This is a genomic window from Spirillospora sp. NPDC048819 (genome assembly GCF_040650055.1).
Taxonomy (GTDB): Bacteria; Actinomycetota; Actinomycetes; order Streptosporangiales; family Streptosporangiaceae; genus Spirillospora.
The window spans coordinates 57672-115342 of sequence record NZ_JBEZGN010000030.1; the positions used below are offsets into that span (position 1 = coordinate 57672).

Consider the following 57671-nt stretch of genomic DNA (forward strand, 5'->3'; position numbering starts at 1 on the left):
ACGGGGACCAGCATCGTCGCGGTCATGTAGGTGGTGAGGAAGCCGACGATGATGTCGCAGCCGGCGGCGCGGAGTTTCTCGGCGGCCGCCGCGCCCTCCTGCGCGTCGGAGATGAAGCCGGCGTCGACGACCTCGGCGCCGAGTCCGCGCATCCGTTCCGAGACCCGCTCGGCGGACCGCTGGAGCTGCGGCAACAGGTCCGGGAACTGGGGCCAGTAGGCGCCCAGCCCGCCGGCCACCAGGCCGACCTTCACCGGCGGCCCGGTCACCGGCCGGGCGGTGTTGTCTGTCATTCCTGTCCTCCTGTCGGTCAACGGGCCGCGGCGCCCCAGGGCGGGCCGCGGCTTCCTCAGCGCAGGAACACTTCCTCAGCGCGGGAACACTGCTTCAGTTCGGGACACGCTTCAGTCCGGGGACGGCGCGTCAGCGCAGGAACGCCGCGGCGACGCCGGCGTCGACGGGGATGTGCAGGCCGGTGGTGTGGGTCAGGTCCCCGCCGGCGAGGGCGAAGACGGCGGCGGCGACGTGCTCGGGCAGCACCTCGCGTTTGAGCAGCGTCCGCTGGGCGTAGAACTCGCCGAGCCTGTCCTCCTCGACGCCGTACACGGCGGCGCGCTTGGCGCCCCAGCCGCCGGCGAAGATCCCGGAGCCGCGGACGACGCCGTCGGGGTTGACGCCGTTGACGCGGATGCCGTGCTCGCCGAGTTCGGCGGCCAGCAGCCGCACCTGGTGGGCCTGGTCCGCCTTGGTCGCACCGTAGGCGATGTTGTTCGGTCCGGCGAACACCCCGTTCTTGGACGAGATGTAGACGATGTCGCCGCCCATCCCCTGCTCGATCATGACGCGGGCGGTCTCGCGGGAGATCAGGAACGAGCCGCGCGCCATGACGTCGTGCTGCAGGTCCCAGTCGGCGGCGGTCGTCTCCAGCAGCGGCTTGGAGATCGACAGCCCGGCGTTGTTGACGACCAGGTCGACGCCGCCGAAGGCGAGGACGGCGTCGCGGACGGCCGCGGCGACGTCGTCCTCGGAGGTCACGTCGGCGCCGACGGCGACGGCCGCGTCGAAGGGACGCGGGGCGTTCGCGCCGATCTCGGCGGCGACCTTCTCGGCGGCGGCGGCGTCCCGGTCGGCGACGACGACGCAGGCGCCCTCGGCGGCGAGGCGGCGGGCCGTGGCCGCGCCGATGCCGGAGCCGCCGCCGGTGACCAGCGCGACCCGGGCGGCGAGGGGCCTGGGCGCCGGCCCGCGGCGGAGCTTGGCCTCTTCCAGTTCCCAGTACTCGATGCGGAACTTCTCCGCCTCGTCGATCGGCGCGTACGACGACAGCGCCTCCGCGCCGCGCATCACGTTGATCGCGTTGACGTAGAACTCGCCGGCGACCCGCGCGGTCTGCTTGTCGGCGCCGAAGCTGAACATGCCGACGCCGGGCACCAGCACGATCGCCGGGTCCGCGCCCCGCATCGGCGGCGAGCCTGGGACGGCGTTCCGGTCGTAGTAGGCCGTGTAGTCCTCGCGGTAGGCGGCGTGGAGTTCCCGGAGGCGGGCGCGGACGTCGTCGAGCGGCGCGTCCGGCGGCAGGTCCAGGACCATCGGGCGGACCTTGGTGCGCAGGAAGTGGTCCGGGCAGGACGTGCCGAGCGCGGCGAGCCTGGGGTGCTCGGCGCGGGACACGAAGTCCAGGACGGTCTCGCCGTCGGTGAAGTGCCCGACCTGCGGGCGGTCGGTGGACGCCAGCCCCCGCAGCAGCGGGAACAGCGCCGCGGCGCGGGCGTGCCGCTCCTCGTGCGGCAGCGGCGGGTGGACGACCTCGCCGAACGGGTCCGGCCCGCCGTGCTCGGCGATGTAGGTCTCGGCGGTGCGGATGATGTCGAGGGAGTTGGCCTTGCACTCCTCGCTCGTCGCGCCCCAGGCGGTGATGCCGTGGCCGCCGAGGATCACGCCGATCGCCCGCGGGTTCGACTTCTTGATCTCGGCGATGTCCAGGCCGAGCTGGAAGCCGGGGCGCCGCCACGGCACCCACGCGACCCGGTCCCCGAAGATCCGCCGGGTCAGCTCGGCGCCGTCGGCCGCCGTCGCGATCGCGATGCCGGAGTCGGGGTGCAGGTGGTCGACGTGGGCGGCCTCGACCAGGCCGTGCATGGCGGTGTCGATCGACGGAGCACTGCCGGCGGGTCCGAAAAGGCAGTAGTCGAACGCGGCGACCATCTCGTCCTCGCGTTCGACGCCCGGGTAGACGTCGGCCAGGGCGCGCATCCGGTCGAGCCGCAGCACGGCCAGGCCCGCCTCGGTGAGGGTGCCGAGGTCGCCGCCGGACCCCTTCACCCACATCAGCTCGACGTCGCGGGCCGTCACGGGGTCGGTGACGGTGCCCTTCGCCGAGACGTTGCCGCCCGCGTAGTTGGTGTTGCGCGGGTCCGAGCCGAGGGTGTTGGCGCGTTCCAGCAGCCGCTCCACCTCGGGCGGGGTGGAAGTCATCGGTGCGTTCTCCTTCACGTCAGGCGCCCCAGCCGGCGGCCTGGCCGTCCTTGCGCTCTTCGGCGATCCGCTCGTAGTAGCCGGACGCCTTGTAGGCGGCGACCGGGTCCGGGGCCAGGCCCATCTCCTCGCGCAGTTCCGCCAGCAGCGGGCGGACGTCGGTGTTGTAGGCGTCCATGAAGACCGCGTTGGCTTCGAGTACGTCACCCGACGACTGCGCGGCCGAGAGCGCGTCCCGGTCCACCAGCAGCGCCTTGGCCGTGGCCTCCTGGACGTTCATCACCGAGCGGATCTGGCCCTGGATCTTCGGCTCGATGTTGTGGCACTGGTCGAGCATGAACGCCACGCCCGCGTCCGCGGTCTGGCCGGGCAGCGGGTAGCCCCCGCCGCGCACCACCTCGTACATGATGCGGAACAGCTGGAACGGGTCGGCGGACCCGACCATCAGGTCGTCGTCGGCGTAGAAGCGGGAGTTGAAGTCGAACCCGCCGAGCTTCCCCTCCCGCAGCAGGAACGCGACGATGAACTCGATGTTGGTGCCGGGCGCGTGGTGGCCGGTGTCCACCACGACCTGCGCCTTCGGGCCGAGCTTGATGCAGTGGGCGTAGGAGGCGCCCCAGTCCGGCACGTCGGTCATGTAGAACGCCGGCTCGAACAGCTTGTACTCCAGCAGGAACCGCTGGTCGTCGCCGAGCCGCTCGTAGACGGCGGCGAGGGCCTCGGCCATCCGGTCCTGGCGGGCACGGATGTCGTCCTGCCCCGGGTAGTTCGTGCCGTCTGAGAACCACAGCTTCAGATCGCGGGAGCCCGTCATGTCCATGATGTCGACGGCTTCGAGGAGATGGCCGAGCGCCTTGCGCCGCACGGCGGGGTCGGGGTTGGTGACGCTGCCGAGCATGTAGTCGTCGTCCTGGAAGACGTTGGTGTTGACCGCGCCGATCCGCACCCCCCTCTCCTTGGCGTGCGCGGCCAGCGCGGCGTAGTCGTCCACCTTGTCCCACGGGATGTGCACGGCCACGATGGGCGCGACGCCGGTGAAGCGGTGCACCTGCGCGGCGTCGTCGATCTTCTCCTGCGGGGTGCGCGGGACGCCCCGCTGGGCGAAGACCTTGAAACGGGTCCCCGAGTTCCCGTACGCCCACGAGGGAGTCTCGATCTGCTGGCGGCGCAGGGCCTGCTTCACCGCGCTGGTGTCGTTCACGATTACCTCTCTCACTCCAGTACTTCACTCAGTCCAGGTGGAAGACCTCGGGGAGCGGCCGCATCCCCTCGTCGGGGCGGCCGTCGAGGTCCTCGAAGTACTGCGCCATCTCCGCCTGCCACCGCGCGTTGACCTCGGTGCGGGCCATCCGCTCCTGCGCGGCCTCGAAGTCGTCGGTTTCCAGGTAGCCGACGAGGAGGCCGTCCTCGCGGAGGAACAGCGAGTAGTTGTGCCAGCCGGCGTCGCGCAGGGCCGCCCGCATGCCGGGCCAGACCGCCTGGTGGCGCAGCTTGTACTCCTCCAGGCGGTCCTGCCTGACCTTCAGCAGGAAGCAGATCCGCTTCCTGCGCGAAGAATCCGTGTCCATGTGCTCCGGAGTCCGTCTCAGGTGTCCACGGGTCAGAAGTCGTACTCGTCGATGTTCTTGGCGTCGAAGACCGTCGGCGGGCCGAGGATGATCTCGCCGTTGGCGCCGATGGTGCGCTCGCCGAGCGAGCCGGCCTTCAGCTTCTCGCCCTGCTTGCCGGTGATCTGGCCGGACGCCAGCGCCGCGGCCGCGTAGGCGGCGAGGTAGCCGAGGTCCTTCGGGTCCCACAGCGCGAACGACTCGACCGTGTCGTTCTTGATGAACTTGCGCATCTGGTTCGGGGTACCGAGGCCGGTCAGGACGACCTTGCCCTTGTATTCGGAGCCGGAGATGTAGCGGGCGGCGGCGGCGATGCCGACCGTGGTCGGCGAGATGATGCCCTTGAGGTTCGGGTACGCCTGCAGCAGGCCCTGCGTCTGCTGGAACGACTTCTGGTCGTTGTCGTCGCCGTAGGCCACCTTGACGAGCTTCATGCCGGCGTACTCGGGCTTCTTCAGCTCCTCCTTCATGAACTCGATCCAGGTGTTCTGGTTGGTGGCGTTCGCGGTCGCCGACAGGATCGCGATCTCGCCCTTGTGGTCGATCTGCTCGGCGAGGAGCTTGACCTGGCTGCGGCCGATCTCCTCGGAGCTGGCCTGGTTGATGAACACGTCCCGGCATTCGGGGTTGGTGTCGGAGTCATAGGCGACGATCTTGATGTCCTTCGCCATCGCCTGCTTGAGCGGCCCGCACACAGCGTTCTCGTCGTTGGCGGCGATGAGGATCGCGTCGTGCTGCTGCTGGATGAGCGTGTTGATGTAGGACACCTGCGAGGACGCCGACGCGTCGGACGGGCCGACCTCCTTGGCCTCCGCGCCGAACTCCTTGGCCGCCGCGATGCCGGCGTTGTCGACGATCGTCTCGTAGGGGTTGTTGACCTGCTTCGGCAGGAACGCGATCTTCAGGCCCTTCTTCAGGGGCGCGTTCGGATCGGCGGTGGCGTTCCCGCCGGACTTGCCCTCCCCGGAGGCGGACGAGGAGTCCTTGGTGGTTCCGCCGCAGGCGGCCAGGCTGAGAGCCAGGACGCTCACCGTGGCGGTGGCCGCCAGCCGGGCCGCCAGCCGTCGCGGGGTGCGCAAACGAGTGGTCATCTGGGTGCCTTTCAGAAATCCGGGTCTTGCTTCGGGGGTGGGTGGACGCGGCAGGGGGCTTGCGGGGGTCCGGGGGCCGTCCCCCGGGTGGGCTCGCGGGGACGCCCCCCGGTCAGGGCACGGCGGCGGGGGTCGCGGGTCGCGCGCCCCTCCGTCTGCCCCGGGCCTCGCGCACCACGGCGATCAGCCGCGGCGTGAGGACGCTGATGATGAGCAGCAGGCCGGTGACGATCGACTGGACCTCGGTGGAGACGTCGTTGAGCATCAGCAGGTTGCGGAGCAGGCCGATCAGCAGCACCGCGGCGATGACGCCGCCGAGGGTGCCCTTGCCGCCCTCGAAGTCGACGCCGCCGAGCAGCACCGCCGCGATGACGGCCAGTTCCAGGCCGAGGCCGTTGTCGGCGCGGGCGCTGCCGTAGCGGAGCGTGTAGACGATGCCGGCGAACCCGGCGACCAGGCCGGACAGCACGAACAGGATCATCTTGATGCGCTTGACGCGGATGCCGGCGAAGTAGGCGGCGTCCTCCTGCGCGCCGATCGCGAACAGCGACCGTCCGATGCCGGTGGCGTGCAGGACGACGCCGGTGACGATGGCGAGCAGGACGAACAGCGCGATCGGGTACGGGATGGGGGTGCCGGGGATGGAGGAGGTCGCGAGGTCGGTGTAGGTGAAGGGGAACTCGGAGATGGCGCCGGTGCCGAGCGTCACGTACGCGAGGCCCCGGTAGAGGGTCATCGTGCCGATCGTCACGGCGAGGGACGGCAACCCGAGCCTGGTGACGAGCAGCCCGTTGACCAGGCCGCAGACGACGCCGACGATCAGCACCAGCGGGATGATCGTCTCGATCGCCATGCCGCCGTCCCACATCTTGCCGGTCAGCGCGCTGCACAGGCCGAGGATGGAGGCGACCGACAGGTCGACCTGCCCGCACACGACCAGCAGCGTCATCGGCAGCGCGATCAGTGCGATCTCGCTGAGGTCGAGCAGCGCGAACGACAGGTTGCCGTTGCTCGCGAAGTCGGGCGAGGATCCGGCGCCGCCGAAGAAGACCACGATCAGCAGCGCGGTGATGGCGGTCTCCCACCGCACCAGGTGTCCCAGTCGGCTCATGACCGGCCCTTCCCTTCCGGAGCCGCGGTCTCGGTGGTCCCGGCCGTGTCGATGTCCCGGCGCGCGTCGCCGCCGGGTCGCGGCTCCACGTCGTGGTGCGCGGACGACTCCAGCGATCGCTGTTTCAGCGCCCGGGTGACGCGCAGCGCCAGCAGCCGGTCGACGCTGATGGCCAGCAGCAGGAGGACGCCGGTGATCGCCTCCTGCCAGAACGAGTTGACCTTCAGCACCACCAGCACGCTGCCGATGGTGGTGAGCAGCAGCGCGCCGAGCGCCGCGCCGTACACGGTGCCGACGCCGCCGGTGATCGCGACGCCGCCGACGACGACGGCGGCGACGACCGTCAGCTCCCAGCCGTGCGCGGCGTCCGCGACGACGGTGCCGAACCGGGCGAGCCACAGCACCCCGGCGAGGCCCGCGAGCGCGCCGCTGACCAGGTAGGCGGTGAGGACGCGGCGGCGGATCGACACGCCGGCGAGCATCGCGGCCTCGGGGCTGGACCCGATCGCGTAGTACTCGCGTCCGGAGGAGTAGGAGCGCAGGTAGTAGCCGGCGGCCAGCATCACCACGACGGTGATGATCGGCAGGTAGGGGATGCCGAGGATGCCGTCGCTGCCGAGGCTGAGGACCGACGCCGGAAGCTCGGAGGCGCTGATCTGGTCGCCGTGGGCGATGCGGTAGTCGAGCCCTTGGATCACGTACAGCGTGCCGAGCGTGACGACAAGGGAGGGGACCCGGCAGAAACTGACGAGCAGGCCGTTCACCAGCCCGCAGGCCAGCCCGATGAGGACGCCGACGACGAGGACGAGCACGACGTTCCGGTCGCCGCCGGAGGCGAACTTGCCGGCGGTGAACGCGACGAGCCCGACGACGGAGCCGACCGACAGGTCGATGTTGCGGGTGACGACGACCATGCTCTGCCCGACGGCGAGCAGGACCAGGATCGAGGCGTTGAGGAAGATGTCCTTCACGCCCTGCTCGGACAGGAACCGCGGGTTGGCGATCGTGGTGCCGACGACGAGGACGACCAGGGCGCCGAGGATGCTGAGCTCGCGTGCGCGCAGCACCAGTTCGACCAGGCGGCGCCCGCCCCCGCGGGCACCGCCCGATCCCGGCCTGGCCGGTGACTGGGTGAGTACGGTCATCGGGTCAGGCCGCCCTTCCGGTGCCCGCGCGGCCGGTCGCGGCGGCCATCACGCTCTCCTCGGTCGCGTCCGCGCGGGGGATCTCGGCGGTGAGCCGGCCCTCGTGCATGACCAGCACGCGGTCGGCCATGCCGATCACCTCCGGCAGGTCGGAGGAGATCATGAGGACCGCGAGGTCCTGCGCGGCCAGTTCCGACAGCAGCCGGTGCACCTCGGCCTTGGTGCCGACGTCGATGCCGCGGGTCGGCTCGTCCACGATGAGGACGGCCGGCTCGGTGGCCAGCCATTTGGCGAGCACGACCTTCTGCTGGTTGCCGCCCGACAGGACGCCGACGGCGTCGGTGAGCCGGGAGTACTTGAGCTGGAGCCGCAGCCCCCAGTCGGCGGCGCGGCTGCGCTCCACCTTCCGGGAGATGAGGCCGCCGCGGCCGGTCTCGCGGCGCAGCGTGCGCAGCTGGGTGAGGCCCATGTTGCGTTCGATGGACATGTCCATCACCAGACCCTGCTGGCGGCGGTCCTCGGGGACGAGCGCGAGCCCCGCCGCCATCGCGGCGGTCGGGCTGCCGGCGGGCAGGGCGCGCCCGGCGACCTCGACGTTGCCGGCGTCCCAGCGGTCCACGCCGAAGATCGCGCGGGCGACCTCGCTGCGGCCGGCGCCGACCAGCCCGGCCAGCGCGACGATCTCGCCGCGGCGGACGTCGAAGGAGACGTCGGTGAAGGCGCCCTCGCGGGTCAGCCGGCTGACCTTCAGCGCGACCTCGCCGGGCGTCACGTCCTGCTTGGGGTAGAGGGTGTCGAGGTCGCGGCCGACCATGCGGCGGACGAGGTCGTCGGGGGTGAGGCCGTCGGTCGGGTCGGTGCCGACGAGGGCGCCGTCGCGCAGCGTGGTGACCCGCCGGCACAGCTCGAAGATCTCTTCCAGCCGGTGCGAGATGAACAGGACGGCGCAGCCGTGCTCGCTGAGGGTGCGGGTGACCGCGAACAGGCGGGCGACCTCCTGGCCGGTGAGCGCGGCGGTGGGCTCGTCCATGATGAGGACCCGCGCGTCCCGGGAGATGGCCTTGGCGATCTCGACGACCTGCTGGTCGGCGATCGACAGGCCGCGGGCGGGCTGCTGCGGGTCGAGCGCGACGCCGAGCCGCTGGAACAGCCGCGCGGTCTCGGCATGCATGGCGCGGCGGTCGATGCGGCCGAGGCCTGTGATGTGACCACGGGCGCGCGGCTGGCGGCCCATGAAGATGTTCTCGGCGACCGACAGGTCGGGGAACAGGGTGGGTTCCTGGTAGATGACGGCGACACCGGCGGCCTGCGCGTCGGCGGGGCCGTGGAAGGTCACCGGCTCGCCGTCGACGCGCACCTCGCCCGCGTCGGGGCGGTACACCCCTGCGAACGTTTTTACGACCGTGGACTTGCCCGCGCCGTTCTCGCCGGCCAGGGCGTGCACCTCGCCCGCGTGCAGCTCCAGGGTGACGCCCTGGAGGGCGCGCACGGCGCCGAACGACTTGCTCACGTTGACCAGTGCCAATGTCGGCGGCGCCGACCGGCCGGGTGCACCCATCGCGGCCCTCCTCGCGGGGCAGGTCTGTGACGAACGGATGAAAAACGTTTTAACCAGATGTTGCGGAGGACGCTAGAGTCACGCCGCGCAGCCGTCAAGAGGGAACCCGCCTCCAGATTCCGCCGAAACCCGCGGGAACCGCATTGCCACAGGGGCAGGGGAAGTTTTCGAAGTCGCTCCCCGGCCGCGTCCGGCACCCCGATGTGCCGACAGCGGGCTTGACACGTTTTAATTCGGTGACCAAAGTGAAGCGGCACACCACGCGGACGGACCGGGGGCACACAGATTGAGCACAGACGGCACCGGGCGCCCGGGGTCCCTGAGCCGGACCGTCGGCATCAAGCAGGTCGCGGCGCACGCCGGCGTCTCACCGGGGACCGTGTCCAACGTGCTCAACCGGCCCGAGCGGGTCGCCGAGCCGACCCGCATCCGGGTCGAGCAGGCCATCCGCGAGCTCGGGTTCGTCCGCAACGGCTCGGCGTCGACGCTGCGCGCCGGGCACAGCAGCACGATCGGGCTGATGGTCCTCGACCTCGCCAACCCGTTCTTCACCGACGTCGCCCGCGGCGTCGAGGACATCGCCAGCGAACGCGGCTACGCGGTGATCCTGTCGTCGTCCGGCGAGTCGGACGAGCGCGAGCAGCGCAACCTGCGGGTGCTCGCCGAACAGCGGGTCCGCGGCGTCCTGCTGACCCCCGTCGGCGACGACGGCGAGGCCGCCGACCGGCTGCAGGAGCGGGGCGTCCCCGTGGTGCTGCTCGACCATCCGACGCCCCGCGCCAACCAGTGCTCGGTCGCCGTCGACGACGTCGCGGGCGGCGAGCTCGCCGTCGGCGAGCTGCTGGACGGCGGCGCCCGCACGCTGGCGTTCGTCACCGGCCCCAGCGTGCTGCGGCAGTGCACCGACCGCCGCAAGGGCGCGCTGCGGGCGCTGCGCGCCGCCGGACTCGGCCGCGAGGTGATGCGCGAGGTGACGGTCGGGGCGATGAACGCCCGGTCCGGGCAGGAGGCGGCGCGGCGGCTGCTGGAGGCCGGCCCGCCGCTGCCCGACGCGATCTTCTGCGCGAACGACCTGCTCGCGCTCGGGGTGCTGCGCGTCCTGCTGCAGGCCGGGCTGAAGGTGCCGGCTGACATCGCGCTGATCGGGTACGACGACATCGAGTTCTCGGCGGCGGCCGCGGTCCCGCTGAGCTCGGTGCGGCAGCCCACCTACCAGCTCGGCCGGATCGCCACCGAACTGCTGCTGGAGGAGTGCGACGAGGCGGGCGGGCATGCCCACCAGCAGGTCATGTTCCAGCCGGAACTGGTGGTCCGCGAATCCAGCCGGCCTGCGAGCGGAGGCACCGCTGGAGGCACCCCATGACCGCGGGAGGCGCCACATGAAGGTCGCGTTGTTCCTCACCTGTGTGAACGACACGATGTACCCGGAGACGGGCAAGGCGATGGTGCGGCTGCTGCGGCGGCTCGGCCACGACGTCGAGTTCCCGCCGGGGCAGACGTGCTGCGGGCAGATGCACCTCAACACCGGCTACCGGCGTCAGGCCCTCCACCTGGTGAAGGGGTTCGCGGAGACGTTCGAGCCCTACGACGCCGTCGTGACGCCGTCCGCGTCGTGCGCCGCGATGATCCGCGACTGGCACCCGAAGCTGGCGCCGCGGACCGCCGGGGTGGCCTCGCGCGTGCACGAGCTGTCGGAGTTCCTCGTGGACGTGCTCGGCGTCACCGACGTGGGCGCCTACTACCCGCACCGCGTCACCTACCACCCGACGTGCCACTCGCTGCGGATGCTGCGCGTCGGGGACCGGCCGCTGCGGCTGCTGCGCGAGGTCCGCGGCATCGACCTCGCCGACCTGCCGGACGCCGCCGAATGCTGCGGGTTCGGCGGGACGTTCGCGCTGAAGAACTCCGAGGTGTCGGCCGCGATGTGCGCCGACAAGGTCACCGCCGTCCGCAAGACCGGCGCCGGGACGCTGTGCGCCGCCGACAACTCCTGCCTGATGCACATCGGCGGCGCCCTCACCCGGACGCGCGCCGGGGTGCGGACCGTCCATCTGGCCGAGATCCTGGCCTCCACCGAGGAGGACCCCTCATGACCTCCGGTTCCGCGATGCCGACGTACGTCGGGATGCCGTCCTTCCCGGACGCGGCGCGGCGCGCGGTGGCCGACACGCGGCTGCGCGGCAACCTCGCCCACGCGACCACCACGATCCGGGGGCGGCGCGAGTCCGCCGTCGCCGAACTCGACGACTGGCCGGAGCTGCGCGAGGCGGGCAAGCAGATCAAGGACCACGTCCTGGAGAACCTCGGCCACTACCTGCGGCTCCTGGAGGAGAAGGTCACCGAGGCGGGCGGGACGGTGCACTGGGCGCGGGACGCGGGCGAGGCGAACCGGATCGTCGCCGGCCTGGTGAAGGCGACCGGCGAGACCGAGGTCGTCAAGGTCAAGTCGATGGCCACCCAGGAGATCGGCCTGAACGAGTTCCTCGCCGGGGAGGGCGTCACCGCCTACGAGACCGACCTCGCCGAGCTGATCGTCCAGCTCGGCGACGACCGGCCGTCGCACATCCTCGTCCCCGCCATCCACCGCAACCGCGCCGACATCCGCGACATCTTCCTCCGCGAGATGGAGGACGTGCCCGAGGGGCTGACCGACTCCCCCGCCGCGCTGGCCGAGGCGGCCCGCCGCCACCTGCGCGCCAAGTTCCTGTCGGCGAAGGTCGCCGTGTCGGGCGTGAACTTCGCCGTCGCCGACACCGGCACCCTCGTCGTCCTGGAATCGGAGGGCAACGGGCGGATGTGCCTCACGCTCCCCGAGACGCTGATCTCGGTGATGGGCGTGGAGAAGATCGTCCCGGCCTGGCGGGACCTGGAGGTGTTCCTGCAGCTGCTCCCCCGCTCGTCCACGGCCGAGCGGATGAACCCCTACACCTCCGCCTGGACGGGCGTGCACCCCGGTGACGGCCCGCGCGACTTCCACCTCGTCCTGCTGGACAACGGCCGCACCGACACGCTGGCCGACGAGGTGGGCCGGCAGGCGCTGCGCTGCATCCGCTGCTCCGCGTGCCTGAACGTGTGCCCGGTCTACCAGCGCGCGGGCGGCCACGCCTACGGGTCGCCGTACCCGGGGCCGATCGGCGCGATCCTGTCCCCGCAGATCAGGGGAATCGGGTCGGACGTGGACGCCTCGCTGCCGTTCGCGTCGTCGCTGTGCGGGGCGTGCTTCGACGCGTGCCCCGTCGCGATCGACATCCCGGAGGTGCTCGTCCATCTGCGGGCCCGCGCCGTCGAGAAGGGCCCCCGCCATCCGCTGGAACGGGTGGCGATGACGGCGGCCGGGTGGACGCTGCGCTCCCCCACCCGGCTCGGGCTCGCCCAGCGCGCCGCGTCCGCGAGCCGCCGCGTCGTGGGGCGCGGCGGCCGGATCCGGCGGCTGCCCGGCCCGCTCGGCGCGTGGACCGAGACGCGCGACGCCCCCGTCCCGCCGCCCGAGTCGTTCCGCGCCTGGTGGGCCCGCACGGACGGCGGACGCAACGAAGATCACTCAGGGGGGAACCCGTGAACGCGCGCGAGGAGATCCTCCGCCGGATCGAGGAGATCGTGCCCGCCCGCCCGGCCGCCGAGGTCGCCGCCTCCTACGGCAGGATCGGCCGGGGCTACCGGCGCCGCCACCACGACGGGTCACCGGCTGCGGGCGTCCTCGACCTGTTCGCCGAGCGGGTCGCCGACTACCGCGCGACGGTCCTGCGGGTCTCCCCGCCCGACGTGCCCGCGACGATCGCGGAGCGGCTCTCGGCCCGTCCCGGAACCTACGGCGTGCCCGGCGACCTTCCCGCGGAATGGCTCGCCGCCTCCCGGTCGGGGGCGGCGGTCCCGCTCGTCCGGGACCCGGAGATCGCGTCGCTGGACGGCCTGGCGGGCGCGGTTACCGGCTGCGCCGCCGCGATCGCCGAGACCGGCACGGTCGTCCTCGACCACGGCGCCGGGCAGGGGCCGCGCGCCCTGTCGCTCGTCCCCGACTACCACCTGATCGTCGTCCTGGCCGATCAGGTCGTGCCGGACGTGCCCGAGGCCCTGGAGCGGCTCGACCCGCACCGGCCGCTGACGTTCGTGTCCGGCCCGTCCGCGACCAGTGACATCGAGCTGTCGCGTGTGGAGGGCGTGCACGGCCCGCGCACGCTGGAGGTGCTGGTCGTCTCATGAGCCTCGCGACCTTCGCGGCCGTCGACCTCGGGGCGTCCAGCGGGCGCGTGATGGCCGGACGCGTCGGCCCGGACACCCTGGTCCTGGACGAGATCCGCCGTTTCGCCAACCGCCCCGTCCGCGTCAACGGCACCCTGCACTGGGACATCCTCGGGCTTTACGGCAACGTCCTCGACGGTCTGCGTTCGGCCCCGCCCGGCCTGGCCTCGGTGGGCATCGACTCGTGGGCCGTCGACTACGGCCTCCTGGACGGGAGCGGGCGCCTGCTGGGAAACCCCGTCCACTACCGCGACGCCCGCACCGACGGCGTGATGGAACGCGTGCGCGCGGAACTGGGCGACGACCTCCTCTACGGGATCTCGGGCCTCCAGTTCCTCCCGTTCAACACGATCTACCAGCTCGCCGCGGACGACCTGTCCCGGGCGGGCACGCTGCTGCTGATCCCCGACCTTCTCGCCTACTGGCTCACGGGCGAGATCGGCGCCGAGCGGACCAACGCGTCCACGACCGGCCTGCTCGACGTCCGCGACGGCACCTGGTCGCGGGACCTGCCGGCGCGGCTGAACCTCCCCGCGGAGATCCTGCCGCCCCTCCGGAGCCCGGGCGAGATCATCGGGCCCCTCCGCGGGGACGTGGCGGCCGAGACCGGCCACCCCGGTCTGCGGGTCGCCGCCGTCGGCTCCCACGACACCGCCTCCGCCGTCGCCGCCGTCCCCGCCACGACCGCCCGGTTCGCCTACATCTCCTGCGGCACCTGGTCCCTGGTCGGCGTCGAACTGGACGCGCCCGTCCTGACCGAGGCGAGCCGCAAGGCCAACTTCACCAACGAGGGCGGCGTCGACGGGACGGTCCGCTACCTGCGCAACGTCATGGGGCTGTGGCTCCTCCAGGAGTCCCTGCGGACCTGGGGCGACGCCGACCTGCCCGCCCTGCTCGCCGAGGCGGAGCACGTCCCGGGGCTGCGCCGCCTCGTCGACCCCGACGACCCGGAGTTCCTGCCGCCCGGCGACATGCCGGCCCGCATCGCCGCGCACTGCCGCCGCCGCGGCTTCCCCGCGCCGCTCACCCGCGCCGAGACGGTCCGCTGCATCCTGGACAGCCTCGCCCTGGCGCACCGCGCGACGCTCCGCCAGGCGTCCCGCCTGTCCGGCCGGGAAATCGAGGTGGTCCACCTGGTCGGCGGCGGCAGCCGCAACGACCTGCTGTGCCGCCTGACCGCCGACGCGGCCGGCCTCCCGGTCGTCGCGGGCCCGGTGGAGGCGACCGCCCTCGGCAACGTCCTGGCCCAGGCCCGCGCGCACGGCGCCATCGGAGACCGCGCGGAGTCCCGCGCGCTGGTGGCCAGAACCCAGTCCCTTCGCCGCTACACCCCGTCCGGCGACGAGTCGGCCTGGGCGTCCGCCGCCGCCCAACTCGGCCTGGAGCGCTGAAGGCGACCGGCCAGGGGCCGGACGAGGATGTCACGACGACGAGACGGTTTACCCTCCCGAGGTTGACAGGGCACGCCCCAGGACGGTTGATAGCAGTGAACGTCGGGAGCTGTGGAAGGCATGGTCACGGAGGATGCCGGTCCGTGGGATGACGCGCTGGTGGGAGCGTCGCCCCACCCTATTGACGTTCCACCCGATAGGGTGAATCCCACCAATTCCCAGGAACCGAAACCATAAGCATGATCACGGCGTATCGGCCGCCTGTTGTCGCTGTTGGGGTGTTGACGTGACTCCACCTACACGTGAGAGCGCAGGCTTCCTGCGTCGTCGATCAGGCGACGGCTCAGAGGGCCAGCCCAGCCCTGGCTGCGATATTGAGTGCTGCCACGCGGTCGGCGTGGTCGCCGTATCCGCACGCGATGCACTCGAAGCCCTCCCGGTCGCGGTTCTCCTTGGCGACCTGCCCGCATTCGGGGCAGGTGCGGGAGGTGTCGCGGGGGTTCACTCGGATCAGCTCGCGACCGGCGCACTCTGCCTTGTGCGCGAGGATGTCCAGAAACACCCCCCAACCCGCATCGAGAATGCTCCTGTTCAGCCCCGCCTTGGCGGCTGCCCCGTTCGACTCGAAAGTGCCGTCCACGGCCGGCCTGGGCTTGGGGCGACGGACCATGCTCGCCAGGGCCAGGTCTTCGTGCGCGATCACGTCCGCGCCGCGCACCAGAAAGTTCGCGGCCTTGTGCGCGTGATCCAGACGCTGCCGCCGGATCTTGGCATGCAGCCGGGCCACCTTGCGAGCGGCCTGCCGATGCTTCTCAGCGCGATCCTTGACCTTGGTCTTCTTGGGGAACGCGTCCAGTTCACGTTGTGCGGCGGCGAGCCGAGAAGCAAGCGGCTGGGGATCCGTCCGCCGTATGCGAACAGCTCACCCCCATCCCGTCAGCAGGCGATCACCGAGGTTCATCGGCGCTCCGCGTCGAAGCCGGGTAAGCGAGTCCCCCGCTGGTCGAAGCCGGCGGCCTCCTCGCAAGAAGGGGCATGATGGAGGGTCGTGCGGCCCGCGACGCCGGGGCTCGGTCCGGCAACGCTCCGCTGGTTGGGCGACAGGTCGCGCTGCAGGAGATCGGCCGCGTTCTCGACGCGGCCGAGCGCGGCCACGGCTTCCTGGCGCTGGTCGGCGAGCCGGGCGCGGGCAAGACGCGGCTGCTGAACGAGCTGGCGGACGCGGCAATCGCGCGCAAGCTGCCGTTCGCGGCGGGCCGCGCGGCGGAGTTCGAGCAGGAGATGCCGTTCGGCGCCGTGGTCGACGCCCTCGACGACCGCCTCGAAGAGCACACCCTGAACCTGTCCCCCGCGGCGCTGCGGCTACTCGGGACGGTGTTCCCCGCGCTGGGCGACCTGACCGACCCGGCCCAGGTCACCGGCGGAGCCGGCTCCCCCGACTCGCACGTGGCCCGGTACCAGCTGCACCGCACCGTCCGGCACCTGCTGGAGGACCTCGCCGACCCGGACGGGCTCGTGCTGATCCTGGACGACCTCCACTGGGCCGACGACGCGACGATCGAGCTGATGGACCATCTGGTCCGGCATCCGCCGCGCGCGCGGGTGCTGATGGCGATCGCCTACCGGCCCGCGCAGGCGTCGCCGCGGCTGGCGGCGCTGGTGGACGCCGCGGGCCCGCAGGGCGTGCGGGTCACCGCCGATCCGCTCACCCAGAGCGAAGTGGCGGAGTTCCTCGGGCCGGGCGTGAGCCGGTCGCGCTGCGAGGCGCTGTTCAAGGCCAGCGGCGGCAATCCGTTCTACCTGGAGGCCCTGTCGAAGATGGGCGACGGGGCCGGCGCTGCGGGGCGCGACGGACAGCGGCCGCGGGGCGGGGAGAACGGCGTCACGAGCCTGACCGAGGTGCCGCCCGCGGTGCGGGCCGCGCTGCAGGTGGAGCTGAGCGCGCTGCCGCCCGAGGCGCTGCTGATGGCGCGTGGCGCCGCCGTCGCCGCGGACGTGTTCGAGCCCGCCCTCGCCGCGGTGGCCGCGGAGATGGAGCAGAACGCCGCCCTGACCGCGCTGGACGTGCTGACCGGCCATGACGTGGTCCGTCCCGCGCCGGGTGGGCGGTTCCGGTTCCGGCATCCGCTGGTGCGGCACGTCGCCTACGCCTCGACGGCGGCGGGCTGGCGGATCGCCGCGCATTCGCGGGTGTCGGCGCGGCTGTCGGAGCTGGGCGCCCCTGCGGCCGTCCGGGCCCACCACGTGGTGCGGTCGGCGCGGTTCGGCGACCGGGAGGCGATCGGGACGCTGGTGGAGGCCGCCCGCGTCGTCGCGCTCCAGGCGCCCGGCACCGCCGCGTACTGGCTGAAGGCGGCGCTGGAGCTGATGCCGGACGCCGCCGCGCAGGACCCGGACAGGTCCGGCTATCCGGACAAGGTGGAACTGCTGGTCGAGCTGGCCCACATGCAGGCCGTCAGCGGCCACGCCGAGGAAGGCCGCGAGACGGCCCGCACGCTGCTGCGGGTGCTGCCGCCCGACGACACCGTCCGCCGTGCCCGGACGGTCCACATGTGCGCGATCATGGAACGGCAGGTCGGCCGGATCCACGAGGCCCGCGCGATCGTCCTGGACGAGCTGCGCCGCACCACCGACCGGCAGACCCCCGAGGCGGTGCTGCTGCGGATCCGGCTCGTCGCCGACCGCATCCAGCGGGCGGACGGACGCGGGTCGCAGGCCATCCTGGACACCATCCCCGACAGCGCCCCCGGGTGGGGGCCCGGGCTGACGGCGGCGGTCGCGTCGATGCGCCCGATCGTCGCCTACGTCCGGGGAGAGGTCGAGGAGGCCATCGGCCACGCGCAGACCGCCGACGAGCTGTTCTCGGCCGCGTCCGACAACGACTTCGCCGACTGCCTGGACTGCTTCGCCTGGCTGGTGTTCGCCGAGTCGTTCCTCGGCATGTACGACCCGGCGCTGCGGCACGCGGAGCGGCTCGTGTCGATCACCCGGACGACGGGGCAGACGTTCATCCTCGGCTACATGCTCGCCGGGCAGTCCCGCGTCCTGGCGCAGCTGGGGCGCATGGAGGAGGCCGCCGCCCTCGCCGACGAGGCGGCCGCGGTCGGCCGTGACCTGCGCTCGCAGGAGGTGCTGGCCTACGGGCTGATCCAGCAGTGCCTGACGGCGAGCTGGATGGGCGACCACGACCGGGCGCTGCGGGCCGGTGAGGAGGCCGTCGCCAACGACACCGGGTCGGGCGAGTGGTGGACGCACATGGCGCACGTCGCCCGCGCCCTCGCGATCGTCAACGAGGGCCGGCTGGAGGAGGGCGCCGCCGCGCTGATCGCCGCGTGCGGCGACGGCACCCTCGGCCTGGACTTCAGCACGCTGGTGATCTGCGCGGAGGCGCTCGCGGGCGTCCGCGCCGCGCAGGAGGACGCCGCCGACGCCGCCGGCTGGGCCGACATCGCCGAGGCGATCGCCGATCCGAGGCTGACCGGTGACGTCGGCGTGGCGCGGCTGACCCGCGCCCACGCGATCCGCGCCGCGGACCCGGCCGCGTCGGCGGCGCTGGCCGCCGAGGCCGCCGACCTGCTCGCCAAGGCGGGGCGCCGCCCGGAGGCGGGACGCGCCGAACTGGCCGCCGGCATCGCGCACGCCGCCGCCGGCGACCGCGCCCGGGCCCGCGAGCGGGTCCGGGCGGCGGCGGAGACCTTCGAGGCGTGCGGGCTGCACGGGCTGCACGCCCAGGCCGTCCGCGAGCAGCGGCGGCTCGGCGTCCGGGTGCCCGCGCCGGGCGGGCGCTCCACGGCGGGGCAGGCCAAGGGCGGGAAGGGCGCGAGGGAGAAGCTGCCGTTCGGGCTGTCGCCGCGCGAGCATGAGATCGCCATGCTGGTCGTGGAGGGCTGCAGCAACCAGCAGATCGCCGAGCGGCTCTACCTGAGCGTCCGGACGGTCGAGACCCACCTGTCCCGCGTGTTCGCCAAGATCGGCGTCTCCTCGCGGGTCGGGGTGGCGACCAAGATGAACCGCCCAGAGTGAACCACACCGGCTGATTCCGACTCTTAGTTCACGTAGGTCCCGTACGTTCGGCCCGTCCGGCGGCGCACGTAAGTACGGGTTCTCCACGATGCCGCGCCGATGTACGCGTTTGGCAGGGTTGGGGCGTCAGGAACCGGAGGGGATGGACACATGGACCAGCAGCGGATCGCGCGCTTCACCCGCGCGGGCGTCGCCGACGCCGAGGTGTCCGCCCACCCCTTCGCCACCGAAGACGGGCTGGGGCTGGACCTGACCCGGTTCCGCCGCGCCGACTGCGACGACGTGGTCCTGCTGGTGCACGGGCTGACGACGTCCAGCGACATGTACATGATGCCGGAGCACACCAACCTGGTGAACTTCCTGCACGACGCCGGGTTCGGCGACGTGTGGGCGCTGGACTTCCGGATGAGCGGGCGGTTCCCCTACAACGCCGAGACCCACCGCCACGATCTCGACGACGTGGCGCTGTACGACCACCCGGCCGCGCTGGCCGAGCTGCGCCGCCACATCGGGGACCGGCGGGTCCACGTGATCACGCACTGCCTGGGCTCGGTGTCGTTCTCGATGGCGCTGTTCGCCGGGACGGTCACCGGCATCACCAGCCTGACCTGCAACAGCGTCTCACTGACCCCGCGGACGCCGGCCTGGTCGAGGATCAAGCTGGGGTACGGGCCGGCGATGATGGAGTACGTCCTCGGACCGTGCCAGCTCGACCCCCGCTACGGCACGGCGCCGGTGCTGACCCGCGGCTGGATGCTCGCCAAGGCGATCGCGCCGTTCCACCGCTCGTGCGACGAGCCCGCGTGCCACATGCTCAGCTTCATGTGGGGCGGCGGGAAGCCGATCTTCTCGCACGACAAGATGTCGCCGGTCACGCACGGCCGGCTGCCCGACCTGTTCGGGGCCTGCAACGTCCACTACTACCGGCACATGCACAAGATGGTGAAGGCCGGCCGGGCCGTGAAGTACGACCGCCGCGACCCCGGCCACGCGGACCTGCCGGACGACTACCTCGCGGACGCCGCGTCGGTCACCACCCCGATCCTGTTCCTCACCGGAGACCGCAACCACGTGTTCACCGACTCCAACATCGTCTGCCACCGCCTGCTCGAATCGGTCACGCCCGGTCTGCACGAGCTCGCGATCCTGCCCGGCTACGGCCACCAGGACCCCTTCATGGGCGCGAACGTCGACGCCGAGGTGTTCCCCCAGGTCCTCGACTTCTTGAAGCGGAAGGCGGGCTGACATGGAGCACGTGAACGCCGAGCATGTCGACGCCGTCGTCGTCGGGTCCGGGTTCGGAGGGTCCGTCGCCGCGTACCGGCTGGCGGAGGCCGGGCGGTCGGTCGTCCTGCTGGAGCGCGGGCAGCCGTACCCGCCGGGCACCTTCCCGCGGTCGCCCCACGAGCTGGGACGCGCGTTCTGGGACCCGGCCGCCGGGCTGTACGGAATGTTCGACGTGTGGCGCTTCAAGGGCTGCGACTCCGTCGTGTCGTCGGGCCTCGGCGGCGGCTCCCTGATCTACGCGAACGTGCTGCTGCGCAAGGACGAGCACTGGTTCGTCCACGACCGGCCGCTGCCCGGCGGCGGGCACGAGCCGTGGCCGGTCTCGCGGGCCGACCTCGACCCGCACTACGACGCGGTCGAGAAGATGCTGGGCGCGACGCCGTACCCGCTCGACCAGGTCCCCTTCGACGACACCCCGAAGACGCACGCGATGCAGGACGCGGCGGCGGAGCTGGGGCTGCAGTGCACGCTGCCGCCGCTGGCGGTCAGCTTCGCCTCCCAGCCGGGCGGGCAGCCCGCGCTGAGCCTGCCGATCGCGGACGCCGGGTACGGCAACATCCACGGCGTCCCGCGGCGGACGTGCCGGCTGTGCGGCGAGTGCGACATCGGCTGCAACGAGGGCGCCAAGAACAGCCTCGACCACACCTACCTGTCGGCGGCGGCGCACCACGGCGCCGACATCCGCACGTCCCGCGAGGTGAAGGCGCTGCGGCCGCGGCCCGGCGGCGGGTACGAGGTCGACTACGTCCACCACGCGGATCTGACGGCGAAGAAGAGCCGCCCGCCCGTCCAGACGATCACGTGCGACCGGCTGATCCTGGGCGCCGGCACCTACGGCACGGCGTACCTGCTGCTGAAGTCGCGGGAGGCGTTCCCCGGGCTGAGCGACGCGCTCGGCACCCGGTTCAGCGGCAACGGCGACCTGCTGACGTTCCTGCTGCGGGCCAAGGACCGCAACCGGGTCCGGCCGCTGAACGCCAGCCGCGGCCCGGTGATCACCACCGCGATCCGGCTGCCGGACGAGCTGGACGGCGTGCCCGGCGCGGGCCGCGGCGCCTACATCGAGGACGGCGGCTACCCCGGGTTCACCGACTGGATCGTCGACGGCTTCGACATCGGCAACGACTTCGAGCGTGCGGTGAAGTTCCTGTGGGACCGGTTCACCGACCTGTTCCGGGACGCGCCGGACACCAACCTGTCCAAGGAGATCTCGGACCTGATCGGCGACGGCGCCCTCACGGTCAGCTCGCTGCCGCTGCTCGGCATGGGCCGTGACGCCGCCGACGGGCGGCTGCAACTGAAGGACGGCCGGCTCGCCGCCGACTGGACGGCCGAGACCAGCGAGGAGCTGTTCAACCGGGTCCGCAAGACCATGCAGCGCATCGCGGACGTCCTCGGCGCCCACTACGCCGACAACCCGATGTGGTTCCGCAAGCGCATCATCACCGTCCATCCGCTGGGCGGCGCCCCCATGGGCGCCCACCCGGGCGAAGGCGTCTGCGACGCCTTCGGCGAGGTGTTCGGGTTCCCGGGCCTCTACATCGCCGACGGGGCGGCGATGCCGGGACCGGTGGGCCCGAACCCCTCGCTCACGATCGCCGCGCAGGCCGACCGGCTGTCGACGCGGCTGCTGGAGGACGCGTCCGCACAACGGGGTGCGGGCGGTTCCGCCACGACCGTCCCGTCTGCCACGGGGGCCGAGCCGGCCGGGGGAGCCGGCTCGCCGGACGGGGCGGGGAACGGCTCGGCGTACGGTCCGGATTCGGGGCGCCGCGGAGGGTCACGGGGACCGTCCACCGCGGCGGCGGACCGTACGTCGCTGTCGTTCACCGAGGAGATGAAGGGGTTCGTCACCTACGGGGAGACCGATCCGCGGATCGGTGAGATGGCCGACGGCCGCCGGCCGCTGTCGTTCCGGCTGACGATCACCGCGGAGGACACCGACCGGTTCCTGGCCGAGCCGGACCACGAGGCGCGCGCCGAGGGGTGGGTCGACGCCGCCGGCCACGGGGGCCGCTGTCCCGTGGAACGCGGCAGGTTCAACCTGTTCGTCGCCCAGCACGGCCCGGACGGGCCGGACGACGAGCGCGGGACGGACGACCGGCGGCTGATGAAGTACCGGCTGTTCTACACCGACGGCGACGGCGCGCGGCGCACGCTGAGCGGGCGGAAGGACGTCCTGCAGGGTCCGCCGACGCGGATCTGGCCGGACACGTCCACGCTGTACGTGCGGGTCCTGGACGGCCATGTCGGCGAGGACGAGGAGGACGGCGCCGAGGTCGTCGCGGCGGGTGTGCTGCACATCCAGCTGACGGACTTCGTGCGGCAGCTCACGACGTTCCGCACGTCGGGGCCGGACGGGGTGGAGAAGCTGCTGCGCTTCGGCAGGTTCTTCGCCGGTGAGCTGTGGGAGGTCTACGGCCCCGATCCCGTGTGAGCGGGAGGGGCCCACGGGGGGCCTAGTTCGTGCAGGCCGAGGGAACTGCGGGGTGCTCTCGGCCTGCACCTTTTCCGCCGGGGGCCGCGCGGGGGGTCGCGCGGCCTCCGGCCTGCTTACTGCAGTCCAGGCCCACTGCGCTCGCCTGGCGGCTCGCTCCGTGACCTGGCCTGTGCGACCGCGAATCGCTTCGCGATCTTCCCGGTGAGGCTCGCCTTCGGCTTAGCCTCACCGGTCAGGTCCCGCGCTCGCGTGCGGGGCCGGGGTCGTTGCCGAAACACGCTTCCGCCGCAGCCGGATGGCTTAGATGTCGCCGGCCTGGCGGGCCGGGCAGTTCGGGGGGCAGTTCTCGACGTGCGCGGGCAGCCAGCGGGTGAAGGACGAGAGCATGAGCCGGAACACCAGCCGCAGCAGGGGGCCGGTGCCGGGGATCAGCGGCTCTAGCTCCGCCTCCCAGCGGATGGCGGTGCCGGAGTCGCGGGCCTCCAGGTGGACGTCCGACCGGTAGCGGCGGACGGGGAGCCCCGACAGGGCGATGTAGCCGAAGTGCGTGTACGGCTCGTAGGCGACGGTCTGCTCACTGGCGGGCCAGATCTTCTTGACCGTCCCGACGCCGTATGCGGTCGTGTCGCCCTTGCGGGTCTGCTTGGCGGCAATGGGGAACTTGCCCCACGCGCCCCACGCCTCGGGGACGGCCAGATGCCGGAACAGGTCCTCGGGCGTGGCGGTGGACGTGGCGGTGGCCTGGATCATTACCGCAAGGTAGCCAGCCGGGCGCCGCGGCACAAGCGCTTCCCCGGGGCCGTGTCAGTGCTCACTTGCAAACGGGCCCGTCCCCGCCCGCACATGTCAGCCGCCGGTGAGGCGGGCGGTGTAGACGGCGCGTGCCGCGTCCAGCAGGTCGAGGTGGGTGACGAGTTGGTTCGGGTCGTCGATGCGGGCGGCGCGGCGGAGCAGGTCCTCCAGCCGGTCGAGGTACTCCAGGCACCAGCGCAGGTCCGCTTCGCGTGCGACGTGCCGTCCGTCCACGTGCAGGTGGACGGGGCTGGTGTGCGCGAACGCGCCGGAGTGGTGCATGGAGCGCTCGTGCTGCGGGCCGATGGCGACGGCGACGACATACGTCGGGCCGCCGGCGGTGAACTCGGCGGTGACCTCCCCCGGCGGGCCCTCGGCGAGGACGCCGCCCGCGGTGCGCAGTTCGATGCGGAGCACTTCAGGGCCGATCGTGCGCGCGGTGACGGTGACGCGTTCCCCTGGGGCGACGTCCAGGACGTCCCCTGGGCCGTGACCGTTCACGTCCAGTTCCAGCCAGGGGCCGGTGGTGGCGAACGTGCGTCCGCGGCGGATCGCTTCGGCGAAGGACGCGGCGGTCAGCGGGCCGTCCACCCGTGCGTAGACGCGTTCCCATCCGGGCGGGCTGGATTGGTTGCCGCGCCGCTGGAACGACAGCATCGCGTCGGTCCCGGCGGTGACGGCCAGGGTGTTGCCGGCGCCGAGCAGCCGCCGGTACACGATCGCGGTCGTCTGGATCGAGGAGTGGTTGAGGACGTCGAGGGAGTCGATGAGGCCGAGCGCGGCGTCGGCGACGATCTCGCGGGACGAACAGTTGCGGCCGCCGGCGAGCGCCGCGGCGGGCGGGTCGTCCTCGCTCATGGGGATGTGGAACGGGTGGCTGTACCCGAGGACGGCGCCGAGGTCGCGCAGTTCGCGGCAGCCCACGCCGTTCGGCGGGAAGTCGGCGGTGCCGAGGAACCCGGTGTGGAACCTCCCGGGCGGTGCGGTGACGCCGAACGCGTACAGGTGGCCGAGAAGGTCGTTGCGGTATTCGACGCCGAGGCGGGCGAGGTGGGTGGCGTCCGACCACGGCATGTCGCGCCCTGCCCAGTGTTCCAGGGCCTCGCGGTCGTAGACGCGCTGTGAGGCGACGTTGCCTGCGACGAGGTTGAGGACGTGCAAGTCCTCCCCGTGCTGGACGGCGGCGGCCTGCGCGGGCGTCCCAACGGTGTCGCCGGCCCAGTTCATGTGGACGTGCATGTCCCCGCCGTACCAGCCCCTGGCGGCGGCGTCGTAAAGCCGGCGCGGGGACAGTTCGACGAGCGTCTCCACACCCACGCCCGGGGCGACCTCGGTTTCGGCGGTGTCGTACTCCATCCCTCTGGTGACGCGCACGGTGAGGGGTTCTGCGGGCACGTCGAGGACGATGTCGTCGCCGTGGAAGTAGGGGAGGCGGTGGGCGTCGATCCGGTGCGGGGCGCCCGGCGGGTACCAGCCGTGCCCGTCGGCGCCCACGACCGTCCACCGGCAGGGGAGGCCGGCGCGCAGCCGGAGCCGTCCGGCGAGGGCCTGCCGGGTGAGCGGGCCCAGGGGGACGCGGGTCCCGTCGACGGTGACGTGGCCGTGCGACGTCACCGGGACGAGCCGCGCGCCGCGCGCCGGGATTTCGTGGTCGGCGCCGTCCACCCGGACGACGACCGGGGCGTCCCGCGAGGAGTCGATGAGCAGGGTGGTGCGGACGGGGTCGTCGTCCAGCACCGCCCGCGGGACGGCCTCCAGGGACACGCCGCCCGGTGTGACGCGCAGCGCGGGAAGGTTGTCCAGGACCCGGCCGCCGAGCGCGTCCCGGACGACCTCGTGCACGTCGAGGTCCAGGATGCGGGCGTCGATCTCCTCGTCGGACGCGCCGGGGTGCGCGTCGACGACCTTGCGCAGGCAGGTGATCCAGTAGTCGTGCTCGTCCATCAGGAAGGCGCTGGCGGCGATCTGCCGGACGTAGCCGATCGGGTCCTCACCCCAGGTGGGGCCGTGCTCGCGCAGCAGCGCCCGGTACTCCTCCAGGGCCCGCTGGACCTCGGGCGGGTGCAGCGCGTCCGCGTCGCACATCGTCCCTCCCGGTGATCGGCGGCCCCGTGGTGGGTGGTGCCGTGGTGGGTAGTGCCGTGATGGGCGGTGCCGTGGTCGGCGGCGCCGTCAGAGTGTCACGGAACCCGCTCGCCGCCCAGCGGCCGCCGCCCCCGCGGCGCGTTTCCCGCGCCGCGGGTGGTGGAACGTTCGACTCGGTAGAAGGATCCTCCGCCCGGCGTGCCCGAACGGGCCCGGCACGCCCGAACCGGCGCGGTCAGCGGGCGATGCCGTACAGGCGCTCGACGTGGAGGCGGATGACGAGGCGGCGGTCCTCGACCATGGCGCGGCGGTAGTCGTCCCAGTCGGGGTGTTCGCCGCGGATGTCCCGGTACACCGCGACGAGTTCCTCCACGGCGGCGTCACCGGGGTCGGCGGCGACGGCCGACAGGTCCGCGTCGCCCTCGGCGACCGCGTACGACCAGCCGTCCGGGGAGCTGACATGCAGGCTCGCCCGCGGGTCGCGGGCCAGGTTGCGGGCCTTGGCGCGGTCGGCGGTGACGGAGATCCGGACGAGCCGGCGGTCCGGGTCGAAGTGGTAGTTGATGTTGGAGAGCTGGGGCCGCCCGTCGCGCTTGAGGGTGGCCAGCACCCCGAGATCGCGTCCCGCCACCAGCTTCACCAGCGCCGTGTCCATCGCCGGCACCGCGTCGTCCACCATCGTCCGCCTCCGTGGGAAGTTCGGGTTTCAGGCGACAACCCCGCGCCGGATCGATCCCTTCCCGCCCCGGGCCGCTACCTGGACGCGAGGGCGGGGAAGTCGAGGACGCGGGCGCCGGGGGCGGGCCCGGCGTCCGGTCCCCGCTCGCCGCCCGGGTCGCCCGTGTCGCCCCTGCCGTCGCGGCGGGCGGCGCGGCCGGTGAGGATGTGGCCGCGGAACGCCGCGCCCTTCGCGGTCACCTTGATGGCCTGGAACGCCCGCGGCGGCAGCGCGCAGAACCCGGTCCGGACGACGTCCTCGAACAGCGAGTCCGAGACGACGTAGGCCAGGTCGCGGTCCGCGTCGTCCACCAGCAGGCGGCGCAGCGGCGCGGCGTCCAGCAGCCGCTGGACGACGATGGGCGCGTCGCCGGCGGGCCCGAACGGCCCGGCCGTCAGCGTGCCGTGGTGCAGGGAGAGCCGCACCCTCAGCCGGAAGCGGCCCGCGTCCCGGTTGACCTCCCGCAGTGCCTCGGCGAGGCCGATGACGAAGTCGCCGGCCACCGGTGCGGGGTCGATGCCGTCCGGCAGCGTGGCGAGTTCGCCGTCCCCGCCGACCTGTTTGTCCCAGCGGCCGCGGTCGAGGCCGACGCCGCGCGCCGCGTGGTCGAGCGCGTCCGACAGCCGCCGCTGCGCGAGCAGCTGCTCGCGCGTGTCGCGCTTGCTGTACCCCTGGATGTCCACCGCCAGCAGCAGGCGGTAGGCGAGCTGCGTGTTCCCGTTCCCTTTCATGACTATGCCGATCCGCCCCTCGGTCCTCTATGGGCAAATGGGCCCGATGCCCGCATTCGCTCCAAGTGTGGAGTGAGCGTTGCCCGGCGGAGGTCCGCGGGTTCGGCATTAGGACGCGGCCCGGCGGCGGCCCGCGCCAAGGGTAAGGAAAACATATCGAACTAGTAAGGGATGAACTGGAAAATCCATGGCGAACCGGGCGCTGTTGAACCGTCGGCCGCCGGGATCCCGTACTGCCTCCCAACGTGACACCAGGCTCACGGTCACCGCGCCGCCCAGCCCCCGCAACCGCCGGAGACCCCCGATGGCCCACAGATCACCGACCGCCGTGTCGGCCCCCCGAGAACGACCCGCCGGCACGTGGAGCTGGTTCCGCGGCCCGCAGCCCTCGGGCGGTGTGGACGACCAGGTGATCGTGACCGAGCTGTACCGGGTGTACGGGCGCCCGCTGCTGTCGTTCGTGCTCCGCCTCACCGGCGGCGACCGGCACTGGGCCGAGGACGTCGTGCAGGAGACCATGATCCGCGCGTGGCGAAGCGCGCACCAGCTCGACGAGAACGCGACCTCCCTGCTGCCGTGGCTGGCGACGGTCGCCCGCCGGATCGTCATCGACGACCAGCGCCGCAAGAACGCCAGGCCGCAGGAGGCGGGCGAGGGCCCGCTGGAGAACATGCGCGTCCCCGACGGGTTGGAGGATCTGCTGCGCTCCGTCGTCGTGTCCGAAGCCCTCCTCGCGCTGTCCCCCGCCCACCGCGAGATCCTCAACGAGACGTTCTTCCGGGACCGCTCGGTGAACGAGGCCGCAAAGCATCTCGGCATCCCCGTGGGCACGGTGAAGTCCCGGGTCTACTACGCGCTCCGGGCGCTGCGCGTCGCCCTGGAGGAGAGGGGTGTGACGCCATGAGCGCGGACATGCTGCACATCGACGTCGGCGCCTACGCCCTCGGCCTGCTGGAGGAGCCCGACCGGCGCGCGTTCGAGGCGCACCTGTCGACGTGCGCTTCCTGCCACGAGGAGCTCGGCGAGCTGCGCGGGATCGCGCGGACGCTGGACGGCATCGGGCCGATCGCCGAACCGGCGGGCGCGATCCCGGTGCCGCCGGAGCCCGCGGTCGTCTCCGACCTGATGCGGCACCGGATCCGCAGCCGGCGGCGGTACCGCGCGGCGCGGGCGCTGGCCGCGGCCGCCGCCGGGGTCGTCCTGCTCGGCGGGGCGCTCGGCACCGGGTTCACGCTCGGCGCCGACCGGGAACAGGCACCGCCCGCCCGGCCCGACACCGGGACGGCGGCGGCGCTGATGCGGGACGGGCAGAAGGTGTCGGCGTCCGACGCGGGCACCGGCGTGACCGGGACGGTCGCGATGCAGGGCAAGGCGTGGGGCAGCCGGATCGGGCTGCGGCTCAGCAAGGTCCGCGGGCCGCTGCGGTGCGAGCTGGTCGCCGTGGACGCGCGGGGCGACGCGCACACGGTCGCCGGCTGGTCCGTCCCCGCCAAGGGGTACGGGCTGCCCGGGTCCGCGCAGCCGCATCTGACGCTGCAGGGCGGAACGGCGCTGAACCCCGAGGAGATCAGCCGGTTCGAGGTCCGGACCATCGGTGAGGGCCGCACGCTGCTGACCGTCCCGGCGTGAGGGCCGCGGCCGCCTTACGCGACGGCGCCGCGTGTCTCATAGGCTGATGCGGTGAGTGCGACCCGATCGTCCGCGAGTCCGGAGCTGATGCTGCCGGGGCTGCGCGAGGTGTACGCGGCCTACGTCCGGGAGGCCGGCGCCCTGCCGTCGCTGCCCGGCCCGCTGCAGGCGGAGGTGTGGGTGTCCGCGCAGCTCGGCGGCCTGGAGGCCGCGGCCCCGCACGCGCAGGGGCGGCGCGCCGCGCTCGGCGATCTGATCACGTGCCTGCGGGCGGCGGCGACGCCGGGCGCGCGGGCGTTCCTGCGGGCGCTCGCCGTGATCGGCCCGGTGGAGGGGCGCAAGGCGGCCGGACGCGCGGCCGGCGAGCTCGGCGACGTTCCGGCGGCGCCCTGGGAGGGGTCGCTCGGACGCGTCGTCCCCGGCCAGGTGTGGCTGATCCAGGAGGGGCCGCTGGACGGCGACCGCCTCGTCTGCGAGTTCCGCTACGAGGAAGCGGGCACGCGCGGCATGCACGCGCTGGCGGTGCGGCTGTCGCACGGCGACGTCCCCTCCGAGGTGGTGATCGTCGGGGACGTCCCGGCGCTGATGGGGGCGGCGCGGCAGGCGATGCAGGCCGAGCTGTGCGTCGTCCAGCCCTACGACCCGGCGGCCGTCGGGCGGCGGCTCCGCGCCGCACTCGGCACCGCGGAGCCGCTGCCCGAGGGGTGCTATCCGGCGCTGGCGCTGGCCCGCCACCGCGCCGCCCTCCTGCCCGGCGGCTGACCCGGCCGCAGCGCCCCGCCGGCTAGCGGTCCATGGCGCGATAGCGCCGCACCGACAGCGGGATGAACACCGCCGCGATCACCAGCGGCCACACCACGGCCATCAGGACGCTGTGCTGCGCCGCCCACGAGGTGGACGTCTCCGCGTGCCCGGGGGCGCCGAACAGTTCCCGGCACGCGGTGACGGTCGCCGACATCGGGTTCCACTCGGCGATCGCGCCCAGCCAGCCCGGCATCGTGCTCGGCGCGATCATGGCGCTGGACAGGAACCCGATCGGCCACACCAGGATCTGGATCGCCGCGACCGACTCCGGCCCCTTGGCGACCAGGCCGAGGTAGATGCCCAGCCACACCAGCGAGAACCGCAGGAGCAGCAGGAGCCCGAACGCGGCGAGGGCGCCCGCGGCGCCGTCGTGGACGCGCCAGCCGATCAGCACGCCGCAGGCCGCCATGACGGCCAGGGCGGCGACCGAGTGCAGCATGTCCGCGGTGGCGCGTCCGACGACGACGGCGGACTGGGCCATCGGCATGGCGCGGAACCGGTCGGTGACGCCCTTGGCGGCGTCGCCGGCGACCGCGGCGAACGTCGTCTCGACGCCGAACGCCATCGTCAGGGCGAACATGCCGGGGACGATGAACTCGCGGTAGTTTCCGCCGCCCGGCACGTCCATCTGGCCGCCGAACAGGTAGCCCATCATCAGCACGACCATCACGGGGAACAGCAGCGCGAGGGCCACCTCGCCGGGCCGCCGCGCCCAGTGCGCGAGGGCCCGCCCGGTCAGCGTGCGGCCGTCGGCGACGGCCCACCGCAGGGTCTGGACGCTCATGAACGCACCCCCTCCTTCTCCTTGCCGGTGCGGGTTTCGGTTCCGGTACCGGCGCCGGCGCCGGTTTCGGTGAGGTGCAGGAACACCTCGTCCAGCGTGGGGCGGCGCAGGCCGATGTCGGCGACGGCGAGGCCGGCCTCGTCCAGGGCCCGGACGGCCTCGGTCAGCGTCGCGGCGCGGCCGGTCACCGGCGCCCCGACGCGCAGCGCCTCGGCGTCCACGTCGACCTCGCCGGACGCGACGCGGCCGACGATCGCGGCGGCGGCGGCGAGCGCCCCGGGGTCGTCCAGGACGACCTCGATCCGGTCGCCGCCGAGCCGCGCCTTCAGCGCGTCGGGGGCGCCCTCGGCGATGACGCGGCCGTGGTCGACCACGGAGATCCCGGTGGCGAGCCGGTCGGCCTCCTCCAGGTACTGGGTGGTGAGCAGGACGGTCGTGCCGCCGTCCACCAGGGTGCGGATCGCCTCCCACACCTCGTTGCGGCCGCGCGGGTCCAGGCCGGTGGTGGGCTCGTCCAGGAACAGCACGGGCGGCGCGAGGATCATGGACGCGGCCAGGTCGAGGCGGCGCCGCATCCCGCCGGAGTACTCCCCGGCGGGCCGGTCGGCGGCGTCGGTGAGCCGGAACCGCTCCAGCAGCTCGTCCGCCCGCCGCCGCGCCCGTTTCGCGCCGAGGTGGTACAGGCGGGCGAACATGACGAGGTTCTGGCGTCCGCCGAGCACCTCGTCGACCGCCGCGTGCTGCCCGACGAGCCCGATCCGGGTGCGCACCCCGGCGGCCTCGCGGACCACGTCGTGCCCGGCGACGCGGGCGGTTCCCCCGTCCGGCCGGGTCAGGGTGGTCAGGACCCGGACGGCGGTGGTCTTGCCGGCGCCGTTCGGGCCGAGCAGCCCGTGCACGGTGCCGGCGGGCACGCGCAGGTCGAGCCCGTCCAGGGCCCGGGTGTCGCCGTAGCGCTTGCGCAGGCCCTCGGCTTCGACCGCGAACCGTGATTCGGCCACGCGTCCTCCCCAGCTGTGTGCGCCAAAACTATGTACGCAGTACGGATTTACCATCGAGAGCAATATAACGTACTACGTACAGAGTTTCATCCCTGGAAGGATGGAGTGGGTGACGACCGAGTACAGCGGGGCCGGTGATCCCCGGCGCAGCCTGGAACTTCTCTGGGGGGTCAGGGAGGCGCCCAAGCGCGGCCCCAAGCCCCGCCTGACCGCCGAGAGGATCGTCCGGGCCGCGATCGGGGTGGCGGACGCGGAGGGCCTGGAAGCCCTGTCCATGCGCCGCATCGCCGAGGAGCTGGACGTGTCCGCCATGTCGATCTACACCTACGTCCCGGGCAAGGCCGAGCTGATCGACGTCATGGTGGACCGCACGTTCGGTGAGCTGACGCCCCCGCCCGGCACCGGCTGGCGGGCGCGGCTGGACCACATCGCCCGCGACAACTGGGCGCTGTTCCACCGCCACCCGTGGCTGCTGCGGGTGACCCTCGCGCGCCCGCCGATGGGCCCGAACACGTTCGCCAAGTACGAGAACGAGCTGCGCGCCGTGGAGGGCGTCGGCCTCACCGACCTGGAGATGGACTCGGTCGTCGCGCTCGTCACCGGCTTCGCCGAGAGCGCCGCCCGCGTCTCGGTCAACGCCGCCGAGGCCGAGCGCCGCAGCGGCATCAGCGACATGCAGTGGTGGGAGGCCGTCTCCCCCGTCCTGGACACGTTCGTGAACGAGGACGACTACCCGCTCGGCACCCGCGTCGGCACCGCGGCGGGGATGGAGTACGGCTCCGCCATCGCACCCGGCCGCGCCTTCGAGTTCGGCCTGGCCCGCGTCCTGGACGGCATCGAGGTCCTGATCAGCTCCCGCTAGCCCGCTTGGTCCGCTTCGTCGGGACGGCCCCGGCCGGGTCCTCGGGCCACGGATGCCTCGGGTAGCGTCCGCGCAGCTCGGCCCGGACGGCCTTGTAGCCTTCGCGCCAGAACGAGGCCAGGTCCGCGGTGACCGCCGCCGGGCGTCCCGCCGGGGACAGCAGGTGCACGACCAGCGGCACCCGCCCGCCCGCGAGCCGGGGCGCCGCGTCCCACCCGAACAGCTCCTGCAGCTTCACCGCCAGGACGGGCCGCTCCGGCGCGTAGTCCACCCGGATCCGCGACCCGGACGGGACCTCGACCCGCTCGGGCGCGTACTCGTCGAGCCGCCTCGACTGCTCCCACGGCAGCAGCCCGCGCAGCATCGCCGCGACGTCGACGCGCCGCAGGTCGGCCCGGCGCCGCGCGCCCGCCAGCCACCCGGGGGCGCGTTCCAGCAGCGCCGCGTCGCCGACGTCGGGCCACGGCTCGCCCAGCGCGCCGTGCAGGAACGCCAGCCGTTCCCGCAGGGCGACGGCCGCCGGCGTCCAGTTCAGCAGGCCGAGCCCTTCGGCGCGCACCCCGTCCAGCAGCGCCGCCCGCACCCGCTCCGGATCGGGATCGCGCAGCGGCGCCGCGTCCAGCTCGATCGCGCCGAGCCGCTCGACCCGGCGTGCCGCCACGTCCCCGTCCCGCCAGGCGATCTCCTCGGCGGTCTCCAGCAGCGGCGCCGCCGCGAACCGCGCCACGTCCTCGTCGATCACCACGGCCTGCCGCACCCGCGCCGACGCCGACCCGGCGGGACGGTCGGCCGCCGCGACCGCGAGCCACTCCGGCCGCGCCCCGGCCAGCGCCGACCCGCCGGCGAGCACGGCCCCCGTCCCGGACGCCATCAGGTGCCCGCTCCCCCGCCGCGCCCGCGCCACCCGCTCCGGAAACGCCAGCGCCACCACGACCCCCGCCACCGCGTCGTCCCCACGCCCCACCCAACGCGAAGCCCCCCTGCCCGCCAGCGCTCCCTCACCGCGCGAGCGCTCCCACCGGGACGTCCTGCCACCGCCGGCGTCTCCCCCGCCGACCACGTCGCCACCAGCCGCCCCACCCACCCCGGGCGGCGTGCTCACCCCAGGCGACGCGTTCCCGGCGGGCGACGCTCCCTCGGCGGGTGGTTGGTCGGCGGTTTCGAGGCGGGTTGTGAGGGCGTTGCGGAGGCGTTTGGTCTCGTCGCGCCAGCGGGCCGCGTGGGCGTCGGCGGGGCGGCCCGGGCGGCGGAGGGTGCGCCAGGTGGCGGTGAGGTCGTCGCCAGCGGAGCGGGGCGGGGGTTCGGACAGGAGGGCGACGATCTGGGCGGCGTCGCGGGCGCCGACCTCGGCGGCGCCGTCGATCAGGGCGCGGGCCAGGCGGGGGTGGAGGCCGACGCGGGCGAGGGCGCGGCCCCGGTCGGTGACGCGGCCGCCGTCCACGGCGCCGAGGGCGTGGAGGGTTGCGCGGGCGGCGTCCAGGGCGGCGGGCGGCGGCGGGTCGGGGAGGGCGAGGCCGCCCGCGCCGGGGTCGCCCCAGCAGGCGGCCTGGAGCGCGAAGCCGGTGAGGTCGGCCAGTTCGATCTCGGGGCGGGGGCGGGCGGGCAGGCGTTCGTGCTCGGCCTGCGTCCAGCAGCGGTAGACGGTACCGGGGGCCTCGCGGCCGGCGCGCCCGGCGCGCTGGCCGGCGGTGGCTCGGGACGCGCGGACGGTCGTCAGGGCGCCGAGGCCGCGGGCGTGGTCGGTGCGGGGTTCGCGGGCGAGGCCGCAGTCCACGACCGCCCTGACGCCGGGCACGGTGAGGCTCGACTCGGCGACGGAGGTGGCGAGCACGACGCGGCGGCGATCGGACGGGGCGAGGACCGCGTCCTGCACCGCCGGCGGCGCCTGCCCGTGGACCTGCAGGACCTCGGCCGGGACGCCGCCGAGCAGGCCCGCGACGCGGGCGATCTCGCCGGCGCCGGGCAGGAAGCACAGCACGTCGCCGGCGTTTTCGGCCAGGGCCCGGCGGACGGTGGCGGCGACATGGGCGAGCAGCGCCGGGTCGACGCGCATGCCGTGCGGCGGCGCGGCGGGCCGGGGCGGCGGTGACCAGATCGTCTCCACGGGGTGCAGCGCGGCGGCGGTCTCCACGACCGGGGCCGCGCCGCCGTCACCGCCGAGGAGCCGCGCCCAGGGGCCGGTGTCGGCGGTGGCGGAGGCGGCGACCAGGCGCAGGTCGGGGCGGAGGGTCGCGCGGACGTCCAGGAGGAACGCCAGCGCCGTGTCGGCGTCCAGGTGCCGCTCATGGCATTCGTCCAGGATCACGGTGCCGACGTCGGCGAGTTCGGGGTCGGACTGGAGGCGCTGCAGGACGACGCCCGTGGTGACGACGTCGACGCGGGTGCCGGGACGGTTCTCGCCGCGGACGGTGACGCCGACCCGGCCGCCGGGGCGTTCGCCGAGGAGCCAGGCCATGCGGCGGGCGGCGGCGCGGGCGGCGAGGCGGCGCGGTTCCAGGACGAGGACCTTCCCGGTGGCGGGCGGGCCGCCCCGCCCGGACGCGAGGGCGAGCCCGGCGAGCGCGAGGGGGACCAGCGTCGTCTTGCCCGTCCCGGGGGGCGCCGCGAGCACGGCGGCGCCGCGCTCGTCCAGGGCCGCGCGCAGGGCGGGGACGGCGTCGCGGACGGGCAGGCTCTCGGCGGCGCGGATGTGCATCCGACAAGTGTGCCCGGTGCCGGTGGGTGATCGTCCGTGCCGGAAAAGCGACCGCGATGAAAAGGGCTCCGAGCGTTGCGGTGATAGTTGCACCGTGCCTTTCAGCCATTCGCGGGAGACGCTTAAAGTTTTTCCCAGGAACCGGCGGCACAACCACGGGGAAACGCCAGGTGGGCAATGATGTCAAGACCGGCGCTTGCCTTTTCGTTTGGTTTACGTCACCTTGCAAAGTGTAGCGACAATGCCGAACGTATCCCCATAATGAGGGCGTCATCGCAGGTGCTGGGAGGTTCGTCATGATCGGCAGCTCCATCTACCTGAGGGACCGGGCCGCCTTCACCGGCGGTTCGCCCCAGGCGGTATACGCGGAGCTCTGGCAGCGCGGCCGAAAGGGTAGATTGCGGACCCGCGCAATTCTGGCGGGCGCGACGCTCATACTGTGCGGGCTGCTCGTCAACGCGGTATTCGGAATCGCGATGGCCGCCGCGGTGGCGTCCGCGGACACGTTCGTCCATTGGCGCCTTTACAACGCCTCCAGCGTGTGGCGGCGCGGGCTGCGCGGCGAGGAGCGGATGAACCGGCTGCTGCGCCACACCCTGGAGCGGCGCGGGTACCGGGTCCTGTACGAGCGGGCGGTCCCCGAGCACGGGCAGGCCGACGAGCTGGTGGTCGGGCCGGGCGGCGTGTGGCTGGTGCACAACGAGGCGTGGCACCCGGACGCGGAGATCTCCCCGCACGGCGGCAGGCTGTTCATCGACGGCCGGACCCAGTCCAAGCTGGTCAACGCGCTGACCGCCCGCGCCGACGCCGCCGCCGGCCTGATCTCACGGGTCGCCGAGGTGCCGGTGAAGGTGACTCCGGTGCTGGCCGTGCACGGCGGCAAGCTCGCCAGGACGCCGTTCGCCGCGGACGGGATCGTGTTCGCGCCGCCGCTGAAGCTGATCCGCTGGATGAGCCGCAACCCCTCCGCCGACCACTCCCCCGACGAGATCGAGGCGATCACCAGGGCCGCCGTCCACGCGCTCCCCATCGGCGGCCGCCTCACCCCGCCCGCGGCCGCCGCGTGACCGGCCCGGCGGCCTTCACACACCTGTGGCCGGAGGGCTCACACGCCGCCGCCCACAGGGCGCCCACCGCCCGTTACGGGCCCGCCACCCTGACGGGCGGTGCGGCGCAACCACAGCAGCCCCGCGACCGGGAGCACCAGCGGCACGAACCCGTAACCGCGCCCGAACGCGGACCAGACGGTCTCGTCGGGGAACGCCGCGGAGTCGGCGAGGCTGAGCGTGCCCACGATCAGCACACCGGCCAGCTCGACGCTGCAGGCGGCCACGGCGACCCGGAACGACGTCCGGCCGCCGAGGGCCAGCGCGACCGTCGCCACGACGTAGACGGCCGCGGCGAACGCCGACAGGGCGTAGGCGAGCGGCGCGTCGGAGAACCGGGTGGCGATCTGCACGCCCGCGCGCGCACCGGCCGCGAGCGCGAAGATTCCGTAGACGGCGACCAGCACCCGTCCCGGCCCGCCGCCGGTGCCGGGGCGGGCCGTGCCGCCCGTGCGGGCTCCGGCGCCGGCGCGGGCGCCGTCGTCCGCACGGGTGTCGCGGGCGCGACCGGGGTCAGCCACCGGTACCGCTCCACACCTGATCCATCCGGACCATCATGACGGCGACCGCCAGCCCGGCGACCACGATCACGCCGGGCCCCCACCGGGTGCGTTCCAGCAGGCCCCACCCGGCCCCCGCGAGGGGGATGAGCAGGACGCCGACGAGGTAGCCGATGAAGGTGGCGGAGCCGCCCGGGCCCTCGCCGCCGGACAGCTTGACGAACCCGACGACCGCCTGCGCGATCAGCAGGACCTCCAGCACGCCGAGCGCGGCGAGGTGCCCGGCCCCCATCGGACGGTCGCGCAGCGTCGCCACCAGGGCGTAGCCGGCGGCGAGCAGCGCCACCACGATGATCACGGCGGCCAGGACGTTCGTCACGGCACCGAGAGTACTACCGGTCGTAGAGGACGACATCGCGGACACCGCCCGGTTTGCGGTGGCATGTGCGGCGGCATGGCAGCATGGCGGGGATGAACGCGCTGCAGTGGCTGAACCTGACCCGGCACGGTGAGAGCACCGGCAACCTCGCCTACCAGGCCGCGGAGGGCACCGACGCCGAGGAGGCCGGCATCCCCGAACGGGACGCCGACGTGCCCCTGTCGGACACCGGCCGCGCCCAGGCGGCGACGCTCGGCCACTGGCTCGCCGCGCTCCCCGAGGACGAGCGCCCGACGCTGGTCGTGTCCTCCCCCTACGTCCGGGCCCTGGACACCGCGAAGATCGCGCTCGCCCAGACGTCCTACGCCGCGCCGCGGGACCCGGGCGGGCTGCGGCCGCTTGTGGACGAACGGCTCCGCGACCGCGAGCAGGGCGCCCTGCAGGGCCTCACCGCCCTCGGCGTCGAACGCCGGTTCCCCGACGAGGCGGAACGGCTGCGGCACCTCGGCAAGTTCTACTACCGGCCGCCCGGCGGCGAGTCGTGGGCCGACCTCGCCCTGCGGCTGCGCAGCTTCTACCGCGATCTGGAGGCCGACGCCCCCGGCGGGCGGGTGCTGGTCGTCACGCACGACGCGATCGTCGTGATGACCCGCTACCTGGTGGAGGACCTGACCGAGAAGGAGGTCATGGAGATCGAGAAGGAGACGGTCGGCAACGCCTCCATCACCCGGTGGCGCCAGGACGGCTCGGGCCTGCAAGCCGTCCGCTACAACGACTGCACCCACCTGATCAACGCGGGCGTCTCCGCCCCGTGACCGTGGCGCGGCGTTCCCGCGTCACGCCGCCGGCCCGCCCGCGCCGGATTCCGCCCCGCCGAATCCCGCCGTCAGATCTCGACGTCAGATCTCGCCGTCGAGGAGGCGGTCGCTGCGGGAGGCGACGGCGGCCAGCCGCGGATCGCCCGGCAGCAGGACGGCGCGGAGCCGCTCCAGCACCTCCAGGTCGGCGCGGCCGGGCTCGGTCTGGGCGTAGGTCCACAGCGCGTCGCCGCACCCCCGGTCGAGCACGTGCCGCCGGACCCGCACCGCCAGCTCGTCGCGTTCGGCGCGGACGGCGGGCGCGTCGGAGCTGGGCAGCAGCTCGCCGGTGTACAGCCGCACCGCCGCGGCGACGTCGCCGCCGTCCAGGAGGCGCCGCACGGTGAGGAAGTCGGCCTCGACCGCGCATCCGAGGCGGTACGGACGGGCCGGGATGATGTCGCCGAGCTGCTGGCGGAGCCGGTGGATCTCGGGCCGGACGGTCGCGGCGCTGCCGTCGTCGCCGTACAGGCCCAGCGCCAGCCCGTCGCCGGTCAGTCCGCGGGGGTGCAGGGCGAGCAGCGCGAGGATCTCGGCGTGCCGCAGCGTCAGGGTGACCGGCCGGCCGGCCAGGCGCGCGTGCGGGCGGCCGTCGCCGAGGAACGACAGCGTCAGGGGCGGTCCCTCGCCGGCCGCGGTCCGCGCCGCGTCCTCCGCGGAGGAGCCCCCGTCGTGCGGCGCGTTCCGGCCGGGGCGCCTGCGGGGACCGGGCGGGCGCACCAGGAACGCCTCGCCGAGCGGCTCGGCGACGGCGGCGCGGCCGTCGGGCAGCGTGACCGTCCCGCCCGACTCGGGGACGTTCACGCGCCGCCCCCGCCACCCCGCCAGGCCGGCCGAGGCCGCGCCCGCCGGGCACGCGTCCGGGCACGCATCCTCTGGGCCCGCGTCCGCCGGCCCTAGATCCACCGGCCCCAAGTCCGGTGGGCCGAGACCCGCCGGTCCGAGATCGGCGAGGATGCGGCCGGTGGCGGTGACGAGCACACCGGCGTCCCGCAGCCCCCGCAGGTGCGGCAGGAGCCGCTCGCGCAGCCGCTCGTCCCGCTGCCGCATCTCGTTCTCCAGCCGCGACTCCGCGAGCCGCGCGGCGGTCGCGACGAGCGCGACGGTCGCCGGATGCAGCGCCCGCACGGTCGCGCTGACGTCGATGCAGCCGATCACCCGCCCCGAATCGGGGTCGGTGATCGGGGCGCCGGCGCACGACCAGCGGTGCAGGACGTGCGCGACGTGCTCGGCGGCGTACACGTACTCGGGGTGGCCGGTGGCCAGTGCCGTGCCGATGCCGTTGGTCCCGACGGCGTCCTCCGCCCACCGGAACCCCTCGGTCAGCCCGATCGCGTCGGCGGCGCGGCGCGCGGCGGGCGGGCCCTGCGTCCACAGCACGTGCCCGGCCTGGTCGGTGATCACCATCAGGTGCTCGGTCTCGTCGGCGACCCGCCGCAGCAGCCCCTCCAGCAGCGGCAGGTGCCGTTCGAGGGGGTGGGCGCCGCGCGCGTCGGCGACGACGTCCCGGTCGTACACCAGCGGCGCCGCCGTCACGGCCGCGTCGACGCCGGCGTCCCGGGAGCGCCGCCACGACTCGGAGATCGGCGGCCGCATGGCCGGCGGCTTGCGCACCATCAGCGACACCTTTTCGTCCTCGGCGGGGGCTGCGGGGGCAGGGCTCTGGCGACACGCCGGGCGAAAGGGTCGGCCCTTCCCCCTGAAGCGAACCTCGGCCCGTCCGAGGATCGGGCCATCAGCGGGGGAGGCGCAACCGATTCGCGGTATCTCGCCAACCCGAATCCGGCACTGTGCGTGACCGAATCGTCGCAACGTGCATGCAACCTGAAGATGCGTACCGTGGCCGACGCTGGGAGCCGATGGGCCATCGTGTGGTCCCGCCGTCCCGCACGCGTCCGGGGGGAATGCGAGCGGGGCGGCGGGCTCCCGGCATCACGGGGAGGACGAACACCGCATGCTCTGCCTGACCTGTCACCGTGTCCGCCCGGCGCTGAGCCGGGCCGACTACACCGCCGAACGCGCCTGGCTCATCATCCGGCGGGGCCTGTGCACGTGCAGCGGGCCGCCGCCGCACGCCACACGTCCCGCGACCGTTCGAAAACCCGCCCGGACCGCCAAATAAACACCAGGTTCATAAAATGTTCACGCCCGGTTCGCCTAGAGTTTAAGGAGAATCCATTCGATCTGTCCCTGGAGGGAGCGCCATGACCGTGATCCCGGGTCTCGTCCGCCGCGCCGCCGCCGAGGCGGAGCGCCATCTGCGCGAGGGCGCCGGCCTTCTCGGCAGACTCGGGCGAGATCTGGAACGGTCGGCGGCGCTCGGGCGGCTCCTGCCCGCCTACATCGAGCGCATGGCGAGTCTAGAGCAGGCCGTCCGGGACCAGGACGCCGAGCTGCGCGCGCTGCGCGCCGAGCTCGACTCGCTCGTCGGGCAGCTCAACGACCGGCTGCTGCCGCGCATCGACGAGCGGATGGACGACACCGAGCGTGACCTGGCCTCCGTCGCCACCAGCCTGATCCGCACCGGCCGCGACACCGCCGCCCACCGCACCCGGCTGGAGACCGCCGAGCGGCGCATCACCGACCTGCGCACCAAGATCGCGCAGCTGGAGCAGCGGACCGGCCTGTGGCGCGACCTCCAGGCCACCATGGCGCGGCTCGGCGACGACCTCGACTCCGTCCGCGCCCGGATGGCGCTGCGCTCCGCCGATCCCCCGGCCGACGCCGCGCCCGCCCCCGTGCAGAACATCACCGACCGTCCGGCCTGACCCGCGAACCCCGCCGGACGCGAAAAAGCACACGGGCATGGAAATTGCACGTCCGGGTCCGGGTGAATGTCCGGTGCCCGCGGAATGACCGGGTTCCGAGAGAATGGACGCATGACGCAGCCGCCGGCCGAGCACCGAAGCAATAGCCGCCCAACCGCCGCGCGCGGTTTCGCCAGCGACAACCAGGCGAGCGTCCACCCGGACGTCCTCGCGGCGCTGGCCGCCGTCAACGACGGGCACCAGCCCGCCTACGGCGACGACGACGTCACCGGCCGGCTCCGCGAGGTCGTCCGGCGGCATTTCGGCGACCGGGCCGAAGTGTTCCCCGTGTTCAACGGGACAGGCGCGAACGTGGTGTCGCTGCAAGCGATGTCGGAGCGCTGGAGTTCGGTCGTGTGCCCCGAGTCGGCGCACATCAACACCGACGAGTGCGGCGCGTCCGAGAAGATCGCGGGCCTGAAGCTGATCACGGCGCCGACACCGGACGGCAAGCTGACGCCCGAGCAGGTCGCGGCGCACGCCACCGGCTTCGACAACGTCCAGCGGCGCCGCCCCGCCGTCGTGTCGATCACCCAGAGCACCGAGCTCGGCACCGTCTACACCGCGCGGGAGACCGCGGCGGTCGCGGCGGCGGCGCACGAACGCGGCCTGTCGGTGCACATGGACGGCGCGCGGATCGCCAACGCCGCCGCCTCCCTCGGCCTGCCGCTGCGCGCCCTCACCACCGACGCTGGCGTGGACGTGCTGTCGTTCGGCGGCACCAAGAACGGGCTGCTGCTCGGCGAGGCGATCGTCGTGCTGAACCCGGACGCGGTGCGCGGGGTGGCGTACCTGCGCAAGTCGAGCATGCAGCTGGCGTCCAAGATGCGGTACGTGTCCGCGCAGCTCCTCGCGCTGCTGGACGGCGACCTCTGGCTGCGCAACGCCGCCCATGCCAACGCCATGGCCGGGCGTCTCGCAGCCGCCGCACGCACCGTGCCGGGCGTCGAGATCACCCAGGCCGTGCAGGCGAACGCGGTTTTCGCGACCGTCCCGAAGGACGTCGCCGAGCGGCTCCGCAAGCGGTTCCCGTTCTACACGTGGGACGAGCGGACCGGGGAGGTCCGCTGGGTGTGCTCGTTCGACACCACCGAGGCCGACGTGGACGCGTTCGCCGCCGCGCTCGCCGACGAAACGTCCGCCTGACCGGCGCGTTCCCCGCCCCCGCCCGGGGCGTCCCGGCCATCGGGATGCGCGACCGGCACGCGACCGGCCCGGCACGTTATCGTTGCACCGAACAGGATTCGGTACAGGAGGCGAGCCTGATGGCCAACCGCACCTTCGTCGTCGGCGTGGGCATGACCAAGTTCGAGAAGCCGGGCTCCCGCGACTGGGAGTACCCCGACATGGCCAAGGAGGCCGTCGGCAACGCCCTGCAGGACGCCGGCGTCGCCTACGACCGGATCGAGATGGCCTACGCCGGCTCGATGTACGGGTCGATGGGCCAGCGCGCCCTCTACGAGACCGGCATGACCGGCATCCCGGTGATGACCGTCCAGAACGCGTGCGCCACCGGATCCAGCGCGCTGTTCCTCGCCCGCCAGGCCGTCCGCGGCGGCCTCGCCGACTGCGCGCTCGCGCTCGGCATGGAGAAGATGAAGAAGGGCTCGCTCGGCGCGGGCATGGGCGAGTCCAAGGTCACCATCATCGACCACCACCTCACCTCGATGACCGCCGGCCGCGAGTGGGAGATGGACAAGGCGCCGATGCCGCAGATGTTCGGCAACGCCGGCCGCGAGCACATGGAGAAGTACGGCTCCACGCCCGACCACTACGCGTGGATCGGCTGGAAGAACCACAAGCACTCGGTGAACAACCCGTACGCGCAGTTCCAGACCGAGTACACCCTCGACGACGTCAAGAACGCCACGATGATCTTCGACCCGCTGACCAAGCTGCAGTGCTCCCCCACCTCCGACGGCGCCGCCGCCGCGGTCGTCGTCAGCGAGCGGTTCCTGGACGAGCACGACCTGTGGGACCAGGCCGTCGAGATCGCCGGCCACCACATCTCCACCGACATCCCCGAGAGCTTCGCCGACAACTCCTCCATCCAGGTCGTCGGCGCCGGCGTCTCCCGCCTCGCCGCCCGCACCGCGATGGACGAGGCACAGGTCTCCATCGACGACGTCGACGTCATCGAACTGCACGACTGCTTCAGCGCCAACGAGCTCATCACCTACGAGGCCCTCGGCATGGCCGAGGTCGGCGAAGGCCACAAGCTCGTCGACGACGCCGCGACCACCTACGGTGGCACCTGGGTCGTCAACCCGTCCGGCGGCCTCATCTCCAAGGGCCACCCCCTCGGCGCCACCGGCCTCGCCCAGTGCGCCGAACTCACCTGGCAGCTGCGCGGCCAGGCCGGCGCCCGCCAGGTGGACGGCGCCCGCATCGCCCTCCAGCACAACATCGGACTCGGAAGCGCCTGCGCAGTCGCCGTGTACAAGCGGTGTTAGCCCAGGGGGGCGACCCCCTGGAACCCCCGTTGCGAGCCGGTCGATCCTCACGACACGGTTTCCGTTGTTGTGACCGTCTCGGTTGGTGTCGTGTCGCTGCGGTCGCCCGGCTCGTCGGGTCGGGCGACCTCCGGCGCCTGGGGCGCCTCCGGCCGCCCGACCCGTGCCTTGGTGGCTGAGCGCGGCGTCCGAGTTCTGCCCGACTCCGTGCCGGCCGATCCGTGCTTCGGGGGCTGGGCTCGACCTTCGAGACCTGCTCGACTTCGGGCGTCCGGCCCGTGTGCCCGGTTGTGGTTTCGTCTCGGTAGGCCGGTTTCGTGTGGGCGGGGCGGCTGACTCGTGGGGGTGCGGGAACGTGTGACAAAGATTGACTCTTGTCTCAGCTCGGCTATCCTCGCGGTAAGTGGTCACTGCCAGGAGGTGCGATGCCCCCCTCGTCCTCGCCACCGACGGTCGTCACCGCCGCCGCACGGACGGCACGGCGCACCGCCGCGCACGCGCCGCTCGGGCCCGGCACGCTCCTGTGGCGCCACGCCGCCGACCTGCGCTCGCTGCTGCCCGGCGCCGCCGCCGGGCTGATGCAGCTCATGCACCCCGGCATCGGCGCCGGGGTGAGCGAGCACTCCGCGTTCTTCGACGCCCCCTTCGACCGCATCCACCGGTCCGTCCCCCAGATCTGGGCGACGATCCTCGCGCCCGACGGCACCGACCGCGCCCGCACCATCCGCGACCTGCACCGCGCCATCGGCGGCGTCGACGAGCACGCACGCCGCTACCACGCCCTCGAACCCGAGACGTTCTGGTGGGCGCACGCCACCTTCACCTGGGAGATCTTCAAGGCCGCCGAGACCTTCCACCCCGGCACCCTCACCGCCGAGGACCACGAGCAGATGTACGCCGAGACCGTCACCTGGTACTCCCGCTACGGCGTCAGCATGCGTCCCGTCCCCGCCGACTACGCGTCCTTCCAGTCCAAGTTCTGGCACATCTGCACCAAGCAGCTCGAACTCACCCCGGCCGCCGCCCGCGCCCTGGAGATCGCCAGGCACGGCTCCGAGACCATCACGATCCTGCCCGTCGGCGGGCACCGCCTCGACCGCGCCGGCCGCCTCGTCATCGAGCGCCCGCTGCGCCTGCTCACCTTCGGATGCCTGCCCACCGTCGTCCGGCAGCGCTTCGACATCCCCTGGACGCCGCTCGACCAGGCCCAGTTCGCCGCCCTCGCCCTCGCCAACCGGCAGGGCTACCGCATGATGCCCACCGGCATCAACCACTGGGCCCTCCGCAGCATGCTCCGCTACATAGGCGCCCACACCCGCCCCCACCGCTACCAGCCGGCCGCGTGATCCGCCGGGGGTTCAGTTCGCCGGGGCCGGGGCGAGTTCGGTGATCAGGCTGCGGCAGGCGGTGAGGATCCGGTTCACGTCGTCGTCGGTGAGGCCGGCGTGGGTCGACAGGCGCACCAGGGTGCGGCCCACGGACGCCGCGGGCGGGAACAGGGCGGCGCTGAAGATGTCGCGGGCGACCAGCGCGTCGCGCACGAGGGTCGCGTCGGCCTCGGAGCCCGTCTCCAGCGCGATGATCTGCGTGTCGGACTCGACGAGCCGGTAGCCGAGGCCGGTCAGGCCGTCCCGCAGGCGGTGCGTGACGGTGTGCAGGCGGTCGCGGCGGCGGCGCTCCTCCCGGACGACCTTCAGCGCCGCGGCGAGGCCCGCGACGTCGTGCGGCAGCAGCGTCGAGCTGAACACGGCCGGGAGCGCGGTATGGACGAAGTAGTCCGCGAAGCCGGGACGGTCGCAGGCGATCAGGCCGGCGCGTCCGGACAGCGCCTTGGCCAGGCTCGCGGTGCGGAAGTCGACACGGCCGGTGAAACCCAGCGCGGCGACGAGGCCCTCACCGCGCGCACCGTGCGTGCCGAGCGAATGCGACTCGTCCACCACCAGGAGGCAGTCGTGCTCCTCGGCCACCTCCACCAGGCCGGGCAGCGGGCACACCGAGCCGTCGGTGCTGTAGACGGCGTCCACGGCGATCACTCCGGAGCCGCCCACCTCGATCCGGCGGCGCAGGTGGGCGAGGTCGTTGTGGCGGAAGTAGGCGAGTTCCGCGCCCGCCGTCCGCGCCCCCTCCCACAGCGACATGTGGGCGAGAACGTCCAGGTAGACGGGGACGTCCGGCCCGGCGACCACCTGCATGAGCCCGGTGTTGGCCGCCCAGCCCGACGCGCACAGCACACCGGCCCGCGCGCCCATGTGCCGGGCGAACTCCGCGCCGAGGACGATCTGCGGGTGGTCGTCGGGCAGGCACGGGCCCGGCGCCGGCGCCGGGCCGTCCGCCGCCCGCAGGCTGGCGATCATGGCGTCGGCGATCGCCGGATGCTCGGCGAGGGCGAGATAGTCGCTACAGGTCAGCACGATCGTCCGGCCGCCGGGGGTGGTGGCGGGCGACGGACGGCGGCCGCCCCTGGTGCCCCGGAAGCGGCTGATGCGTTCGCCCAGTCGCTGGTGAGCGCTGGTCATGGTCGTCACTCTCCCCCATCATCTGATCGTCACATCCTGTAGCGGTCTCTAATCATAGTGTGAAAAGAATCTAAGGTGTGGACCAAAACCGACGTACCGCGCAGGAAAAATTGCCATGGTGGAACGAATCATTCCGTTCTGCTATACTGACGGCATGAACGAGACCAACACCTCCGGCTGGACCGTCCTCGACACCGCCCACGAGGCCCTGCGCGACATCGTCCGCGCCGTCCCGGCCCCCGACCTCGGCCGCCCCACACCGTGCGCCGACTGGAACGTCACCCAGGTCATCCAGCACGCCGCCGGCGACCAACTCGCCTACGCCTCGTCGATCACCGGGGAGCCGGGCCCCGACTTCAACCCGTTCGACCCGTCCGGCAAGCTCGACGGGACGCCGATGGACCTGCTCGACCCCTGCGTGTCCGCCTGCGCCGCCGCCTGGGCCACCATCGGCGGCGACGCCGACCAGGTGCCCGTCCCCGTGCCGCCCGGCTCGCTCAAGCCCGAGACCGGCGCCGGCGCCGCCGCACTGGACGCCGCCGTCCACGCCTGGGACATCGCCGTCGCCACCGGCCAGGCGTCCCCGCTCACCCCCGACCTCGCCCGCACCCTGCTGGACGTCGCCGTCCAGATCGTCGAGCCGCTGCGCGAGTACGGCGCCTACGCCGCCGCGATCGAACACACCGGCACAGACGACGTCGCCGCCCTCCTCCGCTACCTCGGCCGCGACCCGCGCTGGACGGCCTGAGGCCCGTGCCCGCCCGGCGGCCCCGCCCGCCGGGCACGGACGTCCCGTCAGCGTTCGCGTCGATCCACCCTGCCGGTCGCATACTCTTCAACCAGGTAGCCGAACAATAAGGTGTGGAGACGATCGCCGCAGGCGCTGAAACCGCGGTGCCCGCCAAGCTCCCCGAACTTGGCGGGAACGCCGCCGCCCCGCTCCGCGTCCGGCGGATCTCCCGGGTCCGCTGGGCCGTCCTCGGGGTCCTGCTGACCGGCCTCGCCACCGCGGTGCTGGTGACCGTCGGCGCCCCGCGCCCCGCCCTGTCGGCGATCGGCAAGATGCACTGGGCGTACCTGCCCGTCCTGCTCCTGCTGTCGCTGCTGCACTTCGTCTGCTCCGCGGTCGCGCTGCGCGCCGCGTCGGGCCGGCCGATCCCGCTCTACCAGACGACCCTGACGCAGTTCACCGCGGCGGCCGCCAACCGCGTCACGCCGGGCGGCCTCGGCGCCGTGGCGGTCAACACCCGCTACCTCGTCTGCCGCGGGCTCCCGCTCCCCCAGGCCGCCGTCACCGTCGCCGCCGTCCAGGTGGCGGGCGTCCCCGCGGACCTGCTGCTGCTCGGCGCGGTCGTCGGGCTCGGCGGCGGGAACGGCCGGCTGCTGGACGCACTGGGCCGGCACGGCGCCCACGCCGCCGGGCTCGTCCCGCCCGTCCCGCTGCTCATCGCCGCCGGGGTGCTGCTCCTGGCCGCCGCGCTGTGGGGCCGCCGCGCCCTCCGCTCCGCCGTCGTCGGGCGGGCCGTGGCCGGGCTCACCGGGCTGTGCCGCCGCCCGCGCGACCTGGCGGTGGTGCTCGCCGGGTCGGCCTCGACCACGTTCGTGCTCGGCCTGGCGTTCGCGCTGAGCGTCCTCGCCGTGCCCGGAACGTCCGCGGGCCCCACGGACGTCCTCGCGCTGGTGGCCGCCTACCTGGTAGGGGCCGCCGCGGGCTCGGCGGTGCCGTCCCCGGGCGGTGTCGGCTCCACCGAGGCCGCGCTGGTCGCCGCGCTCGCGGCCCTCGGCATCGCCGCCGGCCCGGCCCTGCACGCCGTGCTGCTGTTCCGGGCCGTCACGTTCTGGGCGCCCGTCCCCCTGGGCCTGCTGGCCTGCCGGACGCTCCGCCGCTGAGCGCCTTTACATTGTAGATCACTAGTCAGAGATGGAAGACGTGCTGGGCGTTGCCCGACAGGAACGCCTCCTTCGCATCGTCGTTCAGCCCGAGGTCGTCCAGCCCCTTGAGGGCCCGCTCCGCCGTCATCATCGGGAAGTTCGTGCCGAACAGCACCTTGTGCCGCCGGTCCTGGGTCATGTAGCGGACGAGTTCCGGCGGATACCTCCGCACCGTGTAGGCGGACGTGTCGATGTAGACGTTCTCGTGCTTCCGGCACACCGCGACCATCTCCTCCGTCCACGGGTAGCCGATGTGCCCGCCGACGATGACGAGCTCCGGGAAGTCGAGCGCGACCTGGTCGACGTAGGGAATCGGGCGTCCCGTCTCACTCGGACGCAGCGGACCCGTGTGTCCGACCTGCGTGCAGAACGGGATGCCCAGCTCGACACATTCGGCGAACAGGGGGTAGTAGCGCCGGTCGGTGGGCGGCAGTTCCCACAGCCACGGCACCACGCGCAGACCCCGGAACCCCAGTTCGCGGACGCACCGCCGTAGCTCCCGGACGGCGTCCATGGGCTTGCGCAGGTCCACGGACGCGATGCCCAGCAGACGCCCCGGCGCCTGCTCCACGAACGAGGCGACCTCGTCATTGCTCACCAGGGCGCCCTCCGGGCCGTACCAGGCGCTGATGAGCCCGACGTCCACTCCCCCGGCGTCCATGGCGCCGACCGTCATCTCGACCGGCACCTCCTCCTCCGGAGGCTTCTGCCCGGTCCACCGCCACAGCGAATCCAGCATCTCGTGCTGGAGGAAACGCACCGTCCCGTGCTGCATCCACGCGTCAATCACCATGGTTACCTCCCACCGACCGCCATGCGGCCTCGCTAAGCGACACGATCTGTGCGTCGTCCGGCTCCCGGGTCTGGCCGTTCAGCCACAGCCGGCTCAACTCCTGCGCGGGCCCGAGCCACAGCACGAACGCCGTCACGACGTCCACGTCGATCAGTGCCCCGTGGCGGACCTGAACGCGCCACCAGCTGCGCACCTCACGGAAGAACATCCGGTTGCGTGCGTCCAGCCCGGTGCTCCCGGACGGACGTTCCGTGAACATGAACCTCGCCCGCTCTGGATGCTCCCTGCACCACCGCACATGAAACGCCACCACCCCGGGCACCGCCCCGCGCGCGCTGTCGTGGGCCCGAAGCTCGTCCAGGAAGGCGTCCTGATACATCGCGAGGCACTCGATGAACAGCGCCTCCGCGACCTGCTCCTTGCCCGCGAAATGGTGGTAGAAGCTGCCCACGCTGACGCCGCTCGCCGCCCGGAGGCTGCTCAGCGTCGTCCCGGCGACGCCGTCCCGCCCGAACAGCTCCAGCGCCGCGCGCAGCACCCTCTCCCGACCGGCCTCGCCCATAGAACATTATTCTGCCATCACAGAACATTATTCTGTCAACCCGGCTGCTAGCCTGGCGACATGTCCAGTCCCGAGTCGGATAGACGCTGACTCCCCGGCGGCCCCCGATCGAGCGGGCCGCCTGACGCGGGCTGTCCTCACCCTCGAACGCGATCACGCGTGAGGGAGCCGTATCGCCGCCGTCCGTGACGCCCCCGGACGCCCGTACCGGCGCAGCCCCCACCGTTCAGCCGACCTGTTCGCCGACTCGGGAGTCCCCCTTGCCTTTCGCCGTCTACGTCCTCGGGCTGGCCGTGTTCGCCCAGGGCACCTCGGAGTTCATGCTGTCCGGCCTGGTGCCGGGCATCGCCGCCGACCTGCACGTGTCCATCCCCGCGGCCGGGCTGCTCACCTCCGCCTTCGCCATCGGCATGGTGATCGGCGCCCCCGCGATGACGCTCCTCACCCGCCGGTGGCCGCGCCGCCGCGCTCTCCTGGTGTTCCTGGGCGCCTTCATCGCCGTCCACGTCATCGGCGCGCTCGCCACGAACTACGCGCTGCTGCTCGCGACCCGCGTGGCCGCCGCGCTCGCGAACGCCGGGTTCTGGGCCGTCGCCCTCGCCACCGCGACCGCGCTGGCCGCCCCCGCCGCCCGCGCCCGCGCCACCTCGGTCGTCGTCGGCGGCGTCACCGTCGCCTGCGTCGCCGGTGTCCCGGCGGGCGCGCTCCTCGGCGGACACTGGGGTTGGAGGGCCGCCTTCTGGGCCGTCGCCGTCGTCTCGGTGCCCGCGCTCATCGCGATCGCCAGGACCATCCCAGAGGAACGCCCGTCCACCACAAGCGCGCGCGGGGAACTGCGTGCCTTGGCGGACGGACGTCTCGCCCTCATCCTCACCGTGAACGCGCTCTTCCAGGGAGCGACGTTCTGCACCTTCACCTACCTCGCGCCGCTCGCCACGAACGTCACCGGCCTCGGCTCCGCGTGGGTGCCGGCCGTGCTCGCGCTCTTCGGGGCGGGCTCCTTCGCGGGCGTCACCATCGGCGGCCGGATCGCCGACGCGCATCCGGCCGCGCTCATCGCGACCGGCATGACGGCACTCGCCGCCGGGTGGGCCGCCCTCGCGCTGACGGCCGGGAACCCGGCGGCGCTGATCGTGCTCGTGTTCGTCCAGGGCATGGTCGCGTTCGGCACGGGACCCGCGCTGATCGCACGCGTCCTCGACCGCGGCGCCGCCGCCCCGGCGCTGGCCGGGGGCGTCGCGACCGCGGCGTTCAACGTGGGCGCCGCGGTCGGCCCGTGGCTCGGCGGCGTCGCGATCGGCGCGGGACTCGGCTACCGCTCACCCGTCTGGGTGAGCGCCTCGCTCATGGCCCTCGCCCTCGTCGTCAGCCCGCTGTCCTCTGGCCGGCTCCGGCGGGGCTCTTCACGGCCGTCCGGGCGGAACCGGTCAGCGCGGGAAGGTACCCGAGCCGGTGACCCCGCGCGGTCGGGTGGTAGGACGACTCGATCGGGAGCGTCACCGCGTTGAGCCAGTCGTCGCCGGAGCACAGCTCGTGCCCGGCGAACTCGTCCCGGACGTCGGACCAGGTGAAGCCGGCGCGGTCCGCGGCCCTGGCGGTCACGCCCGCCAGGGTGTCCGCGGCGCCGTTGAGCGCGGTGCGCTTGGCGTTGCCCAGCCCCACGCACCAGTCGACGATCGTGTAGAGGCGCGGGTAGCCGAGCACCACCACGCGCGCCGACGGGGACTTCGCCCGGATCTTCGAGTACAGCGAGTCGAGGCGTCCGGGCAGGGTGTTGCGCATGTAGCTCTCGGCCTGCGCCACCCTGCTCTCGCACGTCGAGGTCGAGTACAGGACGCAGGTCTGCATCACGTCGCTGAATCCGGCGTCGTTGCCGCCGACCGTGATGCTCACGAGCGTCGTCGAGGAGTTGAGCGCGCCGAGCTGCCCGCTCGCCACGTCCGTGGTGGTCGCCCCCGAGCAGGCCACGAACTTGTACGACTCCGTGGTGTGCGCCGCCGCCCACAGGTTCGCGTAGGCGTTGGCGCTGCGCTTGCACGACCCGCTGTCCGGGTCGTAGCTTCCGGCCCCCGTGCCGGACGAGTAGGAATCCCCGAGTGCGACGTAGCGGGGTCCGGCCGCATGGGCGGCCCCTGACCAGACCATTGAACCGGCGGCGAGAGTCACCGCACCGAAAGCGGACAGAAGGGGGCGGGAGAGACGCATCTGCACTCCGGAGCGACTAAGTGAATCGGGACGCCCGCCTTATACCCGGCCCGCCATTCTCTCAAGCCCCAACTCTGATCAACAACATTTGTCATAATTTGCCGCAGAAATCCGCGAATCTCACTGATTCCACTTTGTCAAGACACAAGAAGTAACAACCATTTCGGCCTAAATCACAATAGCCTCAGAAACCACACGAGTGCATTTTTCACACGGTGTTCCCGGCACGCCATCCGCGGGTGTCCGCCGTCCGCCGGCCGCGGACGCGGAGGACCTCGCCGAACGCGCGCTGACGCCCGGGAAACCCGTGGACCAGCATGATCTCCCGGGCCGCGACCTCGTCCGCGATATCGAGCAGGCCGCGGCGGTCGGCGTGCGCGGAAAGCCGCAGCGTCTCCACCCGGGCACGGACGGGGACGGTGATCTCACCGGCGTGATCGGCAAGCGCGAAGGTCCCGCCCGCAGCGGTGAGACCGAGTAGCGCCCGGCCAGGCGATTCCTCGTCCTGATAACCGGAGATGAACAGCGCGCTGCCCGGTTCGGGCAGAATCCTGCGCGCCCACTGAACGGCGGGGCCGCCATTCAGCATGCCCGAGGTGGAAACGACGACCCCCGTCCGGAAGGTATCGAGTTCGGCCGGCCGGTCGGCGACCGCGACGGCGCCCCCGAACACCCGCAGGCGCGGATCCAGCGTCTCGAAGACGGTGGCCAGGTCGGCGGCCATGCCGTCGACGCGGACGGGGACCTCGGGCAGTTGCCGCCGCAGGATCAGCGCGATCTCCTGGGCGCGCCCGAGCGCGAATGCGGGGATCAGCACCCGGCCGCCGCCCTGGTGGATCTCGGCGACGGCGCGCACCAGCCCGGCCGCGCCCGCGTCCCGCCCGTCGTGGTCGTTGGTGCAGCAGGTCGACTCCATGACCAGCAGGTCGGCGGCGCGAGCGGACTCGGGGACGCGGTAGCCGCCGACGGTCTCCTGCCGGAAGCCGGAGATGTCGCCGGTGACGACGACACGCCGGTCCCCGGCACGGACCACCGCCCCGGCCGCGCCCAGGATGTGGCCCGCCGGGAACAGCTCGACGGTCAGCGCACCGATCCGGCGCGGAACGCCGAACGCCAGCTCCTCGCAGCGCCCCGCCGCGACCTCGACGTCCCGCCGGCCGTAGAGGACGGCGGCGTCCGCGCCCCAGCGGGCCCGCCGGCGTTCCCGCGCCGCCATCACCTTGGCGGTGTCGGCCCACATCACCGGCATGAGGGCCACGGTCTCCGGGGTGGCGAGCACCCGCAGGTCCGGGCGCCGGGCGACGAGGCCGGGGACGTAGCCGCAGTGGTCGTTGTGGGCATGGGTGACGATCACCGCGTCGATCGGGCCGTCCAGGGCCCGGTCGATGGCGCGGGGCGGCTCGGCGCGGTCGCCGGGCCGGAGCCCCGCGTCGACGAGGATGCGGGTTCCGCCGGCCTCGACGAGCAGGCAGGACCCGCCGATGTGGGTGTCGCCGCCGAGCGGGACGGCCCGGAGATCCAGTTCCGCGGCGACCGTGACGGGCGGCGGGACCGGGTCCACGACGGCGCGCAGCGTCGAAAGGATCTCGGCGGGGTCTCGTCCGGCGGCGCGGGCCGCGGCTGCCAGGTGCGCGTTGTGGCCTCCGCCGGGCGGCGCCGCGTCGCGGCGGGGGTCGCGGCGGGGGTCGCGGGCCTCCGCGTCCTCGGCCGGGCGCGGCGGCGGTTGTTCGAGTACGCGCAGGAGCGCCGCGGCGAGGGCCCGCGGCTCCGTCCACCGCCGGCGCTCGATCGCGAGCCGACGGGTCAGGTCGTCCGCGCGTTCCTCCTGTTCGGCGAGGGCCTCCCGGGTGTCGGCGAGCCGTCCCGCGGCGCCCCGCGCGTCCTGCCGCGCGTACTCCAGGCGTCCGTGCGCGGCTTTGAGCCGTTTCCGCAGGTCGTCGATCTTGCGGGTGGCGCGTTCGGCGTTCCGGCTCGCGCGTTCCGCGGCCCGGCCGCGGCGCTCGACCCACCTCAGCCCGGCCTGGACGACGGCGTCGTCGGGATGCAGCAGGACGGCGGCGAGCGCGCGGGCCTCATCCCCGGCCCCCGCCTCCGCGAGGCGTTCGGCCGCGTTGCGGCGCAGTGCGGGGAACCGGGCGAGCGCCGACAGCAGCATCGGTGTCCGCTCCTCGACCAGCAGGCCGGGGTCGGGCGGGAGACGGGCGGCGGACGGACGTTCCAGCACCGCCAGCGCGACCGCGAGCAGCACCGGCCCGAGCGCCTCCCCGTTGACGGCGGGCCCGGTGACGGCAGGCTCGGTGGCGGTGGGCCCGGCGGCGGCAGGCCCCGTGGCGGCAGGCTCGGTGGCGGCAGGCTCGGTGGCGGCAGGCTCGGTGGCGGCAGGCTCGGTGGCGGCAGGCTCGGTGGCGGTGGGTTCGGTGGCGGCGGGCTCGGTGGCGGCGGGCTCGGTGGTCATGCGTCCTCCGCCCAGCGGGTCGCCTCGGCGAGGACCGGTTCGCACGCGAGCTCGCCGTTCGCGAGCTCCAGCGCGCCGAGCACCAGCAGCGCCTCCACCACGTCGTGCGTCCCGTCGTAGCCGTGCTCGCGCAGGTCACCGGGGCCGAGTCCCGCCGTCCCGTCCTCGCCGAAGAGGGTGAGGAGGGTCGCGAGGTCTTCGTGGGGGTCGCGGGCGTCCTCCGCGACGAGGATCCGCCAGGCGGCGGCGAGGCACGGGTCGGCCCGCACGCCGGTGGCGTCCAGGAGCGCCGCCGGCCGGAGGCGCACCTGCCGCAGCACGTTCTCCAGCGCCTGGTCGCGGTCGCGGCCGTGCTCGGTGAGCGCGGTCACGACCCGTCCGACCAGCGCCGGCCAGCCGCCGGTGCGGCGGACCAGTTCACGCTGCCCGGCGTCGTCGGGGAAGCCGACGGAGTCCTCCAGCATCCACTGCCGGATCGCGGGCGGGTCGAAGCGCCGCAGCGGCACCAGTTCGACGTCGTCGTCATGCGCGTACCGGAGCCAGTGCGCGGCCGACGCGGGCCCGGCGACGAGCACGACGGCGAGGGTCCCCTCGCCGGACCGGTCCGCGACCGCGTCCCGCGCCTCGGCGAACCGCCGTTCGAACTGGTCGCCGTCCCGCGCCGCGTGCAGATCGGCGACGATCACGTCGTGGCCGGGGCGGCGGCGGGCGTGGAGCACGTGGCCGCCGAACGTCCCCTCCCCCGGCCGGACGACGCCGACATGCAGACCGGACCGGTCGGACGCCATCGCCTCCAGTGACGCGACGACCCGCTCGGCGTGCAGTGCCGCCGACCCGGCCACCACGTGGACGAGACGGCCGGGCCGCAGCAGCCCGGTGATCTGGCCGATGCTGAGCGGCGCGCGGTCCGGCCCCTCCAGGTGCGGCATCCGGTAGGAGTGGGCGTCGAAGTGGTCGGGCTCATCGAAGTCGCCCGCGTTCTCCAGGGCGTTCTCCACCTCGCGGACGCCGCCGAGCAGCCGCAGGATGTGCGGGGTGCGCAGGCGGTACCGGCCGTCGTCCACACCGAGCACGCCCAGGTTGACGCATTCGGCGAGGAGGCTGCGGAAGTCGTCGCCGCTGCAGTCCTTGAACCCCTTCGCCCACCAGTACCGGCACTCCTCCCGCAGCTCCTTCACCGTGAGGGCCGCATCGGCGCCGTCGGCGTCGCCGTCGCCGTCGCCGAGGGAGTGCAGCGCCACCGTGTAGGCGATGACCTTGTACCGCTTGTCCAGGTTCAGCGTCCATTCGAACCGGTCCTGGAAGCCGCGGACGAGCTTCTGGTCGCGCCACACCTCCGCCACGTCCTCGCCGGTGATCTCGTACGGCAGCGTCCGGGGGCTCTCCCGCAGCCGGGCGAGCAGCTTCTCCGCGAACAGCTGGACGAGCGCCGGGGCGTTGTTCGCCTCGGCGATCACGCGGGCGGCGAGCGTCTCCGGGAACACGAACCCGAGCGTGGCCAGCGGCCGGACGAGCAGGTCGAAGGCGTCCTGGGGCTCCAGCGGCCCGATCGCGATGGGGTCGCCGAGCTGGGCGAGGGGCTGGTTCGGCAGGCTGTGGAACCGGGCGGTCTGGTGCAGCCCCGCCCACACCACCTTGACGCGGCGGCCGGTGTCCTCCATGAGGGTTCGCAGCGCGGTGACGTCCTCGAAGCGGCCCCGTTCGGCGTCCTGGTTGAGGAAGCTGTCGGCCTCGTCCAGCAGGATCAGCAGCTGCCGGTTCCCGTCGGCGCCCGCCCAGGCGCGCACCGCCTCGACCACCTGGTCGCGGCTCACCAGCCCGGACCGCACCACGCCCGCCTTCGCCAGCCGGTCGCCGAGCTTCGGCCACAGCGACATCGACCGGACCTTCCCGACCGTCTGGATGTTCTCCAGGATCACCGTGCGGTTCGGATCGGGCTCCAGGTCCCGTTCCGCCTTGCGCAGCAGCGCCGACTTGCCGAGCTGCCGCCCGCCGAAAACGAACGACGGCCCCATCCGGTCGGTCACCTTGCGGACCTGCTCGGACCGCCCGTAGAACATCTCCTCCGGGACGTCCCCGGCGGGGGTGTAGGGGTTGGTGGCGGTGAACGGCGCCAGCAGCGCCACCGACACCGACCAGTCCTGCGGCCGGCACGCCAGGTAGGCGATCGCGGCGTCGTCGAGGACCCCGGCGACCGGGGCGGGACGGTCCCGCGCGGCGCGGCCGAGCTGCTCACGGTCGCCCCCCGACAGGACGCCGAAGTAGAACACGAGCACCGTCTCGCCCTCGGGCTGCCCGCCCAGGAGGTCGATGAGCTGCCGCGGGGCGGGACGCCCCCAGAGCAGCAGCAGACGCAGCCGCCGCCCCGACGGGCTCTTCTGCGAACCGAAGGCGGGCAGCAGTGCCCCGCCCACCGACCCGACATGCCGGACGTCGTCGAGCCCGATCCACATCCGCTCGGGCGCCTGGCCGGCGTCGGTCTGCGTCCCCTCCAGCCCGATCATCTTGAGGACCGCGTCGACCAGCGACCGCATGTTCCCCGCCGTCTTCGACTGGCCGCCGTCCCGGAGGTTCAGCCACTTGCGCAGCCCCTCCCCCGCGACCCGGCGGGACGCCTCCCGCATCGACGCGATGTCGACGCCGGCGCCGGTGAGCAGGTCGTACAGTCCCGGCTCGGCGACGTCCCGGCCGGCGATCAGGGCCTCCTTCAGGTCGTCGATGTATCCGCTGGTCTCCTGCTTGCGGGCGCGTTTCCCGGTCAGCACCGACCGCCGGTGGAACACGTCGGGAAACGCCGGGTAGAAACGTCCGAAATCCGTGTCCTCGGACATTTCGGGGAGCTGCCTGCCCGCCTTCAGCTGCGCCAGGAACTCCCGCGCGGTCGTCAGGTCGCCCACCTCGATGTGCCGCTCGATGCGCCGCACGTCCGCCGCGCGCAACTCCCCCGCCTGCTCGGCGAGGGCCGCGCGCTCGGCCTCGATGGCGTCGTCGCACTGCCGCCTCAGCCGCGCGAGCAGCGCGTCGAGTTCCCCGCCGATCCGGTCGAAGTCGTGGCGGTCGGCGTTGAGCAGCCGCCGCACCGCCTCCTCGGCCTCGCGTTCCCCGCCTTCGGTGAGCACCCCGTCCCGCCGTGACGTCGCGATCAGGTCGCGGACGTGCTCGACACGCGTGTCCCGCCCGGCCCGGGCGTCCCGGACGAGGTCGTCCCGGCGCGCCCGCAGCCGTGCCGCGGTCTCCGGGTCCGGCGCCTGAAGGACGGAGACGACCGCCTGCGTGCCCCGGTGGTCCAGCCGCGCGGCACGTGCCTCGAACACGGCGTCCCAGTCGGGCGGGCCGGCCTTCGCGACGGACACGAGGGGCCCCAGGGCGACCTCGCCGTCCAGCTTCAGCGTGTGCGGGTCGAGCGGGACGCCGGCGGGCAGCAGGTCCCGGTTGACGACACGCGCGGGCGGCGGCTCGGTCCCGGGCAGCTCCGCCCCGTCCAGCAGGGTGAACACCCCGCCGAGCAGGGACCGCGCCGCCCGCGCCGCCGCGTCCCCCGCGGTGCCGGCCATCGCGGTGAGCGCCGCGTCGATCTCCTGGCGCCGCCCGCTGACCGCCTCACGCAGCTGCCGCAGCGGCCCCGCCCGCCAGTCGCGGTCCCCCGAACCGGCGTCGCCGCTCTCCTTCACCGCGGCCGCCCACCGGCCGGCGGTGTCGAGCGCCTCGTCGATCCATTCGTGCAGCCTGGCCCGCGCCTTCGCGATGATCGGCTTGCCCTTGTTGGGGCCGTTGACCCGTTTGTCGGTCGCGTCGATCAGCCGGTCGACGCCGTCACCGCCGCGCAACCGGACGACCTCGGCGGCGACCTCCCCGGCCCGCGCCGGGTCGTCCTGCGCGGCCGGTTTCAGCAGCTCGTGGATCTCCCTGCCGTCCTGCAGCAGCGCCTTCCACACCTCGGTCGCGCGGGCCAGCTTGTTGGTGCGGTGCGGCGCCTGGTCCAGCAGCCGCGCCGCCTCTCTCGACGCGGCACGGCGCGACTCGGCAAGCCTGGCGGCGCCCCGGATCCAGCCGTCGATGCCCGGGCTCAGGTACAGCCCGGCCCGCGCCGCCCGCGCGAACGCCTCCCCGCAATCCTTGAGGACGTCGTGACGGGACACGACCACGTTGAGGCTCTCCGTGAGACGCGCGGCCTCCGGATGCACCAGCCCGGCTCTGATCGCCGAAGCCCACGCCAGCACCCCGCCCGCCGGGTCGTCGGCGAGCGCCTTGGCGTCCAGCTCACCGGACATGGCGGCGAACTCGGCCGACAGCGGCCCGGCGAACACCGCCATCTCCGTCGCGAGCGCCGCACACCATCGCGCGTTCACCTCCGCGTCCGGCCGCCCCGCCGCCTTGCGCACCCACCCGGCCAGCCCGAACCGCCCGTCCCGCAACGCGGCGACTTCCGCCTCCGCAACCGCGGACCGTCCACCGTCACCGGTTTCCGCGACCGGCTCCCGGACGGGCGCGGACTTCCGGACGGCCTCGGGTACCCGCACGGGCTCGGCCTCATCAGCGGACTCGGCCGCCGGGACGGCCCCGTTCTCACCGGCGGGCACGGCGTCTCCAGCGGGCACGACATCTCCGGCAGGCTCGGTCTCGCCCGGGTCGAGTTCG

The 57671-nt window shown here is 73.3% G+C and carries 45 protein-coding genes and 1 pseudogene (2 of these 46 cut by a window edge); 21 read left to right on the forward strand and 25 right to left on the reverse strand.

Going from position 1 to position 57671, the window contains the following annotated elements; genetic code table 11:
- The 8 genes from AB0C35_RS32095 to AB0C35_RS32130 all read right to left on the reverse strand — a co-directional run.
- Positions 1-293 carry the 5' end (the start) of an L-fucose/L-arabinose isomerase family protein gene (locus tag AB0C35_RS32095; RefSeq protein ID WP_358464157.1) on the reverse strand. The gene continues 1138 nt to the left of window position 1, outside the view, so 293 of the gene's 1431 nt are visible here — the first part of the coding sequence; it begins with the start codon at positions 291-293; its stop codon lies off the left edge, out of view.
- Positions 294-423: 130 nt separating this feature from the next.
- Positions 424-2475 (reverse strand): bifunctional aldolase/short-chain dehydrogenase, encoded by a 2052-nt coding sequence (locus AB0C35_RS32100; protein WP_358464160.1) that lies wholly within the window; start codon positions 2473-2475, stop codon positions 424-426.
- A gap of 19 nt (positions 2476-2494) precedes the next feature.
- Positions 2495-3676, reverse strand: a complete 1182-nt coding sequence (rhaI, locus tag AB0C35_RS32105; RefSeq protein WP_358464163.1) for an L-rhamnose isomerase — start codon at positions 3674-3676, stop codon at positions 2495-2497.
- 28 nt (positions 3677-3704) lie between these two features.
- Positions 3705-4043: an L-rhamnose mutarotase gene (locus AB0C35_RS32110; RefSeq protein ID WP_358464165.1), complete on the reverse strand. Its 339-nt coding sequence runs from the start codon at positions 4041-4043 to the stop codon at positions 3705-3707.
- Between the two features lie 32 nt (positions 4044-4075).
- Positions 4076-5173, reverse strand: coding sequence for a rhamnose ABC transporter substrate-binding protein (rhaS, locus tag AB0C35_RS32115; RefSeq protein WP_358464167.1), 1098 nt, complete (start codon positions 5171-5173; stop codon positions 4076-4078).
- Between the two features lie 112 nt (positions 5174-5285).
- Complete coding sequence (locus AB0C35_RS32120; protein ID WP_358464169.1) at positions 5286-6284, reverse strand: ABC transporter permease; 999 nt, start codon at positions 6282-6284, stop codon at positions 5286-5288.
- Positions 6281-7429, reverse strand: coding sequence for an ABC transporter permease (locus AB0C35_RS32125; RefSeq protein WP_358464172.1), 1149 nt, complete (start codon positions 7427-7429; stop codon positions 6281-6283). Before AB0C35_RS32125 ends, AB0C35_RS32120 begins: the two co-directional genes overlap by 4 nt.
- Positions 7430-7433: 4 nt before the next feature.
- A complete protein-coding gene (locus AB0C35_RS32130; RefSeq protein ID WP_358464175.1) occupies positions 7434-8987 on the reverse strand; it encodes a sugar ABC transporter ATP-binding protein in 1554 nt (517 codons plus the stop codon).
- Between the two features lie 286 nt (positions 8988-9273).
- Here AB0C35_RS32130 and AB0C35_RS32135 point away from each other — a divergent pair, with 286 nt between their 5' ends.
- From AB0C35_RS32135 to AB0C35_RS32155, 5 genes are read left to right on the forward strand one after another with little or no spacing between them, the layout of a single operon-like run.
- A complete protein-coding gene (locus AB0C35_RS32135; RefSeq protein WP_358464178.1) occupies positions 9274-10350 on the forward strand; it encodes a substrate-binding domain-containing protein in 1077 nt (358 codons plus the stop codon).
- Between the two features lie 16 nt (positions 10351-10366).
- Complete coding sequence (locus AB0C35_RS32140; protein WP_358464181.1) at positions 10367-11080, forward strand: (Fe-S)-binding protein; 714 nt, start codon at positions 10367-10369, stop codon at positions 11078-11080.
- Positions 11077-12546 carry a LutB/LldF family L-lactate oxidation iron-sulfur protein gene (locus AB0C35_RS32145; RefSeq protein ID WP_358464184.1) on the forward strand — a complete coding sequence of 490 codons (1470 nt, stop codon included), beginning with the start codon at positions 11077-11079 and terminating at the stop codon, positions 12544-12546. The genes AB0C35_RS32140 and AB0C35_RS32145 overlap by 4 nt, the downstream gene beginning before the upstream one ends.
- Entirely contained in the window at positions 12543-13187 is a 645-nt protein-coding gene (locus AB0C35_RS32150) for an LUD domain-containing protein (protein WP_358464187.1), read from the forward strand. Before AB0C35_RS32145 ends, AB0C35_RS32150 begins: the two co-directional genes overlap by 4 nt.
- A complete protein-coding gene (locus AB0C35_RS32155; protein ID WP_358464190.1) occupies positions 13184-14617 on the forward strand; it encodes a rhamnulokinase family protein in 1434 nt (477 codons plus the stop codon). The genes AB0C35_RS32150 and AB0C35_RS32155 overlap by 4 nt, the downstream gene beginning before the upstream one ends.
- 343 nt (positions 14618-14960) lie before the next feature.
- Here AB0C35_RS32155 and AB0C35_RS32160 read toward each other — a convergent pair whose 3' ends face one another.
- Positions 14961-15530, reverse strand: a complete 570-nt coding sequence (locus AB0C35_RS32160; RefSeq protein ID WP_358464315.1) for a transposase — start codon at positions 15528-15530, stop codon at positions 14961-14963.
- A gap of 125 nt (positions 15531-15655) precedes the next feature.
- On the opposite strand from AB0C35_RS32160, the gene AB0C35_RS32165 reads away from it, so the two are divergent.
- The 3 genes from AB0C35_RS32165 (at position 15656) to AB0C35_RS32175 (ending at position 22364) form a co-directional block, all read left to right on the forward strand.
- A complete protein-coding gene (locus AB0C35_RS32165) occupies positions 15656-18640 on the forward strand; it encodes an AAA family ATPase (protein WP_358464193.1) in 2985 nt (994 codons plus the stop codon).
- Between the two features lie 150 nt (positions 18641-18790).
- Complete coding sequence (locus AB0C35_RS32170) at positions 18791-19885, forward strand: alpha/beta hydrolase (RefSeq protein WP_358464195.1); 1095 nt, start codon at positions 18791-18793, stop codon at positions 19883-19885.
- A 1-nt stretch (position 19886) separates the two neighbouring features.
- Complete coding sequence (locus AB0C35_RS32175) at positions 19887-22364, forward strand: GMC family oxidoreductase (protein WP_358464198.1); 2478 nt, start codon at positions 19887-19889, stop codon at positions 22362-22364.
- A gap of 303 nt (positions 22365-22667) precedes the next feature.
- On the opposite strand, the gene AB0C35_RS32180 is transcribed toward AB0C35_RS32175, so the two are convergent.
- From AB0C35_RS32180 to AB0C35_RS32195, 4 genes are all read right to left on the reverse strand, one after another.
- Entirely contained in the window at positions 22668-23117 is a 450-nt protein-coding gene (locus tag AB0C35_RS32180) for an SRPBCC family protein (protein ID WP_358464201.1), read from the reverse strand.
- A gap of 96 nt (positions 23118-23213) precedes the next feature.
- Positions 23214-25244 (reverse strand): CehA/McbA family metallohydrolase, encoded by a 2031-nt coding sequence (locus AB0C35_RS32185; RefSeq protein ID WP_358464204.1) that lies wholly within the window; start codon positions 25242-25244, stop codon positions 23214-23216.
- Positions 25245-25479: 235 nt separating this feature from the next.
- Entirely contained in the window at positions 25480-25923 is a 444-nt protein-coding gene (locus AB0C35_RS32190; protein ID WP_358464207.1) for a PPOX class F420-dependent oxidoreductase, read from the reverse strand.
- Between the two features lie 74 nt (positions 25924-25997).
- Positions 25998-26693 (reverse strand): hypothetical protein, encoded by a 696-nt coding sequence (locus tag AB0C35_RS32195; RefSeq protein ID WP_358464210.1) that lies wholly within the window; start codon positions 26691-26693, stop codon positions 25998-26000.
- Between the two features lie 415 nt (positions 26694-27108).
- Between AB0C35_RS32195 and AB0C35_RS32200 the strand changes: the two genes are divergently transcribed.
- From AB0C35_RS32200 to AB0C35_RS32210, 3 genes are read left to right on the forward strand one after another with little or no spacing between them, the layout of a single operon-like run.
- Positions 27109-27597 carry a sigma-70 family RNA polymerase sigma factor gene (locus tag AB0C35_RS32200; RefSeq protein ID WP_358464318.1) on the forward strand — a complete coding sequence of 163 codons (489 nt, stop codon included), beginning with the start codon at positions 27109-27111 and terminating at the stop codon, positions 27595-27597.
- Positions 27594-28322 carry a zf-HC2 domain-containing protein gene (locus AB0C35_RS32205; protein ID WP_358464212.1) on the forward strand — a complete coding sequence of 243 codons (729 nt, stop codon included), beginning with the start codon at positions 27594-27596 and terminating at the stop codon, positions 28320-28322. Before AB0C35_RS32200 ends, AB0C35_RS32205 begins: the two co-directional genes overlap by 4 nt.
- A 51-nt stretch (positions 28323-28373) precedes the next feature.
- Positions 28374-29084 carry a hypothetical protein gene (locus AB0C35_RS32210; RefSeq protein ID WP_358464215.1) on the forward strand — a complete coding sequence of 237 codons (711 nt, stop codon included), beginning with the start codon at positions 28374-28376 and terminating at the stop codon, positions 29082-29084.
- 22 nt (positions 29085-29106) lie between these two features.
- Here the strand turns inward: AB0C35_RS32210 and AB0C35_RS32215 are convergent, their stop codons facing one another.
- Both AB0C35_RS32215 and AB0C35_RS32220 read right to left on the reverse strand, forming a co-directional pair.
- Complete coding sequence (locus tag AB0C35_RS32215; RefSeq protein ID WP_358464218.1) at positions 29107-29910, reverse strand: ABC transporter permease; 804 nt, start codon at positions 29908-29910, stop codon at positions 29107-29109.
- On the reverse strand, positions 29907-30911 hold the full coding sequence (locus tag AB0C35_RS32220) for an ATP-binding cassette domain-containing protein (protein WP_358464221.1): 1005 nt from the start codon (positions 30909-30911) through the stop codon (positions 29907-29909). Before AB0C35_RS32220 ends, AB0C35_RS32215 begins: the two co-directional genes overlap by 4 nt.
- Before the next feature lie 100 nt (positions 30912-31011).
- Between AB0C35_RS32220 and AB0C35_RS32225 the strand changes: the two genes are divergently transcribed.
- Complete coding sequence (locus tag AB0C35_RS32225; RefSeq protein WP_358464224.1) at positions 31012-31773, forward strand: TetR/AcrR family transcriptional regulator; 762 nt, start codon at positions 31012-31014, stop codon at positions 31771-31773.
- Here AB0C35_RS32225 and AB0C35_RS32230 read toward each other — a convergent pair.
- A complete protein-coding gene (locus tag AB0C35_RS32230; protein ID WP_358464227.1) occupies positions 31760-34468 on the reverse strand; it encodes an ATP-dependent helicase C-terminal domain-containing protein in 2709 nt (902 codons plus the stop codon). The two genes, AB0C35_RS32225 and AB0C35_RS32230, sit on opposite strands and share 14 nt — an antisense overlap.
- Positions 34469-34764: 296 nt before the next feature.
- On the opposite strand from AB0C35_RS32230, the gene AB0C35_RS32235 reads away from it, so the two are divergent.
- Complete coding sequence (locus AB0C35_RS32235) at positions 34765-35535, forward strand: NERD domain-containing protein (RefSeq protein WP_358464230.1); 771 nt, start codon at positions 34765-34767, stop codon at positions 35533-35535.
- Positions 35536-35573: 38 nt separating this feature from the next.
- On the opposite strand, the gene AB0C35_RS32240 is transcribed toward AB0C35_RS32235, so the two are convergent.
- On the reverse strand, positions 35574-35981 hold the full coding sequence (locus tag AB0C35_RS32240; protein ID WP_358464321.1) for a hypothetical protein: 408 nt from the start codon (positions 35979-35981) through the stop codon (positions 35574-35576).
- 106 nt (positions 35982-36087) lie between these two features.
- Positions 36088-36453 carry a hypothetical protein gene (locus AB0C35_RS32245; RefSeq protein ID WP_358464233.1) on the reverse strand — a complete coding sequence of 122 codons (366 nt, stop codon included), beginning with the start codon at positions 36451-36453 and terminating at the stop codon, positions 36088-36090.
- Positions 36454-36545: 92 nt separating this feature from the next.
- Between AB0C35_RS32245 and AB0C35_RS32250 the strand changes: the two genes are divergently transcribed.
- A complete protein-coding gene (locus tag AB0C35_RS32250; protein ID WP_358464236.1) occupies positions 36546-37268 on the forward strand; it encodes a histidine phosphatase family protein in 723 nt (240 codons plus the stop codon).
- An 84-nt stretch (positions 37269-37352) separates the two neighbouring features.
- On the opposite strand, the gene AB0C35_RS32255 is transcribed toward AB0C35_RS32250, so the two are convergent.
- Complete coding sequence (locus AB0C35_RS32255; protein WP_358464323.1) at positions 37353-38927, reverse strand: GAF domain-containing protein; 1575 nt, start codon at positions 38925-38927, stop codon at positions 37353-37355.
- Positions 38928-39514: 587 nt separating this feature from the next.
- Here AB0C35_RS32255 and AB0C35_RS32260 point away from each other — a divergent pair.
- The 4 genes from AB0C35_RS32260 to AB0C35_RS32275 all read left to right on the forward strand — a co-directional run bounded on the left by AB0C35_RS32260 (position 39515) and on the right by AB0C35_RS32275 (position 43916).
- Entirely contained in the window at positions 39515-40078 is a 564-nt protein-coding gene (locus tag AB0C35_RS32260; protein WP_358464238.1) for a hypothetical protein, read from the forward strand.
- A gap of 111 nt (positions 40079-40189) precedes the next feature.
- On the forward strand, positions 40190-41263 hold the full coding sequence (locus tag AB0C35_RS32265; RefSeq protein ID WP_358464241.1) for a low specificity L-threonine aldolase: 1074 nt from the start codon (positions 40190-40192) through the stop codon (positions 41261-41263).
- A gap of 119 nt (positions 41264-41382) precedes the next feature.
- The gene (locus AB0C35_RS32270; RefSeq protein WP_358464244.1) at positions 41383-42570 is read left to right on the forward strand and encodes a beta-ketoacyl synthase N-terminal-like domain-containing protein; all 1188 of its coding nucleotides are present in this window, start codon (positions 41383-41385) and stop codon (positions 42568-42570) included.
- Between the two features lie 425 nt (positions 42571-42995).
- On the forward strand, positions 42996-43916 hold the full coding sequence (locus AB0C35_RS32275; RefSeq protein ID WP_358464247.1) for an oxygenase MpaB family protein: 921 nt from the start codon (positions 42996-42998) through the stop codon (positions 43914-43916).
- A gap of 12 nt (positions 43917-43928) precedes the next feature.
- Here the strand turns inward: AB0C35_RS32275 and cqsA are convergent, their stop codons facing one another.
- Positions 43929-45086, reverse strand: coding sequence for an alpha-hydroxyketone-type quorum-sensing autoinducer synthase (gene cqsA / locus AB0C35_RS32280; RefSeq protein WP_358464250.1), 1158 nt, complete (start codon positions 45084-45086; stop codon positions 43929-43931).
- 154 nt (positions 45087-45240) lie between these two features.
- Between cqsA and AB0C35_RS32285 the strand changes: the two genes are divergently transcribed.
- Both AB0C35_RS32285 and AB0C35_RS32290 read left to right on the forward strand, forming a co-directional pair.
- On the forward strand, positions 45241-45834 hold the full coding sequence (locus tag AB0C35_RS32285) for a TIGR03086 family metal-binding protein (protein ID WP_358464253.1): 594 nt from the start codon (positions 45241-45243) through the stop codon (positions 45832-45834).
- A 113-nt stretch (positions 45835-45947) separates the two neighbouring features.
- Positions 45948-46976, forward strand: a complete 1029-nt coding sequence (locus AB0C35_RS32290) for a lysylphosphatidylglycerol synthase domain-containing protein (RefSeq protein ID WP_358464256.1) — start codon at positions 45948-45950, stop codon at positions 46974-46976.
- A gap of 25 nt (positions 46977-47001) precedes the next feature.
- On the opposite strand, the gene AB0C35_RS32295 is transcribed toward AB0C35_RS32290, so the two are convergent.
- A complete protein-coding gene (locus tag AB0C35_RS32295) occupies positions 47002-47811 on the reverse strand; it encodes an amidohydrolase family protein (RefSeq protein ID WP_358464259.1) in 810 nt (269 codons plus the stop codon).
- On the reverse strand, positions 47801-48373 hold the full coding sequence (locus AB0C35_RS32300; RefSeq protein ID WP_358464262.1) for a TetR/AcrR family transcriptional regulator: 573 nt from the start codon (positions 48371-48373) through the stop codon (positions 47801-47803). Before AB0C35_RS32300 ends, AB0C35_RS32295 begins: the two co-directional genes overlap by 11 nt.
- 260 nt (positions 48374-48633) lie before the next feature.
- Here AB0C35_RS32300 and AB0C35_RS32305 point away from each other — a divergent pair, with 260 nt between their 5' ends.
- Positions 48634-49881 (forward strand): Cmx/CmrA family chloramphenicol efflux MFS transporter, encoded by a 1248-nt coding sequence (locus AB0C35_RS32305; RefSeq protein WP_358464265.1) that lies wholly within the window; start codon positions 48634-48636, stop codon positions 49879-49881.
- On the opposite strand, the pseudogene AB0C35_RS32310 reads toward AB0C35_RS32305, so the two are convergent.
- The 3 genes and pseudogenes from AB0C35_RS32310 to AB0C35_RS32320 form a co-directional block, all read right to left on the reverse strand.
- Positions 49880-50578, reverse strand: a pseudogene (locus AB0C35_RS32310) (SGNH/GDSL hydrolase family protein); the annotation flags it as partial. The gene AB0C35_RS32305 and the pseudogene AB0C35_RS32310 overlap by 2 nt on opposite strands.
- Before the next feature lie 208 nt (positions 50579-50786).
- Entirely contained in the window at positions 50787-53033 is a 2247-nt protein-coding gene (locus tag AB0C35_RS32315; protein ID WP_358464268.1) for an MBL fold metallo-hydrolase, read from the reverse strand.
- On the reverse strand, positions 53030-57671 hold the 3' portion of the coding sequence (locus AB0C35_RS32320; RefSeq protein WP_358464271.1) for a hypothetical protein. The gene runs 1370 nt beyond the window's last position; 4642 of the gene's 6012 nt are visible here — the last part of the coding sequence; its start codon lies off the right edge, out of view; the stop codon is at positions 53030-53032. The genes AB0C35_RS32315 and AB0C35_RS32320 overlap by 4 nt, the downstream gene beginning before the upstream one ends.

Excerpts from the sequence above, each read along its gene's own strand:
- AB0C35_RS32270 (WP_358464244.1), top strand. The coding sequence starts at position 41,383 with ATGGCCAACCGCACCTTCGTCGTCGGCGTGGGCATGACCAAGTTCGAG.
- AB0C35_RS32190 (WP_358464207.1), bottom strand. The coding sequence starts at position 25,923 with ATGGTGGACGACGCGGTGCCGGCGATGGACACGGCGCTGGTGAAGCTG.
- AB0C35_RS32250 (WP_358464236.1), top strand. The coding sequence starts at position 36,546 with ATGAACGCGCTGCAGTGGCTGAACCTGACCCGGCACGGTGAGAGCACC.
- AB0C35_RS32225 (WP_358464224.1), top strand. The coding sequence starts at position 31,012 with ATGGAGTGGGTGACGACCGAGTACAGCGGGGCCGGTGATCCCCGGCGC.
- AB0C35_RS32300 (WP_358464262.1), bottom strand. The coding sequence starts at position 48,373 with ATGGGCGAGGCCGGTCGGGAGAGGGTGCTGCGCGCGGCGCTGGAGCTG.
- AB0C35_RS32205 (WP_358464212.1), top strand. The coding sequence starts at position 27,594 with ATGAGCGCGGACATGCTGCACATCGACGTCGGCGCCTACGCCCTCGGC.
- AB0C35_RS32120 (WP_358464169.1), bottom strand. The coding sequence starts at position 6,284 with ATGAGCCGACTGGGACACCTGGTGCGGTGGGAGACCGCCATCACCGCG.
- AB0C35_RS32185 (WP_358464204.1), bottom strand. The coding sequence starts at position 25,244 with ATGTGCGACGCGGACGCGCTGCACCCGCCCGAGGTCCAGCGGGCCCTG.
- AB0C35_RS32155 (WP_358464190.1), top strand. The coding sequence starts at position 13,184 with ATGAGCCTCGCGACCTTCGCGGCCGTCGACCTCGGGGCGTCCAGCGGG.
- AB0C35_RS32110 (WP_358464165.1), bottom strand. The coding sequence starts at position 4,043 with ATGGACACGGATTCTTCGCGCAGGAAGCGGATCTGCTTCCTGCTGAAG.
- AB0C35_RS32295 (WP_358464259.1), bottom strand. The coding sequence starts at position 47,811 with ATGGTGATTGACGCGTGGATGCAGCACGGGACGGTGCGTTTCCTCCAG.
- AB0C35_RS32315 (WP_358464268.1), bottom strand. The coding sequence starts at position 53,033 with ATGACCACCGAGCCCGCCGCCACCGAGCCCGCCGCCACCGAACCCACC.
- AB0C35_RS32195 (WP_358464210.1), bottom strand. The coding sequence starts at position 26,693 with ATGAAAGGGAACGGGAACACGCAGCTCGCCTACCGCCTGCTGCTGGCG.
- AB0C35_RS32165 (WP_358464193.1), top strand. The coding sequence starts at position 15,656 with ATGGAGGGTCGTGCGGCCCGCGACGCCGGGGCTCGGTCCGGCAACGCT.
- AB0C35_RS32265 (WP_358464241.1), top strand. The coding sequence starts at position 40,190 with ATGACGCAGCCGCCGGCCGAGCACCGAAGCAATAGCCGCCCAACCGCC.
- AB0C35_RS32180 (WP_358464201.1), bottom strand. The coding sequence starts at position 23,117 with ATGATCCAGGCCACCGCCACGTCCACCGCCACGCCCGAGGACCTGTTC.
- AB0C35_RS32230 (WP_358464227.1), bottom strand. The coding sequence starts at position 34,468 with ATGCACATCCGCGCCGCCGAGAGCCTGCCCGTCCGCGACGCCGTCCCC.
- AB0C35_RS32100 (WP_358464160.1), bottom strand. The coding sequence starts at position 2,475 with ATGACTTCCACCCCGCCCGAGGTGGAGCGGCTGCTGGAACGCGCCAAC.
- AB0C35_RS32255 (WP_358464323.1), bottom strand. The coding sequence starts at position 38,927 with ATGGTGCGCAAGCCGCCGGCCATGCGGCCGCCGATCTCCGAGTCGTGG.
- AB0C35_RS32170 (WP_358464195.1), top strand. The coding sequence starts at position 18,791 with ATGGACCAGCAGCGGATCGCGCGCTTCACCCGCGCGGGCGTCGCCGAC.
- AB0C35_RS32125 (WP_358464172.1), bottom strand. The coding sequence starts at position 7,429 with ATGACCGTACTCACCCAGTCACCGGCCAGGCCGGGATCGGGCGGTGCC.
- rhaS (WP_358464167.1), bottom strand. The coding sequence starts at position 5,173 with ATGACCACTCGTTTGCGCACCCCGCGACGGCTGGCGGCCCGGCTGGCG.
- AB0C35_RS32140 (WP_358464181.1), top strand. The coding sequence starts at position 10,367 with ATGAAGGTCGCGTTGTTCCTCACCTGTGTGAACGACACGATGTACCCG.
- cqsA (WP_358464250.1), bottom strand. The coding sequence starts at position 45,086 with ATGACCAGCGCTCACCAGCGACTGGGCGAACGCATCAGCCGCTTCCGG.
- AB0C35_RS32275 (WP_358464247.1), top strand. The coding sequence starts at position 42,996 with ATGCCCCCCTCGTCCTCGCCACCGACGGTCGTCACCGCCGCCGCACGG.
- AB0C35_RS32145 (WP_358464184.1), top strand. The coding sequence starts at position 11,077 with ATGACCTCCGGTTCCGCGATGCCGACGTACGTCGGGATGCCGTCCTTC.
- AB0C35_RS32130 (WP_358464175.1), bottom strand. The coding sequence starts at position 8,987 with ATGGGTGCACCCGGCCGGTCGGCGCCGCCGACATTGGCACTGGTCAAC.
- AB0C35_RS32260 (WP_358464238.1), top strand. The coding sequence starts at position 39,515 with ATGACCGTGATCCCGGGTCTCGTCCGCCGCGCCGCCGCCGAGGCGGAG.
- AB0C35_RS32215 (WP_358464218.1), bottom strand. The coding sequence starts at position 29,910 with ATGAGCGTCCAGACCCTGCGGTGGGCCGTCGCCGACGGCCGCACGCTG.
- AB0C35_RS32175 (WP_358464198.1), top strand. The coding sequence starts at position 19,887 with ATGGAGCACGTGAACGCCGAGCATGTCGACGCCGTCGTCGTCGGGTCC.
- AB0C35_RS32235 (WP_358464230.1), top strand. The coding sequence starts at position 34,765 with ATGATCGGCAGCTCCATCTACCTGAGGGACCGGGCCGCCTTCACCGGC.
- AB0C35_RS32285 (WP_358464253.1), top strand. The coding sequence starts at position 45,241 with ATGAACGAGACCAACACCTCCGGCTGGACCGTCCTCGACACCGCCCAC.